The 43531-nt window shown below is 70.2% G+C and carries 43 protein-coding genes and 1 pseudogene; 26 read left to right on the top strand and 18 right to left on the bottom strand.

Features of this window, described 5'->3' with window-relative positions:
• From IEY70_RS16750 to IEY70_RS16805, 12 genes and pseudogenes are all read left to right on the top strand, one after another.
• Window positions 1–209: pseudogene (locus IEY70_RS16750) on the top strand (phosphate ABC transporter substrate-binding protein PstS); the annotation flags it as partial.
• A gap of 176 nt (window positions 210–385) precedes the next feature.
• Window positions 386–1399 (top strand): phosphate ABC transporter permease subunit PstC, encoded by a 1014-nt coding sequence (pstC, locus tag IEY70_RS16755; protein ID WP_189066179.1) that lies wholly within the window; start codon window positions 386–388, stop codon window positions 1397–1399.
• Between the two features lie 74 nt (window positions 1400–1473).
• Window positions 1474–2262, top strand: a complete 789-nt coding sequence (gene pstA / locus IEY70_RS16760; protein ID WP_189066213.1) for a phosphate ABC transporter permease PstA — start codon at window positions 1474–1476, stop codon at window positions 2260–2262.
• Window positions 2263–2332: 70 nt separating this feature from the next.
• Window positions 2333–3091 carry a phosphate ABC transporter ATP-binding protein PstB gene (pstB, locus tag IEY70_RS16765; RefSeq protein WP_189066180.1) on the top strand — a complete coding sequence of 253 codons (759 nt, stop codon included), beginning with the start codon at window positions 2333–2335 and terminating at the stop codon, window positions 3089–3091.
• 4 nt (window positions 3092–3095) lie between these two features.
• Complete coding sequence (locus IEY70_RS16770) at window positions 3096–3698, top strand: PhoU domain-containing protein (protein WP_189066181.1); 603 nt, start codon at window positions 3096–3098, stop codon at window positions 3696–3698.
• A 157-nt stretch (window positions 3699–3855) separates the two neighbouring features.
• Entirely contained in the window at window positions 3856–4431 is a 576-nt protein-coding gene (locus IEY70_RS16775; protein ID WP_189066182.1) for a TerD family protein, read from the top strand.
• Between the two features lie 134 nt (window positions 4432–4565).
• Window positions 4566–5858 (top strand): TerD family protein, encoded by a 1293-nt coding sequence (locus IEY70_RS21335; RefSeq protein ID WP_189066183.1) that lies wholly within the window; start codon window positions 4566–4568, stop codon window positions 5856–5858.
• Window positions 5855–7117: a VWA domain-containing protein gene (locus tag IEY70_RS16785; protein ID WP_189066184.1), complete on the top strand. Its 1263-nt coding sequence runs from the start codon at window positions 5855–5857 to the stop codon at window positions 7115–7117. Before IEY70_RS21335 ends, IEY70_RS16785 begins: the two co-directional genes overlap by 4 nt.
• Before the next feature lie 110 nt (window positions 7118–7227).
• A complete protein-coding gene (locus tag IEY70_RS16790) occupies window positions 7228–7809 on the top strand; it encodes a TerD family protein (protein ID WP_189066185.1) in 582 nt (193 codons plus the stop codon).
• A 72-nt stretch (window positions 7810–7881) separates the two neighbouring features.
• Window positions 7882–8457 (top strand): TerD family protein, encoded by a 576-nt coding sequence (locus tag IEY70_RS16795; protein ID WP_189066186.1) that lies wholly within the window; start codon window positions 7882–7884, stop codon window positions 8455–8457.
• Between the two features lie 329 nt (window positions 8458–8786).
• Window positions 8787–9836, top strand: coding sequence for a DUF475 domain-containing protein (locus IEY70_RS16800; protein WP_189066187.1), 1050 nt, complete (start codon window positions 8787–8789; stop codon window positions 9834–9836).
• 141 nt (window positions 9837–9977) lie between these two features.
• Complete coding sequence (locus tag IEY70_RS16805; protein ID WP_229778007.1) at window positions 9978–10529, top strand: hypothetical protein; 552 nt, start codon at window positions 9978–9980, stop codon at window positions 10527–10529.
• Between the two features lie 167 nt (window positions 10530–10696).
• Here IEY70_RS16805 and IEY70_RS16810 read toward each other — a convergent pair whose 3' ends face one another.
• Together IEY70_RS16810 and IEY70_RS16815 are read right to left on the bottom strand one after the other, a co-directional pair.
• Window positions 10697–11179 (bottom strand): DUF6691 family protein, encoded by a 483-nt coding sequence (locus IEY70_RS16810; RefSeq protein ID WP_229778008.1) that lies wholly within the window; start codon window positions 11177–11179, stop codon window positions 10697–10699.
• The gene (locus tag IEY70_RS16815) at window positions 11176–11751 is read right to left on the bottom strand and encodes a YeeE/YedE family protein (RefSeq protein WP_189066188.1); all 576 of its coding nucleotides are present in this window, start codon (window positions 11749–11751) and stop codon (window positions 11176–11178) included. The genes IEY70_RS16810 and IEY70_RS16815 overlap by 4 nt, the downstream gene beginning before the upstream one ends.
• Window positions 11752–12040: 289 nt before the next feature.
• Here IEY70_RS16815 and IEY70_RS16820 point away from each other — a divergent pair, with 289 nt between their 5' ends.
• Window positions 12041–12316 (top strand): hypothetical protein, encoded by a 276-nt coding sequence (locus IEY70_RS16820; protein ID WP_189066189.1) that lies wholly within the window; start codon window positions 12041–12043, stop codon window positions 12314–12316.
• Between the two features lie 145 nt (window positions 12317–12461).
• Here the strand turns inward: IEY70_RS16820 and IEY70_RS16825 are convergent, their stop codons facing one another.
• Together IEY70_RS16825 and IEY70_RS16830 are read right to left on the bottom strand one after the other, a co-directional pair.
• Window positions 12462–13034, bottom strand: a complete 573-nt coding sequence (locus IEY70_RS16825; protein ID WP_189066190.1) for a hypothetical protein — start codon at window positions 13032–13034, stop codon at window positions 12462–12464.
• A 63-nt stretch (window positions 13035–13097) separates the two neighbouring features.
• On the bottom strand, window positions 13098–14024 hold the full coding sequence (locus IEY70_RS16830) for a LysR family transcriptional regulator (RefSeq protein WP_189066191.1): 927 nt from the start codon (window positions 14022–14024) through the stop codon (window positions 13098–13100).
• 126 nt (window positions 14025–14150) lie between these two features.
• On the opposite strand from IEY70_RS16830, the gene IEY70_RS16835 reads away from it, so the two are divergent.
• From IEY70_RS16835 to IEY70_RS16855, 5 genes are all read left to right on the top strand, one after another.
• The gene (locus IEY70_RS16835; protein WP_189066192.1) at window positions 14151–15569 is read left to right on the top strand and encodes an MBL fold metallo-hydrolase; all 1419 of its coding nucleotides are present in this window, start codon (window positions 14151–14153) and stop codon (window positions 15567–15569) included.
• 46 nt (window positions 15570–15615) lie between these two features.
• Entirely contained in the window at window positions 15616–15960 is a 345-nt protein-coding gene (locus IEY70_RS16840) for a rhodanese-like domain-containing protein (protein ID WP_189066193.1), read from the top strand.
• A gap of 47 nt (window positions 15961–16007) precedes the next feature.
• On the top strand, window positions 16008–16337 hold the full coding sequence (locus IEY70_RS16845) for a rhodanese-like domain-containing protein (RefSeq protein ID WP_189066194.1): 330 nt from the start codon (window positions 16008–16010) through the stop codon (window positions 16335–16337).
• Window positions 16338–16371: 34 nt separating this feature from the next.
• Window positions 16372–17199, top strand: a complete 828-nt coding sequence (locus tag IEY70_RS16850; RefSeq protein ID WP_189066195.1) for a sulfite exporter TauE/SafE family protein — start codon at window positions 16372–16374, stop codon at window positions 17197–17199.
• Between the two features lie 253 nt (window positions 17200–17452).
• Window positions 17453–18757, top strand: coding sequence for a hydroxyacid-oxoacid transhydrogenase (locus IEY70_RS16855; protein WP_189066196.1), 1305 nt, complete (start codon window positions 17453–17455; stop codon window positions 18755–18757).
• A gap of 108 nt (window positions 18758–18865) precedes the next feature.
• Here IEY70_RS16855 and IEY70_RS16860 read toward each other — a convergent pair whose 3' ends face one another.
• The 6 genes from IEY70_RS16860 to IEY70_RS16885 all read right to left on the bottom strand — a co-directional run bounded on the left by IEY70_RS16860 (window position 18866) and on the right by IEY70_RS16885 (window position 24131).
• On the bottom strand, window positions 18866–19981 hold the full coding sequence (locus tag IEY70_RS16860; protein ID WP_189066197.1) for a hypothetical protein: 1116 nt from the start codon (window positions 19979–19981) through the stop codon (window positions 18866–18868).
• A gap of 314 nt (window positions 19982–20295) precedes the next feature.
• Complete coding sequence (locus IEY70_RS16865) at window positions 20296–21090, bottom strand: hypothetical protein (protein ID WP_189066198.1); 795 nt, start codon at window positions 21088–21090, stop codon at window positions 20296–20298.
• A 313-nt stretch (window positions 21091–21403) separates the two neighbouring features.
• Complete coding sequence (locus tag IEY70_RS16870; RefSeq protein WP_189066199.1) at window positions 21404–21847, bottom strand: vWA domain-containing protein; 444 nt, start codon at window positions 21845–21847, stop codon at window positions 21404–21406.
• Complete coding sequence (locus IEY70_RS16875; protein WP_189066200.1) at window positions 21756–23009, bottom strand: hypothetical protein; 1254 nt, start codon at window positions 23007–23009, stop codon at window positions 21756–21758. Before IEY70_RS16875 ends, IEY70_RS16870 begins: the two co-directional genes overlap by 92 nt.
• Window positions 23002–23514, bottom strand: coding sequence for a hypothetical protein (locus IEY70_RS16880; protein WP_189066201.1), 513 nt, complete (start codon window positions 23512–23514; stop codon window positions 23002–23004). The genes IEY70_RS16875 and IEY70_RS16880 overlap by 8 nt, the downstream gene beginning before the upstream one ends.
• Window positions 23511–24131, bottom strand: coding sequence for a hypothetical protein (locus tag IEY70_RS16885; RefSeq protein WP_189066202.1), 621 nt, complete (start codon window positions 24129–24131; stop codon window positions 23511–23513). The genes IEY70_RS16880 and IEY70_RS16885 overlap by 4 nt, the downstream gene beginning before the upstream one ends.
• A gap of 302 nt (window positions 24132–24433) precedes the next feature.
• On the opposite strand from IEY70_RS16885, the gene IEY70_RS16890 reads away from it, so the two are divergent.
• A complete protein-coding gene (locus tag IEY70_RS16890; RefSeq protein WP_189066203.1) occupies window positions 24434–24583 on the top strand; it encodes a hypothetical protein in 150 nt (49 codons plus the stop codon).
• Window positions 24584–24793: 210 nt separating this feature from the next.
• Window positions 24794–26140 carry a tetratricopeptide repeat protein gene (locus IEY70_RS16895; RefSeq protein ID WP_189066204.1) on the top strand — a complete coding sequence of 449 codons (1347 nt, stop codon included), beginning with the start codon at window positions 24794–24796 and terminating at the stop codon, window positions 26138–26140.
• Here the strand turns inward: IEY70_RS16895 and IEY70_RS16900 are convergent, their stop codons facing one another.
• Window positions 26141–27229, bottom strand: a complete 1089-nt coding sequence (locus IEY70_RS16900; protein ID WP_189066205.1) for a hypothetical protein — start codon at window positions 27227–27229, stop codon at window positions 26141–26143.
• 357 nt (window positions 27230–27586) lie between these two features.
• Between IEY70_RS16900 and IEY70_RS16905 the strand changes: the two genes are divergently transcribed.
• Window positions 27587–28537 carry a tyrosine-type recombinase/integrase gene (locus IEY70_RS16905; RefSeq protein ID WP_189066206.1) on the top strand — a complete coding sequence of 317 codons (951 nt, stop codon included), beginning with the start codon at window positions 27587–27589 and terminating at the stop codon, window positions 28535–28537.
• Window positions 28538–28590: 53 nt separating this feature from the next.
• Window positions 28591–29274, top strand: a complete 684-nt coding sequence (locus IEY70_RS16910) for a chloramphenicol acetyltransferase (RefSeq protein WP_189066207.1) — start codon at window positions 28591–28593, stop codon at window positions 29272–29274.
• Window positions 29275–29432: 158 nt separating this feature from the next.
• On the opposite strand, the gene IEY70_RS16915 is transcribed toward IEY70_RS16910, so the two are convergent.
• Window positions 29433–31388 carry an APC family permease gene (locus tag IEY70_RS16915; protein WP_373290810.1) on the bottom strand — a complete coding sequence of 652 codons (1956 nt, stop codon included), beginning with the start codon at window positions 31386–31388 and terminating at the stop codon, window positions 29433–29435.
• A 176-nt stretch (window positions 31389–31564) separates the two neighbouring features.
• On the opposite strand from IEY70_RS16915, the gene IEY70_RS16920 reads away from it, so the two are divergent.
• Entirely contained in the window at window positions 31565–32665 is a 1101-nt protein-coding gene (locus tag IEY70_RS16920) for an aldose epimerase family protein (RefSeq protein WP_229778009.1), read from the top strand.
• A gap of 69 nt (window positions 32666–32734) precedes the next feature.
• Here the strand turns inward: IEY70_RS16920 and IEY70_RS16925 are convergent, their stop codons facing one another.
• From IEY70_RS16925 to IEY70_RS16940, 4 genes are all read right to left on the bottom strand, one after another.
• Window positions 32735–34132 carry an arsenic transporter gene (locus IEY70_RS16925; protein WP_373290811.1) on the bottom strand — a complete coding sequence of 466 codons (1398 nt, stop codon included), beginning with the start codon at window positions 34130–34132 and terminating at the stop codon, window positions 32735–32737.
• Window positions 34074–34535: an arsenate reductase ArsC gene (locus IEY70_RS16930; RefSeq protein WP_189066208.1), complete on the bottom strand. Its 462-nt coding sequence runs from the start codon at window positions 34533–34535 to the stop codon at window positions 34074–34076. The genes IEY70_RS16925 and IEY70_RS16930 overlap by 59 nt, the downstream gene beginning before the upstream one ends.
• Before the next feature lie 5 nt (window positions 34536–34540).
• Window positions 34541–34876 (bottom strand): ArsR/SmtB family transcription factor, encoded by a 336-nt coding sequence (locus IEY70_RS16935; protein ID WP_189066209.1) that lies wholly within the window; start codon window positions 34874–34876, stop codon window positions 34541–34543.
• A 240-nt stretch (window positions 34877–35116) separates the two neighbouring features.
• Complete coding sequence (locus tag IEY70_RS16940) at window positions 35117–35716, bottom strand: hypothetical protein (protein ID WP_189066210.1); 600 nt, start codon at window positions 35714–35716, stop codon at window positions 35117–35119.
• Window positions 35717–36203: 487 nt separating this feature from the next.
• Between IEY70_RS16940 and IEY70_RS16945 the strand changes: the two genes are divergently transcribed.
• On the top strand, window positions 36204–36632 hold the full coding sequence (locus tag IEY70_RS16945) for a GNAT family N-acetyltransferase (protein WP_229778011.1): 429 nt from the start codon (window positions 36204–36206) through the stop codon (window positions 36630–36632).
• 11 nt (window positions 36633–36643) lie between these two features.
• Here IEY70_RS16945 and IEY70_RS16950 read toward each other — a convergent pair whose 3' ends face one another.
• A complete protein-coding gene (locus IEY70_RS16950) occupies window positions 36644–37648 on the bottom strand; it encodes a PIG-L deacetylase family protein (protein ID WP_189066220.1) in 1005 nt (334 codons plus the stop codon).
• A 79-nt stretch (window positions 37649–37727) separates the two neighbouring features.
• Between IEY70_RS16950 and IEY70_RS16955 the strand changes: the two genes are divergently transcribed.
• The gene (locus IEY70_RS16955) at window positions 37728–39647 is read left to right on the top strand and encodes an ABC transporter ATP-binding protein (RefSeq protein ID WP_189066211.1); all 1920 of its coding nucleotides are present in this window, start codon (window positions 37728–37730) and stop codon (window positions 39645–39647) included.
• 102 nt (window positions 39648–39749) lie between these two features.
• Here IEY70_RS16955 and IEY70_RS16960 read toward each other — a convergent pair whose 3' ends face one another.
• Window positions 39750–41342 carry a gamma-glutamyltransferase family protein gene (locus IEY70_RS16960; RefSeq protein WP_229778013.1) on the bottom strand — a complete coding sequence of 531 codons (1593 nt, stop codon included), beginning with the start codon at window positions 41340–41342 and terminating at the stop codon, window positions 39750–39752.
• Between the two features lie 171 nt (window positions 41343–41513).
• Here IEY70_RS16960 and IEY70_RS16965 point away from each other — a divergent pair, with 171 nt between their 5' ends.
• Window positions 41514–43415: a sensor domain-containing diguanylate cyclase gene (locus IEY70_RS16965; protein WP_189066212.1), complete on the top strand. Its 1902-nt coding sequence runs from the start codon at window positions 41514–41516 to the stop codon at window positions 43413–43415.
• Window positions 43416–43531 lie beyond the last annotated feature (116 nt).

A 43531-nucleotide genomic window follows, 5' to 3' on the forward strand; every position in this document is an offset into this window, starting at 1 on the left:
GCTTCACGTACGTGATCTTCTACCAGGAGCAGAACTACGGTGGTCGGAGCGCAGGTCAGGCGGGGACGCTGAAGAAACTGCTGACGTGGATGGTGACGGACGGTCAGAAGTACAACGAGGGACTGGATTACGCGCCGCTGCCGAGTAACGCGGCCGCGAAAGCCAAGAGCATCATCGCCAGCATGACCTACAACGGCAAGAAATTCTGAACCCCTGATCCGGTGTTCACTGGTCGGGCGGCCCTGCGTGATGCGGGGCCGCCCGAATTCACGCCCCCCGTGGGGGAAGCGGGGGGAAGTGTCTGCCCCGTGTCAGCTCATATGACGTGGGCCTGACATGACCCGTGTGAACTGATGTCAAATCGCCCCGGAGGGGTCATGAAACCATGAGCGAACCTACACAGTCACCTGCCCGCCCGCCCGCCCAGGCGTCCCTGTCCAGCCGGAGCGACCGGCTGTTCGAGATCCTGATCCTGGCCCTGGCGTCCATCATCGTGTTGATCTTCCTGCTCAGCGTGTACCAGCTGGGCACCGAGTCCCTCCCGGCCCTGAAACGGTTCGGGCTGGACTTCTTCACGCAGCGCACCTGGAACCCGGTCACCGGCACGTACGGCGCGGTCGCCATGATCACGGGCACCCTGGTCACCAGTCTGGTGGCCCTGGCGATCAGCGTGCCCCTGGCGATTGCCAGCGCGCTGTTCGTGGCCGAGTACGCCCCGAAGTGGCTGGCGAACCCGGTCGGGTACCTGATCGAACTGCTGGCCGCCGTGCCCAGCGTCGTGTACGGCCTGTGGGCGCTGTTCGTGATCGCGCCCATCCTGAGCCGCTGGGAGCAGGGGTTCTTCCAGTCGCCGGACAAGATCGCGCTGTACACCTCCTGCAAGAACCTGTGGGACAGCGGTTCCACGAACCTGCAGTGCTTCTTCGTCCCCAGTTCCTTCGACGGGCGCGGGCTGGCGCTGGCGATCATCATCCTGACCGTCATGATCCTGCCGTACACCGCGTCGGTCGCGCGTGACGTGATCCGGCTGGTGCCGCAGGAGCAGCGCGAGGCGATGTACGCGCTGGGCGCCACCAAGTGGGAAGTCATCTCGCGCGCCATCCTGCCGTACGCCCGCGCGGGCATCATGGGCGGCGTGATCCTCGCGCTGGGCCGCGCGCTCGGCGAGACGCTGGCCGTCGCCATGGTCATCGGGGACAGCCAGGACATCATCAAGAGCCTGTTCGGCGGGGCCAGCACCATGGCGTCCGTGATCGCCAACCAGTTCGGTGACGCGCAGGAAACCCTGCACCGCTCGTCGGTCGTGACGCTGGGCCTGACGCTGTTCTTCCTGAGTGTCGTCGTTAACTACGTCGCGCGCCTGATCATCGCGCGCCTGACGCCCAAGGGGATCCAGTGACCTCCGCACCCACCCGCGTGGCCGCCCCCGCCGGACGCACCCTGAGTCCCGCGCGCCGCATCCAGAACACCGTGATGGGCGGCCTGATCCTGCTCGCGACCCTGCTGGTCGTGGCGCCCCTGATCCTGATCTTCTTCTACCTGATCAAAGAGGGCGTCGGCGCGATCAACCTGGACTTCTTCACGAAAGTTCCCGCGCCCGAGGGTGAGACGGGCGGCGGCCTCGCCAACGCCATCCTGGGCAGCATCGAGATGCTGGCCCTGGCGAGCGTGATCGGCGTGCTCGTGGGCGTGTCCGGCGGGATCTTCCTGTCCGAGTACCCCCGCCACCCGCTGATGCCGACCGTCCGCATGATCAGCGACGTGCTGGCCGGCATTCCCGCGATCGTGATGGGCCTGGTCGCCTACGGCCTGATCGTGCTTCAGTTCGGTTTCTCCGGGTTCGCCGGGGCGCTGGCGCTGGGCTTCCTGATGATTCCCATCGTGGTGCGCACCACCGAGGAAGTCCTGAAACTGGTGCCGCTGACCGTCCGCGAGGCCGGACTGGCGCTGGGCCTGCCCAAGTGGCTGGTCACGCTGCGCATCGTGCTGCCCGCCGCCGCCGGGGGCATCGTGACCGGCGTGATGCTGGCCCTGGCCCGCGTGGCCGGTGAAGCCGCGCCGCTGCTGTTCACCGCCTTCGGGAACAGCGGCATCAACCTCGACCCCAGCAAACCCATGAGCGCCCTGCCGCTCGAAATCTACCGGGGCGCCACCAGCGCCTACGACGAGAACCAGCGCCTTGCCAAGGCCGGGGCGTTGCTGCTGATCACCCTGATCTTCCTGACCAGCCTGCTCGCCCGCCGCGCCAGCCGCCGCAAGTAACGGCCCCCTCACCTCCCGTCTCCCCAAACCTCACCTTCCTGCCGCCCGGCGCGGCACTTTCAGGAGCCACATGACCCCCATCCTCAGCGCGAAGAACGTCAACATCTACTACGGAGACAAGCAGGCCGTCCGGGGCGTGAACCTCGACGTGCAGCGCGGCACCGTGAACGCCCTGATCGGCCCCAGCGGCTGCGGGAAGACCACCTTCCTGCGCGCCATCAACCGCATGCACGACCTCACGCCCGGCGCGCGCGTCGAGGGCACCATCACCCTTGACGGGCAGGACGTGTACGGCCCCGGCGTGGACCCCGTGAACATGCGCCGCCGCGTGGGCATGGTCTTCCAGAAACCCAACCCCTTCCCGACCATGAGCGTGTTCGACAACGTCGTGTCCGGCCTGAAACTCGCCGGAATCCGCGACCAGAAACGCCTGATGGAAATCGCCGAACGCTCCCTGCGCGGCGCGGCCCTCTGGGAGGAAGTCAAGGACCGCCTCAAGACCCCCGCGACCGGCCTGAGCGGCGGGCAGCAGCAGCGCCTGTGCATCGCGCGCGCGCTGGCCGTCGAACCCGAGATCCTGCTGATGGACGAACCCACCAGCGCCCTCGACCCGGCCAGCACCTCCAAGATCGAGGACCTGATGAGCGACCTGAAGAAGGTCACGACCATCGTGATCGTCACGCACAACATGCACCAGGCGGCCCGCGTGAGCGACACCACCAGCTTCTTCCTGAACGGCGACCTCGTCGAGCACGGCGTGACCGATCAGGTGTTCACCAGCCCCCGCGACGAACGCACCGAGGCGTACGTCACCGGGCGCTTCGGCTGAGCCCATGACCGCCCGCCTGGACGAGCAGCTGAGCACGGTCCGCGGTCAGTTCCTGACCATGCAGGACAACCTCGTGTCGCAGCTGCGCCTGATGGGCGACCCGCACCGCGACCCGGCGCAGGTGCAGGCCGACGTGCAGGCCCTGGACCGGCAGATCGACGCGGCCGAGCGGGAGGCCGTGCAGGGCGTGCTGCGCCTGCTGGCCCTGCAATCCCCGGTGGCGCGCGACCTGCGTCTGACCGTGCTGATCCTGCAGAGCACCCCGGACCTGGAACGCGCCGGGGATTACGCCCGGCACCTGTCACGCGACCTCGGCGCCGCCGGTCCCGAGGGCACGCTGGTCCTGGGCGACCTGACCCTGATGGCCGCCACGCTGCGCGCCGCGACCCTGCCCGGCGACGCCACGCTGGCCGCGCAGGTCCGGGAACTGGACGCCCGCGTGGACGCCCGCTTCGGGGCCGCCATGACCGACCTGATCGCCCGGCCCGGCGGTCCCGGCGCGCTGGCCGCCGCCGCGTGGTGGCGCAGCGCCGAGCGGCTGGGCGACCACCTGAAGAACGTCGCGGCGCGCCTGGAAGACCTGTACGCCCGACCGGCCGATCTTTAGCCTGTCTTAAGGATCTGCCGGACGGCGTGCCGGACGGGAACCGGGCGCGTCAGACTCGCGTAAGGGGAAACGGTGCCGCCGGACTCGGCGCGCCGCCGCACCCCCCCACATTCCACTCACGGCGCCCGCACCGGCGGGCCGTATCCAGGAGGACAGCATGGCAGTATCCCTTTCCAAAGGCGGCAACGTTTCCCTCTCCAAGGAGGCCCCGGGCCTCAGCGCCATCACCATCGGCCTGGGCTGGGACCCCCGCGTCACCGACGGGCAGCAGTTCGACCTGGACGGCAGCGTGTTCCTGCTCAACGCCAGCGGCAAGGTCCGCAGCGACAGCGACTTCATCTTCTACAACAACAAGACCAGCAGCGACGGCAGCGTCACGCACGCCGGTGACAACACCACCGGCCAGGGCGACGGCGACGACGAGACCGTCGAGGTGAACCTCGCGGGCGTGCCCGCCGACGTGGACAGGATCGCCGTGTGCGTCACCATCCACGAGGCCGACACGCGCGGCCAGAACTTCGGTCAGGTCAGCAAGGCGTACATCCGCATCATGAACAAGGCCGGTGGCGCCGAGATCGCCCGCTACGACCTGTCCGAGGACGCCAGCACCGACACCGCCATGATCTTCGGCGAGGTCTACCGCAACGGCGCCGACTGGAAGTTCCGCGCGGTCGGTCAGGGCTACGCCGGGGGCCTCGCGCCGCTGGCCCGCAACTTCGGCGTGAACGTCTGAATCCCGCCGCCTGAACGGCGCGTGGAATGCCCGCGCCGTTCAGGCCCCTGCCCGCCTCGCCATCCACACCATCCCCGGAGGGAGGGCCGCACCCGCTGGCCCGCCCTCCTTTCCTTGACCCCGGAGACCCGCCGATGCTGACCTTCCAGACGGGCCAGAAAGCCCGCCTCGCCGACCTGGGCGCCGGAACCACCCTGAGCGTCACGGCCCGCGTGACCGGTCCCGCCCCCGAGTACGACCTGATCCTGTTCGGCCTGGACGACCAGGGCCGCCTGACCGACGACCGGTACATGATCTTCTACAACCAGCCCCGCTCGCCCGAGGGAGCGCTGGCCATGCAGGGCGGCGCGCGCGGCGAGAAGACCTTCACCGCCAACCTGGGCGCCCTGCCGCCCGGCGTGCGTCGCCTGAGTCTGGCCGCCACGGTGGACGGCGCGGCGTCGTTCGGGCAGATCGACCACGCCGAGGTGACCGTGCACCTGGGCGGCGCGCCCGTCGCCTCGTACCGCGTGACCGGGCGTGACTTTCAGGCGCAGCGGGCCGTGATGCTCCTCGACGTGTACCACAAGGACGTGTGGCGCGTCGGGGCAGTCGGGCAGGGCTTCAACGGCGGCCTGGACGCCCTGGTGCGGCACTTCGGCGGTCAGGTGGCCGACACGCCCGCCGCCCGGCCGCCCGCACCGGCCCCTGCACCAACCCCAGCTCCTGCACCGGCACCGGCCCCGCCTCCCACGCCGACCCCCACGGCCACGCCCTCCGCGTCCGGCGGCCTGAACTTCAAACGCGAGCGGCCCCGCCCGGAACCCGCGCCCGCCCCCACACCGGCCGCGCCGTCTGCCGCGCCGGTCAGCCTCCAGAAGATCACGCTGGAGAAACCCGGTCAGACGGCGCGGATCTCGCTGCGCAAGGGCGGCGGCAGCGACCCCATCCGCGTGAACCTCAACTGGAACAAGGGCGGCGGGTTCCTGCGCGGCCGCACCGACCTGGACCTGGGCTGCATGTACGTCATGAACGACGGCGAACGCGGCGTGATCCAGGCGCTCGGGAACCGCTTCGGATCCGACCGTTTCGAGCCGTTCATCCTGCTCGACAAGGACGACCGCACGGGCGCCGCCAGCGACGGCGAGAACCTCACCATTCACCGCCCGGACCTGATTCACACGGTCCTGATCTTCGCGTTCATCTACGAGGGCACCAGCGACTTCACCCGCGTGGGCGGCCGACTCACCATGAAAGACCCGCGCGGGAACGAGATCAGCGTCAACCTCAGCAACCCGGACATGCGCCGCACCTTCTGCGCCATCGCGCAGATCGAGAATCACGGAGGCGAGATCCAGATCACCAAGGAAGAACGCTACTTCACCGGCCACAAGGACTGCGACGAGCACTACGGCTTCGGATTCCAGTGGTCGGCGGGCAGCAAGTGACGGCCCTCCAGGCGGGGCAGCGCGTGCCCCTGGCGGACCTGAACCTGGACCCGGCGGCGCTGGACGTGGGGGTTCACTGCACGCTGCCCGGCACCGACGTGACCGCCTTCGGCCTTCAGGACGGGCGGCTGGCCGACGACCGGTACATGGTCTTCTACAACCAGCCCGCCAGCCCCGAGGGTGCCCTGCGCCTGACCGGGCAGGGGGAACGCACCGCCTTCACGCTGAACCTGAACGCCCTGCCCGCCAGTGTCACCGAGGTCGTGCTGGCCGCCACGCACGACACGCAACCGGTGGCAGCGGCCTCCACCCTGGCCGTCACGGTGGGCGGCGCGAGCTTCGACGTGAAACCGCACCTGCGTGCCGAGAAGGCCGTGATGCTGGTGCGCTTCTACCGGCACGGCGGCGCCTGGAGGCTGGCGACGGTCGCGCAGGGCTTCGACGGTGGCCTGGACGCCCTGGTCCGGCACTTCGGAGGCGAGGTGGCCGCCGACAGCCCCGCCCCGGCCTCCGGCCCGACCCCGCCCGCACCGTCCGCGCCCGTGAACCTCCGCAAGGAGCGTCAGCGGGTGCTGCTGGAAAAAGCGGCGGTCACGCAGCCGCACCTGGTCAACCTGATCAAGACCGCGAACGTCAGCCTGGAAAAACGCGGGCTGGGCGAGGCGCTGTACCGCGTGAACCTCGTACTGGACATCAGCGGCAGCATGAGCCGCGAGTACCGCAGCGGCGCCGTGCAGAACCTCGCCGAACGCGCCCTGGCCCTCGCCGCCCGCCTGGACGACGACGGACAGGTGGACGTGTACCTGTTCGGGATCAAGGCCCACCGCGCCGGGAGCCTCTCACTGGACAACGCGCGCGGCTTCGTGGACCGCCTGAACGTGAAACTGGAGGCCGGCACGCACTACAGCCCGGTCATGCAACTCGTCCGCGAGGACGCCCAGGCCGCCGGGCACGCGCTGCCCACGCTGGTGCTGTTCATCACGGACGGCGGCAGCAGCAACCGCGACGCCGTGATCCGCCAGATGACCGACTCGTCCCGCGAACCGATCTTCTGGAAGTTCATGGGCATCGACCAGGGCGGCGTGAACTTCGACTTCCTGGAGAAACTCGACGACCTGCGCGGCCGCACGGTCGACAACGCCGACTTCTTCAGCGTCCCGGCGCCCATCACCACCCCCGACCCGCAGCTGTTCGAGTTGCTGGTGAACGAACTCGACAGCTGGCAGCGCGCCGCCCGCACCGCCGGCATCCTGCGCTGACCCGTTCTGCGCGGACCGGGCGCATCTGCGCGTCAGGACACGCGGCGCATCCGGTAGATTCACCCTGACCGCCCCCTCTCCCGCATTCCCCCCCATCAAGGAGTACCGACATGCCCATCTCACTGCAAAAAGGCCAGCAGATCAGCCTCGCCAAGGAAGCCGGACCCAGCCTCCAGACCGTCCGCATGGGCCTTGGCTGGGACGCCATCAAGAAGAAGGGCTTCCTGGGGTTCGGCGGCGGCACCGTCGACGTGGACCTCGACGCGAACGCCCTGATGTTCGACGCGTCCGGGCAACTGATCGACGTGGTGTGGTTCCGGCAGTTGCAGAGCAAGGACGGCAGCGTCCGCCACAGCGGCGACAACCGCACGGGCGCCGGTGACGGCGACGACGAGACCATCACCGTCGACCTGACCCGCCTGCCCGGCGCCGTGCAGACCGTGATCTTCAGCGTGAACAACTACACCGGCCAGAACTTCAACCAGGTCGAGAACGCCTACTGCCGCCTCGTGAACACCCAGGGCGACAAGGAAATCGCGCGTTTCAACCTCAGCGTGCAGGGCGACCACACCGCCATGATCCTCGCCAGCCTGAAGCGCAGCGGCGCCGACTGGACCATGACCGCCATCGGCACCCCCTCGCGCGGGCGCACGTACACCGACAACCTGCCCGACATGCGCCCCCACCTGTAAGCCTCATCAGTCGGCCCAATCGGTGGGCACGTTCCCCGGCATCCCTTCACTCCAAGCAAAGGACGGTACATCATGGCTCTCTCCCTCCAGAAAGGCGGCAACATCTCCCTGAGCAAGCAGGACGCCAACCTGCAACGCATTCTCGTGGGCCTCGGCTGGGACCCGCGCAGCACTGACGGTCAGGCCTTCGACCTGGACGCCAGCGCCTTCCTGCTGACCGCAGGCGGGCGCGTGCGCGGCGACCACGACTTCATCTTCTACAACCAGCTGCGCAGCGCCGACGGCAGCGTCGAACACACCGGCGACAACCGCACGGGCGTCGGCGACGGTGACGACGAGAGCGTCCGCGTGGACCTCACGAAAGTCCCGGCCGAGATCGAGAAGATCGCCGTGACCGTCACCATCGACGAGGCCGACGCCCGCCGCCAGAACTTCGGTCAGGTGGGCGGCGCGTTCATCCGCATCCTGAACGAGGACACCGGCCAGGAACTCACCCGCTACGACCTCGGCGAGGACTTCAGCACCGAGACGGCCGTCATCTTCGGCGAGATCTACCGCCACGGCGGCGAATGGAAGTTCCGCGCGGTCGGACAGGGCTTCGCCGGCGGCCTGGGCCCGATGGCCCGCAACTACGGCGTGAACGTCTGATACGGACTGCCGTCTGTTTCGCCAGCAATCCGGAACCCCACCGGATTGTCGGCTCCACATCCGGAACCCGTTTCTTTCCTACTCGCCTCCGCCCGGATTGAATGCCTCTGTAATCCGTTCAATCCGGGTCCGCCTGAGCCCTCTGTGATCCATCATGCCGTAGCGCGGTACTGTACGAGCCGCGTTGCGGCATGATCTGGTACGGACCGCGCCCGAGGGGCGCCGCCATCCAGCCCTGCGCGCCTGATCCGCGCCTCGCTCCGCGCCGGTCAGGCGCTCTTCACACCTCACCCGGCGGGCACGCGCCCGCCACCAGGAGTCCCCAGAGAATGAATACCTTCCGTCAGTATTTCGGTTTCGCCACCCTCGTCGCCGTGGTCTGCCTCGTGCTGGCCGCCTGGGACGGGTACGTCCGCGGGGGCAGCACCCTGACCGCGCTGCTGAACGCCCTCGTGATCGCCGTGCTGCTGGGCGTCCTGGAGATCAGCCTGTCCTTCGACAACGCGGTCGTGAACGCCAGCGTCCTGCGCACCATGAGCGAGAAGTGGCAGCGCCGCTTCCTCACCTGGGGCATCCTGATCGCCGTGTTCGGCATGCGCTTCATCTTCCCGATCGTGATCGTGGCGCTGACCTCCGGGCTGGGCATGATCGAGGTCGTCCGCGCGGCCTTCAGTCAGCCCGAGTTCTACGCCGAGCAGCTGGAAAAGGCGCACGTTTCCATCAGCGCCTTCGGCGGCGCGTTCCTGATGATGGTGTTCCTGAAGTACTTCATGGACCCCGACAAGGAAGAGCACTGGCTCCAGCGGACCGAGGGCGTCCTGGCCCGCATCGGCAAGCTGGACACCGTTCAGGCCGTGATCGTGGGCACGCTGCTGCTGATCATCACGCAGTACTTCGTGGCGCCCGAGGAGAAACTCCAGGCCCTGAGCGCCGGGTTCATCGGCCTGCTGATCTACCTCGTCATGGACGCCATCGGTAACCTGTTCGAGGCGGACAACGTGACCGCCAAGGCCGGTGCCGCGGGCTTCAGCGCCTTCATGTACCTGGAAATCCTGGACGCCAGCTTCAGCCTCGACGGCGTGATCGGCGCGTTCGCCCTGACGACCGACATCGTCCTGATCGCCGCCGGTCTGACCATCGGCGCGATCTTCGTGCGTTCGCTGACCGTCATGATGGTCAAGAAAGGCACCCTGGAAGCCTACCGGTTCCTGGAACACGGCGCGCACTACGGCATCGGCGCGCTGGCGATCATCATGCTGATCAGCATGAACCGCGACGTGCACATCCCGGAAGTCATCACCGGCCTGATCGGCGCGGGCTTCATCGTGGTGGCCGTGATTGCCAGCATGCGCGCCAACAAACGCGACCTGCCTGCCTGATCCGACCCACCCGCGCGGCCCGGCCTTCCCCAGTGGACGGCCGGGCCGTTCCCGTGGGCGCCGGGAGCGGTGGGAGGGCAGGGTCTATAGTGGTGGGGCCGCGCCAGGGAGGATTCCCGCGCGGCCCAGAAGAGGTGAAGTGTGAGCAGCGAGAACGAAACCGGACAAGGCCCGGAAGGAAGCACGCAGGTCGGCGCGCAGGCCCCTGAAACCCTGAGCGGCGCCGTGCGCGCCTGGCAGGCCGGGCACCTGACGCAGGAGGGCGTCGTGGCGCGGTTCACGGCCCTGCGGCGCGATGAGGGCAGCGAGGTGCGCGGCGCGATCGACGAACTGCTGCTGGGCGCCGCCGGCGGTCCGGTGCTGGGCGCCGCTCACGGGGCACCCGAGACGGCGACCGACGCGTGGCGTGAGGAACTGATGGCCAGCCGCGCCCGCGCCTGGAGTTCCCCGGATCAGGCGGGGTTGCTGGTCGGGCCGAGCGTGCTGATCCTGACCGACGGTCTGCGCGGCGTGGTCCTGAGCGCCGCCGGGACCCGCGCCCTGACCGGCAGCGTGAGCGGCTCGCTGATGCTGCTGTGCCAGACGATCGTGCTGGCGCAGGGCGCCCTGGACTCCCGGACGATGGGGGACCTGCGCCAGCAGCGGATCGAGTCGGCGTCCACGTCCATGTCCGAGATCGAACCTATTTCCTGACCCCGGGCGGGCCGCCCGGCGTGACGGCCCGGTACAGTGGCGCGGAGGCGACCAGGGATGAGTCCGGGTCGCCTCCGTGTCGTTCTCTCTGCGCTGTTCTCCCAGCGCCGCTGTCTCTGCGCTGTGTGGGTCTCTGCGCCGTGTGGGTCTCTGCGCCGTGTGTCCGGTCAGTGGGGGAGGCGGTGGCGCACGGCGCCGTACAGGTACGTGCCGAGCAGCGCGAAGCCCAGGACGACCAGCATGGAGGCCGCGCCGCTGCCGAGCAGCGTGAAGATCGGCCCCGGGCACACGCCGGCCAGGCCCCAGCCGACGCCGAAGGTCGCGCCGCCCAGCACGTACCGCACCCAGCCGCGTTCCTTGGGCGCGACCGTGATGGTCTGCCCGTCCAGGCTGCGGGCGCCGCTGCGGCGCAGCAGCCAGGTGGTGAGCATGCCAGTCAGGATGGCCGAGCCGATCAGGCCGTACATGTGGAACGCCTCGAAGCGGAACATCTCCTGAATGCGGTACCAGCTGGCCGCCTCGGATTTCACGAGGACCACGCCGAAGTACAGGCCCATCAGCAGGTACACGGGCAGGCCGGTGGTGGCCCGCGCGCCGCTGCCGGGTGTGGCGTGCACGCCGGGAATCCGGTCGTTGGTGGGGGCGCTCACTGGACGGCCCTCATCAGGACGGGCAGCAGCAGGTTCGCGCTGAGGATGCCGCCCGCGAAGAACGAGACGGTGGCGATCAGGCTGGGGGCCTGCAGGGTGCTGAGGCCGGTGATGGCGTGACCGCTGGTGCAGCCGCCCCCGTAGCGGGTGCCGAAGCCCACCAGCAGGCCCGACAGGCCCAGCAGCAACCACACGCCCGGGTTCGACAGGTCGGTCAGTGCGGCCGGGAGCAGGCCGGGTTGCACCTGAACGCCCAGCGCCTGCACGGACGCGGTGCCCGCCGCGCTGAGGCGGGTGGGTTCGGGATTGGCGAGCAGCAGTCCGGCCAGCGTGCCGCCCAGGATCAGTCCGGCGGCGAAGGTCAGGTTCCAGCGTTCGGCGCGCCAGTCGTAGCGGAAGAAGCCGGGTTTGGCCGCGTCGGGCAGCAGGATGGCGCAGGCGTGGCGCAGGTTCGAGGAGATCCCGAAGGAGCGGTTGCCGAGCCACAGCAGCAGTGGCACGGTCAGGCCGATCAGGGGGCCGCCCACGTACCAGGGCCAGGGGGAGCGCAGCAGGTCGAGCAGGTCAGTCATGGGTGTGTGGAACCTCGGGGAAGGGGGGGAAGCGGGGGGGGCGGGTGCGGGTTGCCGCACAGGCTTCCGAAGGTAAACCCCCCGGGGGTACCCTGTCAAATACCCCTGGGGGGTAGGTAAAGGGCGCATGAAGGGGCCCGCCACCCACCCGGACCCACCCCGGACACCCACGCAGCCGACACGGACGGCCGCCACCAGTCCACCCCGCGGGCCGAATCTGATCACTTAACGTCATACTTCATGAAAGTCTGGCACATCTCACGCGGCCCACAGCGTTCAGACTGGGGGAGTGAGTTCCCCCCAGTCCCCCCTGACCTGTGAAGACGCCCTGCGCGGCCTGATTGGCGGTCAGGGCGACCTGCGCGCCTGCCTGAGCGCACTGCTGCCCACCCTGTACGCCCTGGCGCAGCGCCACGCCCTCCCGAACGTCGAGGACGCCGTGGGGTACGCCATGCAGGACATCCGCGACCACTGCCACTGCTGGCCCCGCACCGGCCTGCCCGCCCGCACCTGGGTGCTGGGCCTCGCGCAGCGCCGGTTCCAGCAGGCCCGGCTCGCCGCCTGAACCACCCGTCCGCCGGACCACTGCCCGGTCAGCTCACGGCACATTCATATGGATTCCGATTGAACGGTCTTTTCAGCCTATTCGACCGGAGTCCGTATCAGCTCACGGCGGGGGCGGACCATGGCGGGGGCGGACCACGGCGTGGTCAGGCGGACGCCTGCATGTCGCCCATGTCCTCGGTCACGTCGTCCCAGCCGAGGCTGACGCTGCGCAGTTGCGTGAACTCCAGTGCCTGCATGGCGGCGCGTAGTTGCGCGGTCCACGCGGCGACCTTCTGCTGTTCCTCGTGCGCGGTGGGCGTGGCTGGTGCGCGCCACAGGCGCAGCTTGCGGGTGGGGCGCTGCCGGGCGCGGTGCAGGTCGTCGAGCGCCCCGGCCAGCCCCCAGGTGGCGGTGCTGACCGGAGTCTCCGCGCCGTGCTGAAGTTCGTGCGCGCGGCCCGAGTCGGTCAGCATCTGAAGGTTGGTGGGGTCCGCGCCCAGCGGGGAGGCGCAGCGGGTGTGCAGGTGCTGCGTGTGCCCCAGTTCGGTGTGCAGGCCGATACTGGAACTGGGCCGCAGCAGCCGCTCGCCGCGGATGGCGAGCAGTTCGGTGGGGTTCCCGTCAAGGCCGATGATCCGCAGCCAGGAGCCTTCGCTGCGGCGCGCGTGAATGACGGTGATCGCCTGCGCGGCCCGGTACATGACGTCATCACTGACCAGCAGTTGCTCGAGGTACATACCTCACGCTAACGGGCGGACTAGCACAAACCTCTTATCGGCGTGTCCTTAAGTGCCTGTGGGCTACCGCGCGGCGCCTTCCGGGGGCGGGTCGGGGGCCAGCGCGGCGGGCAGGCGTGACAGGAAGGCGCGCCGCTCCGGGCTGAGCGTCCCGGCGGGCGGGGTGATCAGCAGCAGCGGCACCGACACCTGCGGCGCTTCCAGGCCCAGGGCGCGCAGCGCGCCGCTCTGCGCGGCCCGGTGCACGAAGCCGCGCGTGAGAATCGCGACGCCCTGGGCGTCCAGGAGGGCCTCGTGCACGGCGAACAGGCTGCCGAGTTCCAGTTCGCTGTCCGGGACCACGCCCGCCAGGGCCAGCAGGCGCTGCGCGTGGCGGCGCACACCGGAACCGGGGGAGGGCCACAGGAACGTCTCGCGTTCGAGGCTGTGCGGCGCGACGTACCCGAGCGGGGCGAGCGGGTGGCCGGGGTGCACGCACAGGATCAGGGTGTCCTCGCCGATCACGCGGGATTCCAGGGGGGCCGGTACGGTCAGGCCGGTATCGACGACGATGGCGGCGTCGAGTTGCCCGGCGCGGACCTGTTCGGTCAGGTTGGCGGACAGGCCGCTGATGACCCGCACGGCCCGCTGCGGCGCGCCGGGGCCGAGGCCGCTGCGGGCGAGCCGGGCGGCCGCGCCGGCCAGGGCGTGCGAGAGGCCCAGCCGGACGGTGCGGGCGGGCACGCCGCCGAGCCGGGCGACGGTCTCGGCGGCGCGGGCGGCGTGACTGGCGACGGCCTGCGCGTGCGGCAGGAGTTCCAGTCCGGCGGCGGTCAGGGTCACGCCGTGCGAGTGCCGGTCGTAGAGGGCCTGCCCGGTCTGCCGTTGCAGCAGTTTCAGCTGCGCGCTGACCGACGACTGGCTGAGGTTGAGGTGCCGCGCGGCGTCGGTGACGCTCCCGAGCTGCGCGACGACGCTGAAGGTGATCAGGTGGTCCGGCGAGAGGCGCATGCCCACAGCCTACCTCTGAATTCGCCTCTGGCGATTGCTTGTATCAGGAATATCGATATCAGGCCCGGACATCTTGTCTGGATACCCCCCAGGGGTTTACCTTCGGGGTACCCAAGGAGGGACCCCATGTTCTTCAAACGCTTCTACGACACCGACCTCGCCCAGGCCTCCTACATGATCGGCTGCCAGAAAACCGGCGAGTGCCTGGTCGTCGACCCCATCCGCGACGTCCAGACCTACCTGACCGAGGCCGCCGCCCAGAAACTGCGCGTCACGCACGTCACCGAGACGCACATCCACGCCGACTACCTGTCCGGCAGCCGCGAACTGGCCGCCGCGACCGGCGCGCAGCTCCTGCTCTCCGCCGAGGGCGGCCCCGACTGGCAGTACACCTACGACGACGGCAACCGCGCGCCCCTGCACCACCACACGTCCTTCATGGTCGGCAACGTGCGCGTCCAGGCGCTGCACACCCCCGGCCACACCCCCGAACACATGAGCTTCCTGATCACCGACACCCCGCGCGGCGACGCGCCCAGCATGATCCTGACCGGCGACTTCGTGTTCGTCGGCGACCTGGGCCGCCCCGACCTGCTCGACGAGGCCGCCGGCGGCGAAGGCACCCGCTTCGCCGGTGCGCGCCAGATGTTCGCCTCGCTGCGCGACACCTTCCTGACCCTCCCCGACTACGTGCAGGTCTGGCCCGGCCACGGTTCCGGCAGCGCCTGCGGCAAGGCCCTGGGCGCCGTGCCCACCACCACCGTCGGCTACGAACGCGCCCTGAGCTGGTGGGGACGGCTGGTGCAGAGCGGCGACGAGGCCGCCTTCACCGCCGAACTGCTCGCCGGGCAGCCCGACGCGCCGCTGTACTACGGCCGCATGAAAACCCAGAACCGCGCCGGACCCGCCCTGCTCGGCACGCCCGCCCCGCTGCCCGAAGTGAACGCCACCGCCGCCCGCGCCGCCCTGGAGACCGGCACCACCCTGATCGACACCCGCCCCCGCGCCGAGTACCAGCAGGCCGCCCCGACCGGCAGCGTGAACATCCCCGACGGGAACACCCTGGAAACCTGGGCCGGATGGCTGCTGCGCGACGGGCAACCCTACCTGCTGACCGCCCGCGACGCCGCGCACGCCGACACCCTGCGCCGCCGCCTGTGGATGGTCGGACTGGACACCGTCACGGGCTTCATCCGCAGCGTGGACGGCCTGCCCACCACCGACGCCCGGCCCTTCTCGGCCAGCGAACTGCCCCGGCACAGCGGCGCGCTGATCCTGGACGTGCGCGGCAGAACCGAGCACGAGGCGGGCGCCATTCCCGGCAGCGTGCAACTGCACGCCGGACGCCTGCCCTGGAGCCTGGACCGCCTGCCCCGCGACCGCGAGATCGTCGTGCACTGCCAGGGCGGAGCCCGCAGCGCCGCCGCCGCCAGCTTCCTGCGCACCCAGGGCCTGAACGTCACCGAACTCGCCGGAGGCTACGAGGCCTGGCGGGCCGCCCAGCAGCCCACCGAACCGCAACCCACCGAACCGCAACCGGCCTGATCCCGACCTTCCCGGCCTTTCCCGTGACGCACGGGCGGAGTGACCCATGTTCAAGTTCATCAGGAAACTGCTGTCCGGCGCGGCCGGTCCGGAATCCGTCTCACCCGCCGAGGCGCAGGCCCTGATCAGGCAGGGCGCCGTGCTGCTGGACGTCCGCTCGGCCGGGGAACGCCGCGCCGCGCACATCCCGGGCAGCCTGCACATCCCGCTCGATCAACTGCCGGGCCGCCTGTCGAACCTGCCCGCCGGGAAGACCGTGGTGTGCCAGTGCGCCAGCGGCAACCGCAGCGCCCAGGCGGCGCGCCTCCTCGCGGACGCCGGGATCGACAGCCGCAACCTGCGCGGCGGGATCGGCGCGTGGCGGGCCGCCGGACTGCCCGTCCGCACCTGAAGTCACCCGCCAACCCGCCCCCCCCGCCCCTGTTCAGGAGACCCCCAATGACCGACCACGGACTGACCTACCAGGACCTCTACACCGCCGAACTGGAACCCGCCCTGCGGCGCGGCGCGCAGCTGATCGACGTGCGCGAACCCGACGAGTACGTGCAGGGCCACATTCCCGGCGCGCTGAACCTGCCCCTGAGTGAACTGAGCGCCCGGCACGCCGAGATCAGCGGCCCGGCCGTGATCGTGTGCCTGAGCGGGGGCCGCAGCGCGCAGGCCGCGTCGTTCCTGGCCGCGCAGGGCCGCGACGTTCACAACCTGGTGGGCGGCACCGCCGGCTGGATGCGCGAGGGCCGTCCCCTGACCAGCGGCCCGCACCCGTGAACGCCCGCCCCACCCGCCCGCTGCGGGCGCCCGCATGAGCATGGCCCTGATCGGCGCGGTTCTGATCGGCCTGTCGCTGGGCCTGCTCGGCTCGGGCGGCAGCATCCTGACCGTGCCCGTCCTGGTGTACCTCGCGGGTGAACCCGAGAAGCTGGCCGTCACGGAGAGCCTCGCCATCGTGGGCCTGATCAGCCTGTTCAGCGCCGTGCCGTACGCGCTGCGCCGCGCCATCGACGTGCGCCGCGTGCTGCTGTTCGGCCTGCCCGGCATGCTCGGCACGGCCCTGGGTACCGCCCTGAGCGCCCACCTGAGCGGCGCGGCGCAACTCACGCTGTTCGCCGCCGTGATGCTGCTCTCGGCCACGCTGATGTTCCGCCCGCCCCCCACCCGCACGGACCAACCCTCCGGGGGCCAGTCTTCCGGGGAACAGCCTTCCGGTGAGCAGTCCCCGCTGATGACGGCCGCGCAGGGCCTGGGCGTGGGCGTCCTGACCGGCGTGGTCGGCGTGGGCGGCGGGTTCCTGATCATCCCGGCGCTGGTGCTGCTGGGCGGCCTGCCCATGAACCTCGCGGTGGGCACCAGTCTGGTCATCATCACCATGAACAGCGCCACCGGGTTCGCGCGGCACCTCAGCCTGCCCGGCACGGCCGAGCAACTGCACTGGCCGCTGATCCTGACCTTCGGCCTGATCGGCGTGGGCGGCAGCCTGCTCGGCTCACGCCTGAACGGCCGGGTGTCGAACGTCGCCCTGCGGCGCGGCTTCGCGGCCTTCCTGGTCGTCATGGGCAGTTACGTGCTGGCCACCAACGCCCCCCGCGTCCTGCACCCCGCGCCCCCGCAGGCCGCCGTACTGGGCCGCTGAGTGCTGGGCCGCTGAAACAGCCCGCAGGACGGCCCCTGCACGCGATCCCTCTCCAGCCCCAGCCCGGAGAGGGGTATTTGCCGTCCCGCACGCCCAGATGCCCAGCCGGATGCCCAGCCGGACGCAGCGCCGGGTGCGGCGCGGGTGGGTGTGGCATACTCCGGCCACAGATCATCCGGGAACATTCGACGAACCGCAGGGTTCGCGGCCCGCCTCACGGCTGGGCGCGGCCCTGCCGGGCCGGGAGGGGCACATGACGCAGGACGCACACGCCACAGACACGCAGCGCGAGACGGTCTTCACGGTCGAGGCCACACCCGTGAAATTCGGGGAGGGCGCCGCGCTGGACGCCGGGTGGGAACTGCGGCGACTGGGCGCGCAGCGGGTGTTCGTGGTGATCGACCCGCACGTTCGCCACCTGGGCGTCGCCGACCCGGTCTTGGCCGCCATGCGCGCCGCCGGACTGCACCTGACCGAGTTCACGGACGTGGACACCGAACCGGACCTCGCGGCGCTGGAACGCGCCGTGCAGGCCGCCCGCGCCGCCAACCCCGACTCGTTCGCGGCGATCGGGGGCGGCAGCGCCATCGACACCGCCAAGGTCGCGAACCTGCTGTTCACGCACGGCGGGCAGATCATGGATTACGTGAACGTCCCGGTCGGGGCCGGGCGGCGCCCCCCGTCGCCGCTGCGGCCGCTGCTGGCCATCCCGACCACGTCCGGCAGCGGGTCAGAGGCGACCACCGTGGCGATCCTGGACCTGCCGCACCTGAACATCAAGTCCGGCCTGAGCCACCGCACGCTGCGGCCCGCGCAGGCCATCGTGGACCCGGACCTGACCCGCACCGCGCCGCCCGCCGTGACCGCCGCCGCCGGACTGGACGTCGTCTGCCACGCCGCCGAGAGTTACCTCAGCCGCCCGTACACCACCCGCGACCGCCCCGCCACGCCCGACGACCGCCCCCCGTACCAGGGCAGCAACCCGGTCGCGGACCTGTGGTCCGCGCAGGCCCTGCGTTACGGCGGGCAGTACCTGCGCCGCGCCGTGCACGGCACCGGGGGCGAACCGGACACGCAGGCGCGCGGGTTCATGATGCTCAGCGCCACCATGGCCGGCGTGGGCTTCGGCTCGGCCGGCGTGCACATCCCGCACGCCTGCGCGTACCCCATCGCGGGCCTGCGGCACACCTACCGCCACCCCGGCTACCCCGGCGAGAAGCGGTTCGTTCCGCACGGCTTCTCGGTGATCGTGACCGCCCCCGCCGCGTTCCGGTTCACGTTCGACGCGGACCCCGCCCGGCACCTGTTCGCCGCGACCTGCCTGACCGGGCAGACGTACGCCCCGGACGACCGGGACGCCCTCCCAGACGCCCTGCTGAACCTGATGCGGGACGTGGGCGCCCCCAGCGGCGTCGCCGCGCTCGGGTACGACGAGACCGACATTCCCGCGCTGGTCGACGGCGCCCTGAAACAGCAGCGTCTGCTGGCCGTCGCGCCCCGCCAGCCCGGCCCGGACGACCTCGCGCAGATCTTCCGGGACTCCATGCACAACTGGTGACCCCCAGCCCGACCGGTAGCCCGCCGGCGTACCCCGTCCGCTCAGCCGCCCATCACGTCACGGCCCACCACGTCGCCGCCAACGCGTCCTCCACCTGGGTACGGACGCCTAGACGTTCCAGATGGACTCATTCAAATTCGACTTTCGTATAAATCCCGCATGCTGCATCAGTCTTTTCGTCTGATAGTTGATCGAAGGCCTGAGATGGCTCAGGTCAACCTTCTCCCAGTCGATCAGATAATCGTCTCCCAGAACAGAGCCGCTCGATTCGGGTTTAAAGAAGTAGATCATGGAAGTATCGTGATCCAACCTGTCGCACTCCCTGACGATTTCGAGGTAACTGACCGGTTCGTTTTTCGGCAGTCTCTTGATGCCATTGATCAGGAGATTCAATTTGTCATCGTGCAGCATGAGCATCCGCAGGATTCCCGCAGCCTGCGGCCACACTTCGATCAGAAGCTTCCGCCTGAGAGCAGCGTGAACATTCCGCCAGTCCTCAATAGACACCTTCAATGCCATCTGCACCGAAAATCCCATTTCGGTCAGCGTGTACTCGTCCCCCTGCCTGTGCATCAGGCCAAGGCGAACCGCTCCGGCTGCCGCTCCGGTAAACCCTGCGCTCTCCGAACTTCCGAATTCCGCATACATACTCTGCATGGACACCCGCCCGTACGTAACTCCAAAATCCATCACGGATACCCAGAAAAGATAATGCGTGGGCAGATTGTACAGAAAACTGTTGGAAGACTTCACGGATACCGCCGCATTGAACTGACGTCTGACCCTATCAGAGTATGATTTCTCCGGATTCGTGGACACTGGATGATGCACCATCTCGCACTCCGAATCCACGCATATGAGGCCGATGTTTTTCCTTCTGGTGAGCTCGATCACGACAGGGGAGAGCGAAGATCTGGGAATCGCATAGAATACCGCGTGGAAACCATACTGATACACCTCCGCCTGAGCAATTCCCTTCAGGATATCATGACTTCCCTTGGCCTCCACCGCATACAGAGAGTCGCCATCCGAAAGCCTGCCGACAACATCTGGATGAACGGTGAACCCCTGTAATGGCAGGCTGAACCTCTGAACATCTCTGCCTGCAAAGATGCTGCTCAGGCTCGGGTGATAGTCGATGTAGACGTCCTCACTGGCCAGACCATGAAGTCTGCCCGATTTGACCGAATCATACAAAGACCTGATGACATCCACTTCATTCATGTTTCCCCTTCAGACGTGCTCCCGGTGATCGACAACGGCACGCGCAGATGCAGGCGGCAGCCCAGGCAGAACCATCCGCCCAGCAGACGCAAGTGCCCGGATCAGGTCCACTGCAACCACGCGCGCCGCATTCCCAACGACAGCCAGAATGCGAAATCACGCACCGACGTGTTGAGAACAGTCACTGAAGGCCCGTCAGATGCGAAAACGCTAACACGTGATGCCGGACGCAGCAGCGGCACACCCGGCCAGATGCTCCCACCCCCGCACCACCCGCCAGTCAATCCGTGAATGTCGTCACTGGCGCACCTGCTCTAGAACAGGTGACGCACCCGCCACGTCGTATCCGCACTGCCGGGCGCGTATTTGATGACCCCCACCGTCCTGGTCGGTTCAGTTCTGGAAACGAATTCGGGAGGACCAGCCCACTTCTGCCGGTCCAGCAGACCGTAAAACTGAGGCGACGGGCCTTTCCGGACATGGATCTTGATGGACTCCTCGTGACCTTCCCACCCGCCGCCGTACGACGAACTGACCGGGAAAGCCTGCCAGAAAACCCATCTCCCCGGACCATAGCGGAAGAGGTACAGATCGGTGAGCATCATTTCCCCAGGCGTGCAATCAAGAGTGAACGCCACTTCACGCAGGCCGTTCTGATCCACATCGCGCAACGAATAACCCTGACCGACCCAGCAGGATTCGGCATCAGTATCAATCGCTGGCTCCACGAGATCGGCCGTCAGGCCCTTCGCGCCGCTCAGGACGAACAGCAGCACGGGCGGCTCGGCCTCCGAGACACTGAACACCGTCAGGCGTTCCGGCGTGCCCGACCGGAACGGTGCAGAGATCGTGAACAACACCGTTTTCAGGCTGACCCCCTGACTGTACGGCCACTTCCGCTTCAGGTCCTGCACTTCGGGCCGGGCGTTCAGCGTGCGGGCCAGGGTGGTCACGGCCTGCTGATCAGCGGCGCTCAGTGCCGCTCTGGGCGTCTTGGCCAGCGGATCATGCACCAGCGGCAACTTCTGCACGTCCGCCACCGTCTGCGCCGCACCCGTGGACAGCACAAGGGACACCAGCAACCCACCAAGCAACCGGAAAGGCTTCATGCCGCAGGCTAACGTGTCCGGGTCCGTCTCGCTGCCCAGGTTGGGCGAGCACCCAGCTCATCTCCCAGCAACGACAGGCAACAGTGGCGCTCCCATACACGGCACGACTGAAGGAATGGCAAAGGCGCTCAGAGCCTCACCCTCCAGGCTTTCTACGAGGAGGGGCGCCACTCCCCCCATCCCGCTGTCCTCGCGCTGACACCCATTCACGCGAGGTCCGGTGAACCGGCACCCGGCAGTTCTTTCCTTGCCGGGAATGGGGGCGTGCCGGTCGCTCCTGCGGTGGCGGCCGGCACGGGGGTTCAGGTGGGGGTCAGCGGACGGTGAAGGCGAACGGCACTTCGACCGTGGCGGGTTTGCGGTCGGCGGCGCTGATGACGATGTTCAGGGTGCCGGTGACTTCGGTGCCTGCGGCGGGTTTCTGCGTGAACACGAGTTCCACGCAGCCCTGCGCGCGGAAGGCGTTGTACATGCGGTCGAAGAAGCCGTCGAGTGCGGCGTCGTCGTTGGCTTTCTGGAACAGACCGCCGGTGGCGGCGGCGATGTCTTCGAGGGCGCTGAAGTCGAGGTTGTTCTGGGCGTCAAGGCCGATGGCGTAGACCCTGGTGCCGTTGGCGCGGGCGGTGTCGATGGCCTGCCGGTACTGGCTCCACCGGGGGTCTGTTTTACTCCTGCTCTGCCCCGTCCAGCCTGCGCTCGCGGTGGAGATGCTGCGGGCGGAGGCTGCCCTGCTGCGCTGTGGTGAAGCTCCACGCATGCAATTGTCCATTCACGGTCACGGCCGCCTGCACGGTGGACCCCGCCGGGAGGGGCGTGCGCGGGATCACGATCACGGCGCCCTGCCCTTTCAGGATACGCCTCCCTATCTCCTGAGCGCTGACCGGACCGCCCGTGTAGTTCCCGGGCGGATCGGTGGTGTTCACGTACTGGGCGCTGCCGTAGGCGCAGGCTGGAACGGCCTTGCCGTCCACCTGCACGCTCGGGAGGGTCGCCGTGGTCTCGGTGTCCGGTATGGTCATCACGAACAGGGGCAGGCCCGTCGTACCGATGAATCCTGCGCAGGGCGTCAGGGGGTCCGGCCACTCTCCACCGCCATAACTCAGCAGGTCCGTCACGGCGCCGTCGCCAGGGTACTGGACGGTCTGGGCACTGTTGCCGGGGCGGTCGCTGACCGTGACGGCGCCGCCCGCTGGGAAGTAACCGCCGGGCAGCGGCGTGGTGTGGACGTACAGGCCGACGGCGCTGCCGCGCAGGTCGCGGTCCAGCATGCCCATGGCGTGAAAGGGCGCGCCGATGAGAACATCGACCAGGTCCGTGTTGCGGCGCAGTTCGTCCAGGGTCGGCGCGTACCACATCACATTGCTCTGCTCCGCGCAGGCCCGGCCCTCAGGGGTTGCGTGCGGGAGGGATAGATCCTCGGTGTGGCCACGGGCGTTGTTGTGCACCGCGTACCGGCCATGCAGCCAGCAGTTCATGCTGCCCGGCACGTCGAACGGCACGCCGGGCAGGTGGGCGCTGCGGCGCAGATCATTCAGGCGACGCTGCTCCCGGTCGATCACGTCGCCCACCTCCACCGGCAGGCGCACGTTGCGGGTCAGGGTGCCGTCCGAGACGGTCAGCGCGACCGGCACGTACCCCTGCAGCGGAAGGTCTCCTCTGGCCTGCAGGTGGACCTCCACCTGTTCCCCGGCGCTCGTGACCGACGCGCTCAGGCCCGGCAGGGGGCTCTGGACGGTCAGCGTGATGGGCGCCACATGCCCGCCAGTCCGGGCGAGGCGGAGCGTCACGGTCGAGTCCGCGCCGGGCCACACGCGGATGGGCGCGGGGGCCTGCACGTCGAAGTCCGGCGTGGGCGGGCCGGACAGCTGTTGACAGGCGGTGAGCAGGAGCAGGGTCAGGAGCAGCGGGCGTTTAATCATGGGGAACCTCGGTGGGGGGGAGCATGGCGCGGCTCAGGTCGTGGTGGCTGGTGACGTGCATGAGGGGCGGCGTTTCGTTGATCAGGGTGCCGGTCAGGTGGTGGTAGCCGTCGGGCAGGTCGTGGCCGCGCAGCAGGTACGTGTGCCGGTCGGGGGTGACGGCCAGCAGGTCCGCGCCGACCCGTTGCACGCGGGCCGTGACGGTTAGGGTCGTTCCGGCGGGCACGGTCGGGGAGGTGTGCGGGTGGCGCCGGACGTCGCCGGGCAGGCGGGCGTTGTGGACGATCAGGCGGGGCGCCGGGCCGTTCCAGATCTGTCCCCAGATGTCCAGGCGGGTGTCGTGCCGGGGACTCCAGTCGAACGGCTCGCCGGACAGTTCGATGATGGCGTTCCCGTCGCGGAGCGTGGCGCCGGTGACGCTGCGGGCGTAGGTGCCGGTCAGGAGGACCAGGGTGCCGTCCGGGATGCCGGGCAGGTCGGTGAGGGGCAGGGTGAGGTAGGTCACGGGGTCTCCAGGAGGGTCAGGACGAGCGGGTGCGCGCAGAGGTTCGCGGCGTGCGTCAGGGCGGCGCTGGCGGCGGCCTGCGGGGTCGGGCCGCTGCCGGCGGCGGTGCGGGTCACGACCGGCTGTCCGTTCAGGGTGAGGTGAAGGTGCGCGGCGGCGACGCAGGTGGTGTCGCCGGGCGCGTTGCGGGCCTGCGCTGAGCCTTCGCAGCGCAGGGTGGGCGCGCCGGGGTGCGGGAGGGACGTGACCGTGAACCCGATGTCGGTCAGGGCGCGTCCGAGTGCCTGCCGGGCGGCGCCGGGCGTGCCGCTGAGGTGCAGGGGCGTGAGCGTGAGGTCCGGGCGGGTGTGCAGGGCGGCGCGTTCGAGCACGCCGTACGGGAGTGCCACCTGCGCGCGGATGGTGTGCCCGTCCGGGCCGGGCGCGTCGTGCAGGACGCGCGTGACCTGCAGCAGGTGGGTGGGGATGCGGGCGGCCAGGGTCGGGTCGGCCGGAGCGGTCTGCTGGGCGAGGGTGTGCAGCGCGGTGGTCAGGAGCGCGTCGAGGGCGGCCGGGCGGTCGGGGGCGGTGCTGGTCACCTCAGTGGCGGTGGGTGGGGGAGAGCTGGGGTGAATCATGCGGCTGTCACTCCCTGAAGGTAGGGTGCCCGCCACGAAATCTGGAAGTTATTGCAAGTCCACACCGGCTGGTCGTCACGGCGTCCGGGCGGGTTTCCAGGCCTGATACGGACTCCGATTGAATGGGCTGCAAAGCCCGTTCAATCCGAGCGGATGCGAGAAGGAGATTAACGGGTTCCGGACGTGGAGCCGGCAATCCGGTGAAGTTCCGGATTGTCGGCGAAACAAACGGAATCCGTATGAGGCGCATGCAACTGCGGCCCGCCGGTTCATTCACCCGGCAGGCCCGCACGGAGGCCCGCATGCACCCCCCGCGCATCACCCTGACCCTGCTCGCACTGACCCTGCTGGCCCTGACCACCCACGCCCACGCCCGCGACGACGGCAGCGTGACACCCCGGCCCGGCGCCGCCCCCACCCAGCCCACAGCGGCTCATACGGACTCCGATTGAATGGCTTATGAAGCCGCCGGGTCCGACCGGATGCGAGTAGGAGAGGAGGCGGCCGCCGGACGTGGAGTTGACAGTCCAGTGGTGTTCCGATCTGTTGACGAAACAAACGGCAGTCCGTATCAGTCCTGCTGCGCCGCGTGACCCTGCCGCCCGCACGGGCAGGGGAGACAGGGTGCGGGCGGCCCTGAAAAGCGGCATGATGCTCCGATCATGAGTGACTTGCAGCAGTACCTCGACGCGCACGCGCTGCTCATCGCCGGGCAGTACCAGGAGGCACTGGACTTCCTGGATGCCCGGCCGACCACCGACGCGTTCCATCACGCCCGGCAGCGGGCGTACGCCCTGCACCACCTGGGCCGCGTGGACGAGGCGTACGCCGGGATCGAACAGGCCGCCCACATCGCCGAGACGGACCGGCCGACCCTGCGCGGCGCGGCGTACATCGACTGGGCCGTCATGCTGATGCGCGACCAGCGTTTCGAGGAAGGCTTCCGGCTGTACCATCAGGCGCTCGCGCACGCCACCGACCCCGAGGACCGCGCCGCGACCCTCTACAACCTCGGCTGGACGTACCTGCGCCGCGGGCACCTCGATCACGCCCTCGACGCGCTGCACGAAGGGCACGCCCTGACGCGCGGCGCCCGGCACGAGGGCCTGCGCTGGCGCGGTCACCTCTTCCGCTGCGCCCTGGCACTGCACGCCCGCGCCTGCGGCCAGTTCGACCTCGCCCTCGGCCGCGCCCGGCGGGCCACCCGACTTGCCGGGGACGACCGCGCCGGCGTGTACGCCTGGAACGTGCTGGCCACCACCCTGCGTCTCGACGGACAGGTCGCGGCTGCCAGGGACGCCCAGCAGCGGGCCCTGAATCTCGCCGGAGACGGCACTGCCCACGATACCGAGGCCCTCTACCTGGCCATGATCGACCTCAGCGGTCCGGAGTCCGGGGCTGCCCGGGACACCCTGCAGCGCCTCGCGCCGCTCACCGCGCCCTACGACGCCTGGCGTGCCCGCCTGCACCTCGCCCAGCAGGACCTGCGCGCCGGACGGACCGACGCGGCCCGCCAGACCCTCCAGGCCGCCACCGACGCGAACGAACCCTACGTCCTGCTCGACGAGGCGCCCGTCCTGACCGACCTGTACGCCTGGGGCCGGGCCGCCGGACTGCCCCTCCCGGAACCCGCGGCGCGGCAACCGTCCGCGCTGCACGTCGTCGCGCGCGGCGCCCCCACCGCGTTCCTGTGCGGCCGCCCCCTGCCCGCCGCGCGCCCCCTGGCCCTCGCCACCGCCGCGTACCTCTGCCATGAGGGCCCCGCCACGCTCGACACGCTCGCCCGGGCGCTGCTCGACCTGCCCGCCGGGGACGCCCGCGGCCCTGCCCGCATCCGCGCCGCGCTGAACGACCTGCACGACCTGATCGGCACCGACACCCTGACCGTCACCCGGCAGCGCACCGTCACCCTCGACCCCGCCTGGACCGTCACCACCGACCTGGACGGCCCCGGCCCCGACCCGTTCACGGACCTCTACGGCGAGTGGATCACGCAGCTCGCCCGCTGATTAATCCGCATCCATCTCCAGCCAGTCCAGTGGGCCGTCCAGCAGGCACGGCCCCGACCCGCCGCGCAGGTCCGTCGACCACACCCACTGCGGCCCCAGTGACAACCGCCCGCCGCGCAACCGCACCGCGTCCGCGTCGCCCAGCAGACTCCGCAGGCGTGACAGGTGATACCGTACCTGACCGTACAGCGCCTTCTGCGTGCCCTCCCCGAGCACCGCGTCCGCCACCACCGGCCACGGCGCGCCGCCCCGCTCGATCAGGTACGCCAGGACCGCCAGGCTGCGGCCCTCACCGCGCATCGGCACGAACGTCAGCCCGCGCTGCACACCCAGCCGCCCGCGCGTGACGAGTCGCGCCGCGCCTGGCGTGCCCGGCGGTTCCGGCCAGCCCAGCGCCGCGCGCACCCGGGGCACACTGCGGGACTCGTCCAGTACCTCGAACGGAAACCCTGATGCGTCCGGCAGCAACCCCACCCGCAACCCGGAGCGCAGCACCGACTCGGCGTCCTGCAGCGCCAGCCTGAGCTGCACGCCCTGCGACAGCAGCGCCTCGTCCGGCCGCCCGGACCCCGGATGCACCAGGTCCAGCAGTGCCTGCACGTCCGCCGCCGCCTCCGGTGACGGCGCGTACCGCAGCGCCGCGTAATGATGCCGGACCGACACCAGCGGGTCCCCCATCACGCGCGTCGTGGTCGCCAGCGTCAGGTGCGCCCCGAACGCCACGCCCGCACCCACCTGCCCGCCCAGCGCCTCCCGCGCGCGACTCAGGGACGCCTCGAACGCCCCCTGCACGCGGTCCACGGTCGCCAGTCCCACCAGCAGCGCGCCCCGCCACGGCCGCGCCGAACGCTGCGCCCGCACCAGCCCCATGCCCTCCTCGAACTGCCCGGCGGCCGCCGCGACGTTCCCGGCCAGCAGCGCCGCCCACCCCAGGTCATGCAGGATCGCGGCCCGCTGCGGCACGCCCCGCCCACCGGTCGCCAGCAGCGTCAACCATGCCGCCGGCGGCTCACGCCACGACCACCGTCCCGCCGGTTCCAGCGGCGTTCCGGCTGCCCAGTGCCCCAGCGGGGGCGGCAGGGGCGTCACGCCCGTCCTCTGACGGCCGCCCGTCCCGACCGGACCGGCGCTTCACGCCCGTCGACTGCCGCCCGTTCCCGCATCTGCTCACCGTGCATCCGCCAGAGCATAGACGTTCCGGCCCCCGACTGCATGCAGGAGCGGAAACCTGCGTCCAGCACGCGCTTTTCACGCTAACCTCACGGGAGGGCCGTGAAGGGTGCGCGGCGGATTCCGGAGGGGGAATTCACCTGGGAATTCGCGGCGGCGTTTTCACACTAATGGCACTTGGTTTGAAACATGCCCCCGTGCGCCGCTACACTGACCCGCAGTGAACACCCCGACCCCCGACCCGTCCCGGACCCCGCCCGCTCCCGGCGGTCACGCATGACGCTGGTACAACTGCGTAACGCCGTCACCATCGCGGGCCTCGACGACCGCGCCCTGCGGGTCCGGGCGGTCGAGGCGGCCAGCACCTACGACGACGACATGCTGATCATGGTCACGCACGCCTACATGACCAGCGCCAGCCGCAAGGGCGCACGCACCAGCCGCCGCACCCTCGAAGCGTACGCGCTGGCCGTCCGGGACTTCGTGCGCTGGGCGCAGGACAGCGGCGTGCAACTCCTGCGCCCGGGCCGCCGCGACGGCGGGCGGTACGTCGCGCACCTCCAGACGCGCCCCAGCCTCGGCCGGGGCCGCAGCGGCCACCTGTCCGCCGCGACCGCCGCCGGGTACGTCGCCGGGGCGCGCGCCCTGTACCGCGCGCTGTCGTGGGCCGGCGCGACCGACGCGCACCCCTTCCAGGACGCGCATGTCGCGCCGGACCCCACGCCGGGCATCGTGAAGAACCCGCCGTACATGCACGAGATCGACGCCGTGCTCCCGCACTGCGACGCGCGCCTCGCGGCGCTGCTGCTGCTGTGCGCGCACGCCGGCCTGCGCGTCAGCGAGGCACTCGACGTCCGCCGCGCCGACCTGCACGGCGCCAGCCTGACCGTGCGCGGCAAGGGCAGCAAGGTCCGGCGCGTGCCGCTGGGCCGCCGGGTCCGCAGCGCCCTGGACACCCTGCCGCCCGTGGACGACGGCGGGCGCCTGTTCGACTGGAAGTACGCGCAGGCCACGTACCGCATGCGCAAGGCGTTCCGCGCCGCCGGGCACGGCGAGGCGTGGCGCGGCTTCCACGCGGCCCGCAAGCACTCCGGCACGCGCCTGTACACCGCCACGCGTGATTTCACGCGCGTGGGCCTGTTCCTGGGGCACGCCTCGGTGGACACCACCCGCCGGTACGTGGCCGTGCAGGACGACGACGTGGCCGCCGAGGTCGAATTCTTCTGACCCGCCCCGGGCCGGTGGTGCCTGCGCCCGGCGGGTGCGCTACCCTCCGGGGCGTGCGCATTCTGGACCTGAACGACTGGCCCCGCCGTCCCCTCTTCGACCTGTTCCGCGGGTACACCCAGCCGGACTTCAACGTGACGGCCACCGTGGACGTGACGGCCCTGCGCGCCCTGGTGCGCGAGCGGCAGGTGTCGTTCATGGTCGCCTCGACGTACGTGCTGGCCCGCGCGGCGAACGAGTTCACGCCAATGCGGTGGCGTATCCGGGGCGATCAGGTGGTCGAGCATGACGTGGTGCACCCGTCCGTCACGGACGCCGATCCGGACGGTGACCTGTTCCATTTCTGCGCGTTGCCGTACCACCGCAGCGGCCCGGAGTTCCTACGTGGCGCACGGGAAGCCCTGAACGACAGTGCTGCTCGGCCCAGCGTGGCGATCACGCCGGGGCAGGACGACCTGCTGTACCTGTCGAGCCTGCCGTGGCTGCACTTCACGTCCATCCAGCATCCGCAGCACCTGTCGCCGCCCGACTCGATTCCGCGCCTGACGACCGGGAAGTTCGTGCAGCAGGGGGGCCGCACTCAGATGCCGCTGTCCGTGCAGGTGAACCACGCCCTGATGGACGGCCTGCACGTCGCGCAGTACTTCGCGCGGGTGCAGGCCCTGCTGGACGACCCGGCCCTGCTGGACGGGCCGTTACCTGCGCAGCACCCGGAGCGCCCGCTCAGCACCTCCTGAAACGGATTCCGTCTGTTTCGTTAACAACCCGGAAGAACGCCGGGTTGCCAACTCCACGCCCGGAACCCGTTTCTCTCCTGCTCGCGTCCGCTCGGATGGAACGGTTTTTGCAAACCATTCCATCGGAGTCCGTATGAGGGCCCCCGCGTGGCTCCGGCTCAGCCGCCGACGTGCACGATGGGACGGCGGTCGCGGTCCGGTTCGGCGCGGCGCAGGATCTCGCGGGTCAGGGGCGGCACGTCTCCGCGCCCGCCGATCACGAAATCCAGCGCGAGTTGCAGCGGGCTTTCCTCGGTCCAGCGCATGTACACCTGCGGCGGCGCGCCCCGCCCGCGCAGGTGCAGCATCACGGCCGCAATGGTGTTCGGCACGCTGGACCCCCGCGCGCGCAGCACGCCGTACGGGCCGACGTGCAGGCCGCGCACCTCGACCACGTCCGTGAACTCGCTGGCGTCGTCCAGTTCCACTTCCAGGAACAGGAAGGGTTGCTCGTCGGGCAGGTGCACCATCTGCCGCACGCGCAGTTCCTGCCGGTGGTACTCGTCCTGCGCCGAGCGGCCCGGATGGTGAGACACGAGCCGCAGCGGCCGGATCGGGTAGGCGCGCAGCAATTCCACGGCCGTGTCGTCCAGTTGCACCTGACTGACCCGCAGTTCGAACGAGCGGTTCACGCGGGACGTGACGCCCACGACCAGCACCAGCAGGATGAACAGCAGCGCGATCAGCAGGCCCTGCGGGTTGCTGACGATCGTGACGCCCAGCGTGTAGATGAAGATGGCGCTGATCACCGCGAACATCCGCAGTTCCCTGCGGTGCCCGCGACGGCGGGCGGTCAGGGTGACGGCGACGGCGGCGCTGGTCATCATGGCCAGCACGCCCGTGGCGTACGCGGCGGCCTGGGCGTCCACGTTCGCGCGGAACGCCGCCGTGACCGCGAACGAGATCAGCAGGAAGATCAGGACCAGCGGGCGGTGCGCGCGGCTCCACTCGGGCGCCATGCCGTAGCGGGGCAGGTAACGCGGCACGATGTTCAGCAGCCCCGCCATCGCGGACGCCCCCGCGAACCACAGGATGCCGGTGGTGCTCAGGTCGTACGCCGTGCCGATCAGGTTCCCCAGGTGCTCGTGCGCCAGGTACGCCAGCGCCCGCCCGTTCGCCTCGCCGCCCGGCTGGAACTCCGCGGCCGGGATCAGCAGCGTCGTCACGACACTGCTGCTGAGCAGAAACGCACTCATGAGCAGCGCGGCGGTCGTGAGCAGCTTCTGCCCGTTGCGGATGCGTCCGGCCGGGTGCGCCTCGGTGTCGCTGGCGTCCCCGCGGATCAGCGGCATGACGACCACGCCCGTCTCGAAGCCCGACAGGCCCAGCGCCAGTTTCGGGAAGACCAGCAGCGCCGCGCCGATCACGGCGAGCGGCGTGGCGTACCCGTGCGTCAGCGCCGACAGCCAGTTCCCGAGCAGTTCGGGCTGCGCGGCGATCAGTTGCGCGCCGCGCGCGATGACCAGCAGACTGAGCGTCAGGTACGCCGTGACCAGCACCACCGCGATCCCGATGGCCTCCTTGAACCCCTTGAGGAACACGCTGCCCAGCAGGGTCAGCAGCAGCAGCGTCACGCCCACCTGATGCCCCTGCAACGCCGGTTTCAGGAACGGGTTCTCGATCAGGTGCGCGGCGGCGTCCGCGGCGGACAGCGTGATGGTGATGATGAAGCCCGTGGCGACGAACCCGATCAGGGTCAGCACCAGGAACTTGCTGGGCCAGTACGTGAGGAGCCGCTCGAGCATCGAGATCGACCCGTCCCCGTGCGGACTTTCCTGCGCCACGCGCCGGTACATGGGCAGCGCCCCGAACAGCGTGACGAGCACCAGCACCAGCGTCGCCACGGGTGACAGCGCCCCGGCCGCCAGCGCCGCGATGCCCGGCTGGTACCCCAGCGTGCTGAAGTAATCCACGCCGGTCAGGCACATCACCTGCCACCACGCGTGCTTGTGCGTCTGCGCGGGCGGGGGCGTCTCGTAGTACCCTTCCGGCGCGGGCGGCTGCGCGTCCTGGCGCAGCAGCCAGTCGGACGCGCGCGTGAGCAGCGGGTGGGGGGGCCGGGCAGCGGGTCGCATGACTGCGCGGAGTATGCGCCTTTGCCCCGGAGTGTGCCAGGGGTCACGTTCACGGCTCACGTTCACGGCTCACGTTCGCAGCTCACGTTCGCGGGGCGCGCCGGCGGGACGCTGACCTATCATGACGGCATGTTCACGGTGTTCACCCCTCCCCGTTCCTGCCCGGCCGGTCGCGCGTGACCGGCCACTCCCCCCTGCCCGTCACGCCGCCGCCCGTCGGGACGCTCGACACGCGCGACTGGGACGGCCTGCCCGGCGCGCTCCTGTTCACGCTGACCCTCCCGGACGGCACCGAGGCGCGGCTGTCGAACCTCGGCGCGACCCTGGTGTCCCTGCGCGTCCCGGACCGCAGCGGCGTACTGGCCGACGTGACACTGGGCCACGACGACCCGCGCGCGTACCTGGACCGCGCCCGCACCCCGTACTTCGGAGCGACCATCGGCCGGTACGCCAACCGCATCGCCGGGGGCCGCTTCCCGCTCGACGGCCGCGAGGTGCAGCTCCCGCTGGTCGAGCCGCACACCACCCTGCACGGCGGCCCGGACGGCTTCGACCGCCGCCTCTGGGACGCGCAGGGCAGTGTGGGCGAGGACGGCCCGACCGTGCTGTTCACCCGTCTGAGCCCCGACGGTGAGGAAGGTTTCCCCGGCAACCTGAACGTCAGCGTGCGCTACACCCTGCGCCCCGACCGGGCCGTGCAGATCGACTACCACGCGGTCACGGACGCCCCGACCGTCGTGAACCTCACGCACCACTCGTACTGGAACCTCAGCGGCGACCCGTCATGCCCGGTGCTGGACCACGAGGTCCGGATCACGGCCGCGCAGTTCACGCCCGTGGACGCGCACCTGCTGCCCGAATCCGCGCACGCCCCGGTGCAGGGCACGCCCTTCGACCTGCGAGAGGCGCGGGTGCTGGCCGATGCGCTCGCCGCGCCGCACCCGCAGACGGAACGCTGCGGCGGGTTCGACCATAACTTCGTGCTGAACGGCCCGGCCGGGCAACTCCGGCTGGCCGCGACCGTCCGGCACGCCCCGTCGGGCCGGGTGATGGACGTGCAGACCACCGAACCCGGCGTGCAGTTCTACACCGGCAACGCCCTGGACGGCCGCGTGCAGGGGCGCGGGAACGTCACGTACGCCGCGCACGCCGCCCTGTGCCTCGAACCGCAGCACTACCCGGACAGCCCGAACCGCCCGGACTTTCCCAGCACCCGCCTCGATCCGGGGCAGGCCTGGTACTCGCGGACCGTGTACGCCTTCCGCACGGACGACTGAACTGAACTGAGGACTGACGGCGATGGACGGCCGCGCCCGCCCGCATACGGAATGCGGGCAGGCGCGGCCCTATCCCAGTTGCAGGCGGAGTGCGAGGGCCGTGAGCGTGACCAGCAGGACCGGGACGGTCAGGACGATTCCCACCCGGAAGTACTGCCCCCAGCCGATCCGGACGCCGCTGCGTGCCAGGACGTGCAGCCACAGCAGCGTGGCGAGCGACCCGATGGGTGTGATCTTGGGCCCCAGGTCGTTCCCGACGACGTTCGCGTAGATCATGCCCTCGCGCACCACGCCCCGCGCGGCGCTGTCGTCGATGGCGATCGCGCCGATCAGGACGCTGGGCAGGTTGTTCATGACGCTCGACAGGGCCGCCATGACGAAGCCCGTGCCGAGCGTGGCGCTCCACAGGCCTCCCTGCGCGATGCGTCCCAGGAGCGTGCCCAGCAGGTCGGTCAGTCCGGCGTTCCGCAGGCCGTACACGACGAGGTACATGCCCAGCGAGAACACCACGATCTGCCACGGCGCGCCCCGCAGGACCGCGCGGGTCGAGATGACCTGCCCGCGCGCCGCGGCGGCGTACAGGACGGCCGCGCCGGTCACGGCGACCGCGCTGACCGGCACGCCCAGCGGCCCGGCCGCGAAGTACCCGGCGAGCAGCAGGCCCAGCACGCCCCACCCGACCCGGAACACGCGCGGGTCGCGGATCGCGCTGGCCGGGGCGTCCAGCTGGGCGGTGTTCAGCGTGCGGGGCAGGTCGCGGCGGAACATCAGGGTCAGCGTGCCCAGGCTCGCGGCGATCGCGGCGAGGTTCACGGGAATCATCACGCCCGCGTACTGCGCGAAACTCAGGTTGAAGAAGTCGGCGCTGACGATGTTCACGAGGTTGCTGATCACCAGCGGCAGGCTGGCGCTGTCGGCGATGAATCCGGTCGCCAGGACGAACGCCAGGGTTGTGGCGGGCCGCAGGTTCAGTGCGCTCAGCATGGCCAGCACGATCGGCGTGAGGATCAGGGCGGCGCCGTCGTTGGCGAACAGGGCGCTGACGGCCGCGCCGAGCAGGATCACCAGCGTGAACAGCCGCCGGCCGCTGCCGCCGCTCCAGCGGGCGACGTGCAGGGACGCCCAGCGGAAGAATCCGGCCTCGTCGAGCAGCAGGCTGATGATGATCAGCGCGACGAAGGTGACCGTGGCGTTCCACACGACCTGCCAGACGGTGGGCACGTCGGCCAGGGTGACGACGCCGCTCAGCAGGGCCAGCAGGGCGCCCAGCGCGGCGCTCCAGCCGATGCCCAGCCCGCCGGGCTGCCAGCGGAACCGGGGTTGCCAGATCACCAGCGTCAACGTGAACACGAAGATCAGGGCGGCGCTCAGCACGTGCAGGCTCCCTGTATGCAGGTGCTCGGCACGCTCAGGCCACTTCGACGGCGGGACTGTGGTCGTAGCTGGGCGGCGCGTCCTGCCCGTCACGCAGGGCCTGCACGAACGCGCGCATGCGGGTGCTTAGCTGGTCACGCACGGCCCGCCAGCGTTCCAGGCTGCCGCCGGACGGGTCCACGAACGGGTAGTGGCGGCGCCGGGTGCGGCCGGGGTACACCGGGCAGGCCTCGGCGGCGCTGTCGCAGACGGTGATGACGTACTCGAAGTTCTGCGGGTCGGGCACGTCGAACAGCGTCTTGCTGTGGTGCGCGCTGAGGTCCAGGCCCAGTTCGGTCATGACGGTCACGGCGTCCGCCTTGACGCGGGTGGCTTCGGTCCCGGCCGAGTGCACGTCGAGTGGAACGCCGAGTTCGGCGGCGGCGGCGCGGGTGAGGGCTTCGGCCATCTGGGAGCGGGCGCTGTTGTGGGTGCAGAGGATCAGGACGCGGGTCACGCGGCCTAGCATACCGATTTCTTTTGATGCGTCTGCGCGGGTGACGGTCCGCCGGGCGTCTGCGGAAACAGTTCGGTGAGGAGGTTGCCGCCCAGCGCGAAGACCGGCGCGAGTTGCAGCGTGTAGTACATGTTCTTGCCGCGTTGCTCGGCGGTGACGAGTTGCGTGTCGCGCAGGATGCCGAGGTGGTAGGAGATTCTGGACTGTGGGAGGTCCAGCAGCGTTTCGAGGTCGCACACGCAGCGTTCGCCCTGCGCGAGGTGGCGGATGATCTCGAAGCGCAGTTCGTGGGAGAGGGCGCGGAGCTGGTCGAGGACGCCGGTGGGGGGTGGGCGGGTCATGAGGCGTAGTGTACGGCACGTTTTTTTTGATGGGTTGTGGAAATGGATGATTATGTGTATTTGCATGTAAATGATAGTAATAGGCAGTCGGGGTATCCCACCAGCTTCCGGCCCCGCCCACAGCTCCCGCATGCAGGGCCGTGTCATACCGTCTGCTTTTCCGGCTTGCCTGAGCGTCAGGCAGCAGGCATATGCTCCCGCCGGAGCGTACGCCCGCTGCCGTAACCTGCTCTGCTGGGTTCAGAAGGCGGTGCGCGCGCCGCTGAAGAGTGTGGGGAAGGTCGTGCGGGCCTCGCGGGTGAGGACGGGTTGCACCCAGTACGGGAGGTTGGTCGTGGCGTTGGTAATCTCGAATCGTCCGCTGCGGGTGACGGTGGTTACGGCGTTCCAGCCCTGGGTGAGTTTCAGGTCGTAGTGGGTGTTCAGGCCGGTGCAGCGGCCCCTGAGGGTGGCGGCCCGGTCACTGAACACCCACTGGCCGCGCCGGGTCGGGTCGGTCGGGTCGTCTGCCTGGATGAGCGTGGCCGCCGCGTTACGGCCCTGGTGGTAGATCAGGAGTGTTTCGGCGGTGTACGTGCGGGGCGCGGCAGGCGTGACGCTCACGCCGGGGCAGACGCTCAGGGGCGTGACGGGCGGCCTGAACGAATCGGGGACGCGCAGGCTGAAGCGCGTGCCGTCCAGCGTGCCGATCCCGACGAGGAATCCCTGCCCGAGGTTCGTGAGCAGCACCCGCACCTGCGACGGCCCGACCTGCGCGGCAGCTTCTGGGTTCCTCACCTGACCGGCAATCGACAGGCCCTCCCCCACGCTGAAGCACATGCCCAGGCTCAGAAACACCACGGTTGACAGGGAAGCACGAGCATTCATCACGCCCGAGGGTCGCCGCGACGTATCAGGCACATGTCAGGCCCCCGGAAAAGCGTGAAATAACCTACATAAAGGGCGCTGAGACGTGAAAAACCAGGGTGCGGGAACGAGAGTGCAGGGGGATGAACTGGTGTGTGATGACGGAGGGTTGCCTCTATCATATACATCCAAATAACTTTGGATGGAGTTTCCCACCGCTCTACACTGACCCCCATCGGAGGAACACACCCTGCCCCCCACCCTCAGCGTCCGCCCCGCCACACCCGCCGACCGGGACCTGCTCGGCCGCCTCGCCCACGACACCGGCTACTTCGGCAGCAGCGCCGCCCCCTACTTCCCGGACCGTGAACTGTTCACCGCCCTGTGGACCGACCCCTACCTGCACGAACCCACCAACCTGATCGCCCTGCGCCACGACACGGACGCCACGGCAGACCCCACCGCCAGGAACGCGCACCCCGTGGGGTTCATCGTCGGCACCGCCGACCCCGCCCGCTACCGCCGCTCCCTGCTACGCGCCGCGCCACTGCTCCTCTCCCGGCTGACCCGGCCCGACACGCGCCGCAGCCTGCGCTACCTGATACGCGCCGCCCGCTGGCCCGGCCCGCACGCCAGCGACACCCTCTACCCCGCGCACCTGCACCTGAACGTCCAGCAAAGTGCGCGCGGCCTCGGCGCCGGGGAAACGCTGCTGCGCGCCCACCTCGCCCTCCTGCGAGACGCCCGCGTGCCCGGCGTGCAGCTCTCCACCACCACCGAGAACGTCGCCGCGCTCGGCCTGTACCGCAAACTGGGATTCCGCGTGGCCGGTGAACGCCAGACGCCCCTATGGGAACCCTGGCTGGGCCACCCCGCCCGGCACGTCGTCATGACCCTCGCCCTGCGCTGAGACCCGCAGCTTCAGCGCCCCGGAAGGCCGCGCACGTCCCGCTCCCCGCCGGTACTGACCGGTCCCGGCGCGTCCGGCAGGGACTGCGGGCTCAGCAGTTCGTTCGAGCGCACGAACGCCTCCATGAACCGCCCCAGCACCCGCGTCTGCGTGCCGTACGCCCGCACGGCGCGGAGTTTCACGTCCACCTGCGCGGCGTCCAGCGGCACCCGCTGCCACGGCAGGTTCCGCGCGCGGGGCGGCACCGTCAACGGCTCACGCAGGTGCAGGCCCTTCGGAAGCGGCCACTCCAGGCCGCCATGCACCACCCAGAACCGCAGGCGGTCCACCTGCCCGCGCGCCGCCATCAACCGCACCGCCACATACGACAGCGTGTGATGATCCGCATGGAAGTCCTGCGGAGCCGGGGCCAGCACCACGTCCGGCCGGACGCGGCCCAGCACGCTGTTCAGGTCCGCCTCCAGCGCCTGCCCCGTGAACGGATGGCCGGGCGTCAGGGCGCCCCGCACGTACACGGCCTGCGCTCCCGTGCGGGGCGACACGAACGGCCGGGCGTAATTCACGGTGAACAGCCGCGACAGGCCCCCGTCCGGGTACCCCAGCATGAAGGTGTGCGCCTCGTCCACGCCCAGCACGGCCGCCGCCCGCCGCGCCTCGTCCGCGCGGGCGTTCCCCAGTTCACGCAGTCCGGCCGGGCCGGGCCGCAGGGACCGTTCGGTCAGGGCCGCGTCGAACTCGAAGCCGTCGCCGGGCGTGACCCACACGACGAACACCTCCGCCCCGGCGCGGCGGGCCTGCTGAATCATGCCCGCGCAGCACAGCGTCTCGTCGTCCGGGTGCGGGGAGAGCATCAGCACCCGCTGCCCGGCCCGGAACGCCGGGGCGACCGGCAGCGCCTGGGCGCGCGCGTCACTGCCGCCCAGTTCCTGCCAGAGCGGCAGGTTGATCCACGCGGCCAGCCCCAGGCAGGCCACCAGCACCAGCAGCAGCGGGCGGTTGCGGCGCACCCAGGTCATCACGCCGCCGATGATACGGCCAGACGGTGAAGGCCGCGCGTCACCATCCTGCGCGGCCCGCTGATTCAGACTGGCGGCGATGACCGTTCCCCCCAGGCGCGACCCCGACCGCCCAGACAGAAACAGAGCAGGCAGCAGACCGGACGCCCCAGGCACCAGCGGACCAAAGGACAGTCCCGCCGAGCCGCCCCCCACCGCGCGCGAGCAACTGCGTGACCTGCGCGCCACGCTCGGACTGGTCTGGCAGGCCAGTCCCCGGCACGCGCTGACCTTCGCGCTCAGCAACCTGCTGGGCGCCGGACTGCCCGCCGCGAACCTGCTCGTCGGCAAGCACCTGCTGGACGCCGTCGCGCAGGCCGCGCAGGGGCAGGTCACGTACCGCGCGCTGCTGACCCTGCTGGCCGCGCAGGTCGGACTGGTGATCCTGGGCAGCCTGCTCAGCACCGTGCAGAACGCCTCGCAGCAACTGCTGGGCGACAGCCTGCAACACAGCGTCAGCCGCCGCATCCTGGACAAGGCCACCACCCTGAGCGTCGAGGCGTTCGAGAACGCCGACACGTACGACCGCCTGCAACAGGCGTACCGCGAGGTCGGGTCCCGGCCGCTGGGCGTCGCCACGCAACTCGTGTCCCTGGCGGGCGGCGTGGTCACGCTCGGGTCGGTCGGGGCGCTCATGACGCAGCTGGGCGTGTGGGTGCTGCCGCTCGTGATCCTGGCCAGCGTGCCCGGCGTGATCATCAGTAACCGCTTCGGCGTGGAAGGTTACCGCATGCTGCGCCGCCAGACGCACGACGCGCGCGTGCAGAACTACCTGGGCAGCCTCCTCACCTCGGACACGCTGGTCAAGGAAGTGCGGCTGTTCGGCTTCGAGCCGTACCTGCTGGGCCGCTGGCGCGCCTACTACCTGGGATTCCGCGCGCAACTCGAAACGCTGGTCCGGCAGCGGTCCGCGTGGAATTTCGGGGCGTCGCTGCTGTCCGCGCTGCTGATCGGGCTGGCCAGCGCCCTGATCCTGCGCCGCGCCGCCGCCGGGCAGATCACGGTCGGGGATTTCAGCGTGTTCGTGCTGGGCATCGCGCAGGTGCAGAACACCGTCAGTGGCCTGCTGAGCGGCGTCAGCGGCATCTACCAGAACCTGCTGTACATGCGCAACCTGTACGCGTTCCTGGAACTGCCGGGCCGCGACCTGGACGCCGGGGAGGTCTGGGAGGGCCGCATCGAGAGCATCGAATTCCGGGACGTGGGCTTCCGCTACCCGCTGACCACGCGGGACGTGCTGCGCGGCGTGAACTTCACCGTGCACCGCGGGCAGTCCCTGGCGCTGGTCGGCGAGAACGGCGCAGGCAAGACCACCGTCGTGAAACTCCTGACGCTGCTGTTCCAGCCGACCAGCGGGCAGATCCTGCTGAACGGACTGGACGCCGCGCGCTTCAGTCCGCGCAGCGTGCAGCGCGAGATGAGCATCATCTTCCAGGATTTCGGGCAGTACCAGATGACCGCCCGCGACAACGTCGCCCTGGCCGAGAGTGACCGCCTGAACGACGACGCGGGCGTGCAGGCGGCCGTGCGCAGCGCCGGGGCGGCGTTCGTGGACGACCTGCCCGGCGGCCTCGACACCCCGCTCGGCCGGCTGTTCCAGGGGGGACGGCAACTGTCCGGCGGGCAGTGGCAACGGCTGGCGCTGGCCCGCCTGTACTTCCGGCAGGCGTCCGTGCTGGTGTTCGACGAACCCACCGCCGCCCTCGACGCCCAGGCGGAATTCGAGACCATCCAGGCCCTCCGGGCGCAGGCTGCTGGCCGCATCACGCTGCTGATCTCGCACCGCTTCTCGACCGTGCGACTGGCCGACACCATCATCGTCCTCGAGGGCGGCGTGATCACCGAGAGCGGCAACCACGAGGAACTCCTGGCCCGCGCGGGCCGCTACGCGCAGCTGTACGACCTTCAGGCACGCGGGTACGCGCCGGGCACCCCGGCCGGCCCACCACCCCAACCCTGAACCTGGGGGTCTCGGTTCAGGCGGGTCGCACGCCCCCTCACCCTTCCGTCGCTTCGCTCCTCCCTCCCTCTCCCGCGGGGGGAGAGGGCAGCAGGGTTCACGTCAGTACGCGGCGACCTGTCCGTCCGTGCGGGATTCGCTGCCTCCCACCAGCACGCCCGTGCGCGGGTCCCGCCAGATGATCTGACCGCGCCCGAACGCGTTCGGGTTCAGCTGCACCTGCACGTCATGCCCGCGGGCCTGCAACGCACGCGCCTGCACGGCCCCGAGTTCATGCTCGACCTCCACGGTCTTCCCGCCGGTCCACTGCCAGCGGGGGGCGTCCAGCGCCTGCTGCGGGTTCAGGCCGTAACGGACGGTGTTCAGCGTGACCTGCAGGTGCCCCTGCGGCTGCATGAACCCGCCCATCACGCCGAACGGCCCGACCGGCTGATCCGCGCGCGTGAGGAAACCGGGAATGATGGTGTGGTACGGGCGTTTGCGGGGCGCGATCTCGTTCGGGTGCCCGGCCTGCATGGAGAAGTTATGCCCCCGGTTCTGCAGGGCGATTCCCGTGCCGGGCACGACCACGCCGCTCCCGAAGCCCATGTAGTTGCTCTGGATCAGGCTGACCATCTGCCCGTCCCGGTCGGCAGCGGCGAGGTACACGGTGCCGTGACTGTTCGGGTCGCCCGCCTGCGGGTCCAGGGCCTGCTCGCCGATCAGGGCGCGGCGGGCCGACAGGTACGCGGGCGACAGCAGGGCGTCCACCGGGACGGCGCTGTGCTGCGGGTCGGCCACGTACCGGTGGGCGTCCGCGAAGCCCAGTTTCATCGCCTCGATCTGCGCGTGCAGGCCGGCCGGGTCGTCCCGGTGGTCGGGCAGGGTCAGGCCGTTCACGATGCCCAGCGCGATCAGGGCGGCCAGACCCTGCCCGTTCGGCGGGATCTCCCAGAGGCGGTGCTCGCCGTACGCGGCGCTGATGGGCTGCACCCACTCGCTGGTGTGCCCGCCCAGGTCGTCCAGGTCCAGCAGGCCGCCGGTGTCGCGGGCGTGCGCGGCGACGCGGCGGGCCAGTTCGCCGTCGTAGAAGTCGGCGGCCCCGCTGCGCCCGATGCGTTCCAGGGTGTCCGCGTGCTCCGGCGAGTGCCACAGTTCGCCGGGCCGGGCCGTGAAGCCCTGCGGGGCGAACACGTGCCGCCAGTGATCGAACTCCGGGCCAGTGCGGGCGCGGTGCGCGCGGATACCCCGCGCCCAGTTCTCGGCCAGGACCGGCGACAGCGGGTAGCCGCTGCGGGCGTAATGGACGGCCCCCTCCATCAGCTGCGCGAACGGCAGGCGGCCGAAGCGGGCGTGCAGGTCCGCCCAGCCGCGCGGCGTGCCCGGTACCGTGACCGGCAACCAGCCGTGCGTGGGCATGTCCTGCCCGCCCAGCGCGTCACGGGTCAGGCGGGCCGGAGAGCGGCCGCTGGCGTTCAGGCCGTGCAACTCGCCGCCGTCCCAGACGAGTGCGAACAGGTCACTGCCGATGCCGTTACTGGTGGGTTCCACGACCGTCAGCGCGGCCGCCGTGGCAATCGCGGCGTCCACGGCGTTCCCACCCCCGCGCAGCACGTGAAGACCCACCTGCGCGGCCAGCGGTTGACTGGTCGCCACCATGCCCTGACGGGCGAACACCGGCTGACGGACGGAAGAGTAGACGGAAGAACTGGTCATGGATACCTCGGGGGGAGGCGGCAGGAACGCCGCAGCCGGGAATGAACGGTCGGATGGGCTGGATGGTCTGAACGAAACTGTATTACAGCAGGCCCGCAGGGCAGGCCGTGACCCCCCCCGGCGCCCACCCACCAGCACGCCGCTCGCGGCCGTTCTATGGATACTGCGATCGTGGATACTGGGCCGGTGCCGTTACGCCGCCTGCTGCTCCTGACCCAGTTTCCCCTGTGGGCGCTGACGATCCTGTCGTTCGTGTTCCTGCTCGGCGCGCTGGACGCCCGCGTGCAGGCCACGAACGACGCCACGCAGGCCCGCGTGCGCATCGAGAACCTCTCGGACCTGCTGGTACGCGTACTGGACATGGAAACCGGCGTGCGCGGCTACGTCATCGCGGGCGACCCGGTGTTCCTGGAACCGTACCAGTCGGCGCGGGCCGCGCTGCCCGGCGACCTGCTCGCCCTGCGCGACACCATGCGCCTGTCCGGCACGCCCGAACAGAATGCCCGGAACGTGGACCGGATCGAGACGCTGATCTTCCGCTGGCTGGCCGAGATCGCCACGCCCGAAATCAACCTGCGCGCCACCGACCCCGACGCGGCCGCCGAGCTCGTCCGCAGCCAGCGCGGCAAGAAACTGCTGGACGCCACCCGCGCGCAGATCGCCGCGCTGAACGCCCGCGAAACACAGGCCCTGCAGGACCGCGAGGCCGAGGCCGTCCGGCAACTCGAACGGTTGCGGCTGGCCCTGCTGCTCGCCGGGAGCGTCCTGGTGCTGCTCGGCCTCGTGAACGCCCTGGCGCAGGCGGGCCTGATCACCCGGTACCTGGGGAACCTGACCCGCGCCGCGCAGCGCCTGACCGACGCGGCCCCCACACCCACCCCTGCCCACGCACCCGGCCTCTCCCCCGGGTCCAGCCTCTCCCCCGAGTCCGGCCCCGCCCCGGCAGACGACACGCCCGGCGCGGCCACGCTGGAACGCCGCCGCGCCCCGGTCACCGTGCAGGTCGGCGGGCCACGCGAATTCCGTGAACTGGCCGGCACCTTCAACCTGATGAGCCAGCGCCTCCAGGCGGCGCAGCAGGAAGCCCGCGACCGCGCCGACCAACTCGCGCAGCGCAACACCTGGATGCGCAGCCTCGGGGAACTCAGCGACGCCATGCAGGCCGCCCGCAGCCTCGACGAGGGCGCCCGCATCCTCGAACGCGCCCTGCCGCTCCTGCTGCCCGGCACGCGCGGCGCCCTGTCACACCACAACGCCTCCCGCAACCTGCTCGTGCCGCTGCTGCACTGGGGGGACGAGGCGGCCGTCACGCACGCCCCGGACCACTGCTGGGCGCTGCGGCGCGGCGAGGTGCAGCACCCCGACAACCGCCGCTTCGCGCCCCCCTGCCCCGGCCAGAGCGGCGCGTACACCTGCCTGCCGCTGTTCTCGCACGGCGAGACGCTGGGCCTGCTGCGCGTCGCGAACGCCGACCCCGACCAGCCCCTCCCGGACACCACGCGCGCCCTGCTGCCCGGCGTGGCCCGCCAGATCGCCCTGGCCCTCGCCAGCCTGCGCCTGCAGGACCGGCTGCTGCAACAGTCCATCCGCGACCCCCTGACCGGCCTGTTCAACCGCCGCCACCTCGAAGACGTCATGAACGAACAGGTCGCCCTGGCGCACGCCGAGGGCCGCCCCCTGAGCCTGATCGCGCTGGACGTCGATCACTTCAAACGCCTGAACGACACCTTCGGACACGACGCCGGGGACGCCGCGCTCGTCCGCATCAGCGCCGCCCTGAAAGACGCCGCGCCGCCCGGCAGCACACCCGCCCGGCCCGGCGGGGAGGAATTCTCGCTGCTGCTGCCCGGCACGGACGAAAGCGGCGCCGCCGCCATCGCCGAGAACCTGCGCGCCCAGGTCGCCGCCCTGGACCTCCGGCACGCCGGCATCGCCCTCGGGCAGATCACGCTGTCCCTGGGCGTCGCCACCCTGAACGCCGACGCCGCCACGCCCGCCGCACTGACCGTCGCCGCCGACCAGGCCCTGTACGCCGCCAAACGCCAGGGCCGCAACCGCGTCGAACTCGCCTGACCCGCGCGGACCCGGTGGCCTCTGCAGTCCGTTCAATCGGAGTCCGTATCAGCAGTAGTCCGGAAGGTTTTTTTGACAAATAAGCGGGGAGCCGTTCTCGTGAATGTATGCGCACT

Origin of the sequence: Deinococcus seoulensis (genome assembly GCF_014648115.1) — a bacterium.
GTDB lineage: Bacteria > Deinococcota > Deinococci > Deinococcales > Deinococcaceae > Deinococcus > Deinococcus seoulensis.

What these genes read in the sequence shown, in the direction of transcription:
- IEY70_RS16790 (WP_189066185.1), top strand. Translation starts at nt 7,228, where the DNA reads ATGCCCATCTCACTGCAAAAAGGCCAGCAGATCAGCCTCGCCAAGGAA.
- IEY70_RS16860 (WP_189066197.1), bottom strand. Translation starts at nt 19,981, where the DNA reads ATGAATGAAGTGGATGTCATCAGGTCTTTGTATGATTCGGTCAAATCG.
- IEY70_RS16800 (WP_189066187.1), top strand. Translation starts at nt 8,787, where the DNA reads ATGAATACCTTCCGTCAGTATTTCGGTTTCGCCACCCTCGTCGCCGTG.
- pstB (WP_189066180.1), top strand. Translation starts at nt 2,333, where the DNA reads ATGACCCCCATCCTCAGCGCGAAGAACGTCAACATCTACTACGGAGAC.
- IEY70_RS16895 (WP_189066204.1), top strand. Translation starts at nt 24,794, where the DNA reads ATGAGTGACTTGCAGCAGTACCTCGACGCGCACGCGCTGCTCATCGCC.
- IEY70_RS16865 (WP_189066198.1), bottom strand. Translation starts at nt 21,090, where the DNA reads ATGAAGCCTTTCCGGTTGCTTGGTGGGTTGCTGGTGTCCCTTGTGCTG.
- IEY70_RS21335 (WP_189066183.1), top strand. Translation starts at nt 4,566, where the DNA reads ATGCTGACCTTCCAGACGGGCCAGAAAGCCCGCCTCGCCGACCTGGGC.
- pstA (WP_189066213.1), top strand. Translation starts at nt 1,474, where the DNA reads ATGGGCGGCCTGATCCTGCTCGCGACCCTGCTGGTCGTGGCGCCCCTG.
- IEY70_RS16795 (WP_189066186.1), top strand. Translation starts at nt 7,882, where the DNA reads ATGGCTCTCTCCCTCCAGAAAGGCGGCAACATCTCCCTGAGCAAGCAG.
- IEY70_RS16770 (WP_189066181.1), top strand. Translation starts at nt 3,096, where the DNA reads ATGACCGCCCGCCTGGACGAGCAGCTGAGCACGGTCCGCGGTCAGTTC.
- IEY70_RS16825 (WP_189066190.1), bottom strand. Translation starts at nt 13,034, where the DNA reads ATGTACCTCGAGCAACTGCTGGTCAGTGATGACGTCATGTACCGGGCC.
- IEY70_RS16870 (WP_189066199.1), bottom strand. Translation starts at nt 21,847, where the DNA reads ATGCGTGGAGCTTCACCACAGCGCAGCAGGGCAGCCTCCGCCCGCAGC.
- IEY70_RS16850 (WP_189066195.1), top strand. Translation starts at nt 16,372, where the DNA reads ATGAGCATGGCCCTGATCGGCGCGGTTCTGATCGGCCTGTCGCTGGGC.
- IEY70_RS16905 (WP_189066206.1), top strand. Translation starts at nt 27,587, where the DNA reads ATGACGCTGGTACAACTGCGTAACGCCGTCACCATCGCGGGCCTCGAC.
- IEY70_RS16950 (WP_189066220.1), bottom strand. Translation starts at nt 37,648, where the DNA reads ATGACCTGGGTGCGCCGCAACCGCCCGCTGCTGCTGGTGCTGGTGGCC.
- IEY70_RS16845 (WP_189066194.1), top strand. Translation starts at nt 16,008, where the DNA reads ATGACCGACCACGGACTGACCTACCAGGACCTCTACACCGCCGAACTG.
- IEY70_RS16835 (WP_189066192.1), top strand. Translation starts at nt 14,151, where the DNA reads ATGTTCTTCAAACGCTTCTACGACACCGACCTCGCCCAGGCCTCCTAC.
- pstC (WP_189066179.1), top strand. Translation starts at nt 386, where the DNA reads ATGAGCGAACCTACACAGTCACCTGCCCGCCCGCCCGCCCAGGCGTCC.
- IEY70_RS16775 (WP_189066182.1), top strand. Translation starts at nt 3,856, where the DNA reads ATGGCAGTATCCCTTTCCAAAGGCGGCAACGTTTCCCTCTCCAAGGAG.
- IEY70_RS16855 (WP_189066196.1), top strand. Translation starts at nt 17,453, where the DNA reads ATGACGCAGGACGCACACGCCACAGACACGCAGCGCGAGACGGTCTTC.
- IEY70_RS16840 (WP_189066193.1), top strand. Translation starts at nt 15,616, where the DNA reads ATGTTCAAGTTCATCAGGAAACTGCTGTCCGGCGCGGCCGGTCCGGAA.
- IEY70_RS16955 (WP_189066211.1), top strand. Translation starts at nt 37,728, where the DNA reads ATGACCGTTCCCCCCAGGCGCGACCCCGACCGCCCAGACAGAAACAGA.
- IEY70_RS16890 (WP_189066203.1), top strand. Translation starts at nt 24,434, where the DNA reads ATGCACCCCCCGCGCATCACCCTGACCCTGCTCGCACTGACCCTGCTG.
- IEY70_RS16960 (WP_229778013.1), bottom strand. Translation starts at nt 41,342, where the DNA reads ATGACCAGTTCTTCCGTCTACTCTTCCGTCCGTCAGCCGGTGTTCGCC.
- IEY70_RS16935 (WP_189066209.1), bottom strand. Translation starts at nt 34,876, where the DNA reads ATGACCCGCCCACCCCCCACCGGCGTCCTCGACCAGCTCCGCGCCCTC.
- IEY70_RS16875 (WP_189066200.1), bottom strand. Translation starts at nt 23,009, where the DNA reads ATGATTAAACGCCCGCTGCTCCTGACCCTGCTCCTGCTCACCGCCTGT.
- IEY70_RS16830 (WP_189066191.1), bottom strand. Translation starts at nt 14,024, where the DNA reads ATGCGCCTCTCGCCGGACCACCTGATCACCTTCAGCGTCGTCGCGCAG.
- IEY70_RS16915 (WP_373290810.1), bottom strand. Translation starts at nt 31,388, where the DNA reads ATGCGACCCGCTGCCCGGCCCCCCCACCCGCTGCTCACGCGCGCGTCC.
- IEY70_RS16885 (WP_189066202.1), bottom strand. Translation starts at nt 24,131, where the DNA reads ATGATTCACCCCAGCTCTCCCCCACCCACCGCCACTGAGGTGACCAGC.
- IEY70_RS16815 (WP_189066188.1), bottom strand. Translation starts at nt 11,751, where the DNA reads ATGACTGACCTGCTCGACCTGCTGCGCTCCCCCTGGCCCTGGTACGTG.